Source organism: Streptomyces sp. SID5643, from assembly GCF_009872555.1.
In the GTDB taxonomy this organism is placed as follows: Bacteria; Actinomycetota; Actinomycetes; order Streptomycetales; family Streptomycetaceae; genus Streptomyces; species Streptomyces iakyrus.
Genome location: NZ_WWIC01000101.1, coordinates 1 through 55233, shown reverse-complemented (window position 1 = coordinate 55233; position 55233 = coordinate 1). Strand labels below are relative to the sequence as shown.

The 55233-nt window shown below is 70.5% G+C and carries 53 protein-coding genes, 2 tRNA genes and 1 riboswitch; of the genes, 19 read left to right on the top strand and 36 right to left on the bottom strand.

What is annotated here, in order from left to right; genetic code table 11:
* Positions 1-19: 19 nt before the first annotated feature.
* A complete protein-coding gene (locus GTY56_RS12855; protein WP_161365344.1) occupies positions 20-1486 on the bottom strand; it encodes a sensor histidine kinase in 1467 nt (488 codons plus the stop codon).
* Between the two features lie 352 nt (positions 1487-1838).
* A complete protein-coding gene (locus GTY56_RS12850; protein ID WP_202510087.1) occupies positions 1839-2528 on the bottom strand; it encodes a TetR/AcrR family transcriptional regulator in 690 nt (229 codons plus the stop codon).
* Positions 2529-2624: 96 nt separating this feature from the next.
* On the opposite strand from GTY56_RS12850, the gene GTY56_RS12845 reads away from it, so the two are divergent.
* Positions 2625-3377, top strand: a complete 753-nt coding sequence (locus GTY56_RS12845; protein ID WP_161365336.1) for an SDR family oxidoreductase — start codon at positions 2625-2627, stop codon at positions 3375-3377.
* A 148-nt stretch (positions 3378-3525) separates the two neighbouring features.
* Here the strand turns inward: GTY56_RS12845 and GTY56_RS12840 are convergent, their stop codons facing one another.
* Complete coding sequence (locus tag GTY56_RS12840; protein ID WP_161365335.1) at positions 3526-4599, bottom strand: SIS domain-containing protein; 1074 nt, start codon at positions 4597-4599, stop codon at positions 3526-3528.
* A gap of 405 nt (positions 4600-5004) precedes the next feature.
* On the opposite strand from GTY56_RS12840, the gene nagB reads away from it, so the two are divergent.
* Positions 5005-5790 carry a glucosamine-6-phosphate deaminase gene (gene nagB, locus GTY56_RS12835; protein ID WP_161365333.1) on the top strand — a complete coding sequence of 262 codons (786 nt, stop codon included), beginning with the start codon at positions 5005-5007 and terminating at the stop codon, positions 5788-5790.
* A 68-nt stretch (positions 5791-5858) separates the two neighbouring features.
* Here the strand turns inward: nagB and GTY56_RS12830 are convergent, their stop codons facing one another.
* The 6 genes from GTY56_RS12830 to GTY56_RS12805 form a co-directional block, all read right to left on the bottom strand.
* Positions 5859-6395, bottom strand: a complete 537-nt coding sequence (locus GTY56_RS12830) for a hypothetical protein (protein WP_161365331.1) — start codon at positions 6393-6395, stop codon at positions 5859-5861.
* Positions 6392-6640 carry a helix-turn-helix transcriptional regulator gene (locus tag GTY56_RS12825; protein WP_161365329.1) on the bottom strand — a complete coding sequence of 83 codons (249 nt, stop codon included), beginning with the start codon at positions 6638-6640 and terminating at the stop codon, positions 6392-6394. The genes GTY56_RS12830 and GTY56_RS12825 overlap by 4 nt, the downstream gene beginning before the upstream one ends.
* Positions 6641-6706: 66 nt before the next feature.
* Positions 6707-8245: a glycoside hydrolase family 3 protein gene (locus GTY56_RS12820; protein WP_161365327.1), complete on the bottom strand. Its 1539-nt coding sequence runs from the start codon at positions 8243-8245 to the stop codon at positions 6707-6709.
* 9 nt (positions 8246-8254) lie between these two features.
* A complete protein-coding gene (locus GTY56_RS12815; RefSeq protein WP_161365325.1) occupies positions 8255-9097 on the bottom strand; it encodes a carbohydrate ABC transporter permease in 843 nt (280 codons plus the stop codon).
* Positions 9094-10083 carry a carbohydrate ABC transporter permease gene (locus GTY56_RS12810; RefSeq protein ID WP_161365323.1) on the bottom strand — a complete coding sequence of 330 codons (990 nt, stop codon included), beginning with the start codon at positions 10081-10083 and terminating at the stop codon, positions 9094-9096. Before GTY56_RS12810 ends, GTY56_RS12815 begins: the two co-directional genes overlap by 4 nt.
* A gap of 71 nt (positions 10084-10154) precedes the next feature.
* The gene (locus GTY56_RS12805; protein WP_161365321.1) at positions 10155-11435 is read right to left on the bottom strand and encodes an extracellular solute-binding protein; all 1281 of its coding nucleotides are present in this window, start codon (positions 11433-11435) and stop codon (positions 10155-10157) included.
* A gap of 312 nt (positions 11436-11747) precedes the next feature.
* Between GTY56_RS12805 and GTY56_RS12800 the strand changes: the two genes are divergently transcribed.
* The 5 genes from GTY56_RS12800 to GTY56_RS12780 all read left to right on the top strand — a co-directional run bounded on the left by GTY56_RS12800 (position 11748) and on the right by GTY56_RS12780 (position 18315).
* The gene (locus GTY56_RS12800; protein WP_161365319.1) at positions 11748-12512 is read left to right on the top strand and encodes a GntR family transcriptional regulator; all 765 of its coding nucleotides are present in this window, start codon (positions 11748-11750) and stop codon (positions 12510-12512) included.
* 143 nt (positions 12513-12655) lie between these two features.
* A complete protein-coding gene (locus tag GTY56_RS12795; protein ID WP_161365318.1) occupies positions 12656-12922 on the top strand; it encodes a DUF3311 domain-containing protein in 267 nt (88 codons plus the stop codon).
* Positions 12919-14547 carry a monocarboxylate uptake permease MctP gene (mctP, locus tag GTY56_RS12790; protein WP_161365316.1) on the top strand — a complete coding sequence of 543 codons (1629 nt, stop codon included), beginning with the start codon at positions 12919-12921 and terminating at the stop codon, positions 14545-14547. The genes GTY56_RS12795 and mctP overlap by 4 nt, the downstream gene beginning before the upstream one ends.
* A gap of 137 nt (positions 14548-14684) precedes the next feature.
* Positions 14685-14820: riboswitch (cobalamin riboswitch) on the top strand.
* 124 nt (positions 14821-14944) lie between these two features.
* A complete protein-coding gene (locus GTY56_RS12785) occupies positions 14945-17308 on the top strand; it encodes a ribonucleoside-diphosphate reductase subunit alpha (protein WP_161365314.1) in 2364 nt (787 codons plus the stop codon).
* The gene (locus tag GTY56_RS12780; RefSeq protein ID WP_161365312.1) at positions 17308-18315 is read left to right on the top strand and encodes a ribonucleotide-diphosphate reductase subunit beta; all 1008 of its coding nucleotides are present in this window, start codon (positions 17308-17310) and stop codon (positions 18313-18315) included. Before GTY56_RS12785 ends, GTY56_RS12780 begins: the two co-directional genes overlap by 1 nt.
* On the opposite strand, the gene GTY56_RS39905 is transcribed toward GTY56_RS12780, so the two are convergent.
* The gene (locus GTY56_RS39905; protein ID WP_202510086.1) at positions 18228-18470 is read right to left on the bottom strand and encodes a hypothetical protein; all 243 of its coding nucleotides are present in this window, start codon (positions 18468-18470) and stop codon (positions 18228-18230) included. The two genes, GTY56_RS12780 and GTY56_RS39905, sit on opposite strands and share 88 nt — an antisense overlap.
* A gap of 93 nt (positions 18471-18563) precedes the next feature.
* Here GTY56_RS39905 and GTY56_RS12775 point away from each other — a divergent pair, with 93 nt between their 5' ends.
* On the top strand, positions 18564-19526 hold the full coding sequence (locus GTY56_RS12775; RefSeq protein WP_161365310.1) for a GlxA family transcriptional regulator: 963 nt from the start codon (positions 18564-18566) through the stop codon (positions 19524-19526).
* 12 nt (positions 19527-19538) lie between these two features.
* Here the strand turns inward: GTY56_RS12775 and GTY56_RS12770 are convergent, their stop codons facing one another.
* From GTY56_RS12770 to GTY56_RS12725, 10 genes are all read right to left on the bottom strand, one after another.
* Entirely contained in the window at positions 19539-20909 is a 1371-nt protein-coding gene (locus tag GTY56_RS12770; protein ID WP_161365308.1) for a bifunctional albaflavenone monooxygenase/terpene synthase, read from the bottom strand.
* Positions 20906-21991: an epi-isozizaene synthase gene (gene cyc1, locus GTY56_RS12765; RefSeq protein WP_346345472.1), complete on the bottom strand. Its 1086-nt coding sequence runs from the start codon at positions 21989-21991 to the stop codon at positions 20906-20908. The genes GTY56_RS12770 and cyc1 overlap by 4 nt, the downstream gene beginning before the upstream one ends.
* A 295-nt stretch (positions 21992-22286) precedes the next feature.
* On the bottom strand, positions 22287-22937 hold the full coding sequence (def, locus tag GTY56_RS12760; RefSeq protein WP_161365304.1) for a peptide deformylase: 651 nt from the start codon (positions 22935-22937) through the stop codon (positions 22287-22289).
* Between the two features lie 135 nt (positions 22938-23072).
* On the bottom strand, positions 23073-24053 hold the full coding sequence (locus GTY56_RS12755; RefSeq protein ID WP_033314438.1) for a tetratricopeptide repeat protein: 981 nt from the start codon (positions 24051-24053) through the stop codon (positions 23073-23075).
* A 117-nt stretch (positions 24054-24170) separates the two neighbouring features.
* Positions 24171-25418, bottom strand: coding sequence for an HD domain-containing protein (locus GTY56_RS12750; RefSeq protein ID WP_202510084.1), 1248 nt, complete (start codon positions 25416-25418; stop codon positions 24171-24173).
* Entirely contained in the window at positions 25415-26752 is a 1338-nt protein-coding gene (locus GTY56_RS12745) for an HD-GYP domain-containing protein (RefSeq protein ID WP_161365301.1), read from the bottom strand. The genes GTY56_RS12750 and GTY56_RS12745 overlap by 4 nt, the downstream gene beginning before the upstream one ends.
* Before the next feature lie 153 nt (positions 26753-26905).
* Positions 26906-27217 carry a mycothiol system anti-sigma-R factor gene (gene rsrA, locus GTY56_RS12740; protein ID WP_053672390.1) on the bottom strand — a complete coding sequence of 104 codons (312 nt, stop codon included), beginning with the start codon at positions 27215-27217 and terminating at the stop codon, positions 26906-26908.
* Positions 27214-27900, bottom strand: a complete 687-nt coding sequence (sigR, locus tag GTY56_RS12735) for an RNA polymerase sigma factor SigR (RefSeq protein WP_161365341.1) — start codon at positions 27898-27900, stop codon at positions 27214-27216. Before sigR ends, rsrA begins: the two co-directional genes overlap by 4 nt.
* Before the next feature lie 256 nt (positions 27901-28156).
* Positions 28157-28813, bottom strand: coding sequence for an alpha/beta hydrolase family protein (locus tag GTY56_RS12730; protein ID WP_524540098.1), 657 nt, complete (start codon positions 28811-28813; stop codon positions 28157-28159).
* Position 28814: 1 nt separating this feature from the next.
* Positions 28815-29630, bottom strand: a complete 816-nt coding sequence (locus GTY56_RS12725; RefSeq protein ID WP_161365299.1) for an SOS response-associated peptidase — start codon at positions 29628-29630, stop codon at positions 28815-28817.
* A gap of 50 nt (positions 29631-29680) precedes the next feature.
* Between GTY56_RS12725 and GTY56_RS12720 the strand changes: the two genes are divergently transcribed.
* From GTY56_RS12720 to GTY56_RS12705, 4 genes are all read left to right on the top strand, one after another.
* Positions 29681-30403, top strand: coding sequence for a M50 family metallopeptidase (locus GTY56_RS12720; protein WP_161365297.1), 723 nt, complete (start codon positions 29681-29683; stop codon positions 30401-30403).
* Between the two features lie 110 nt (positions 30404-30513).
* Positions 30514-31830 (top strand): 3-phosphoshikimate 1-carboxyvinyltransferase, encoded by a 1317-nt coding sequence (gene aroA / locus GTY56_RS12715; protein WP_161365295.1) that lies wholly within the window; start codon positions 30514-30516, stop codon positions 31828-31830.
* Between the two features lie 17 nt (positions 31831-31847).
* Positions 31848-32858 (top strand): ribosome small subunit-dependent GTPase A, encoded by a 1011-nt coding sequence (gene rsgA / locus GTY56_RS12710; RefSeq protein ID WP_161365293.1) that lies wholly within the window; start codon positions 31848-31850, stop codon positions 32856-32858.
* A gap of 138 nt (positions 32859-32996) precedes the next feature.
* A complete protein-coding gene (locus GTY56_RS12705) occupies positions 32997-33320 on the top strand; it encodes a DMT family transporter (RefSeq protein ID WP_033314420.1) in 324 nt (107 codons plus the stop codon).
* A 7-nt stretch (positions 33321-33327) separates the two neighbouring features.
* Here the strand turns inward: GTY56_RS12705 and GTY56_RS12700 are convergent, their stop codons facing one another.
* From GTY56_RS12700 to GTY56_RS12685, 4 genes are all read right to left on the bottom strand, one after another.
* Positions 33328-33933, bottom strand: coding sequence for a TetR/AcrR family transcriptional regulator (locus tag GTY56_RS12700; RefSeq protein WP_161365292.1), 606 nt, complete (start codon positions 33931-33933; stop codon positions 33328-33330).
* A 236-nt stretch (positions 33934-34169) separates the two neighbouring features.
* On the bottom strand, positions 34170-34961 hold the full coding sequence (locus GTY56_RS12695) for an ABC transporter permease (RefSeq protein WP_161365290.1): 792 nt from the start codon (positions 34959-34961) through the stop codon (positions 34170-34172).
* Positions 34958-35914: an efflux ABC transporter ATPase subunit, DrrA-related gene (locus tag GTY56_RS12690; RefSeq protein ID WP_161365288.1), complete on the bottom strand. Its 957-nt coding sequence runs from the start codon at positions 35912-35914 to the stop codon at positions 34958-34960. The genes GTY56_RS12695 and GTY56_RS12690 overlap by 4 nt, the downstream gene beginning before the upstream one ends.
* A gap of 35 nt (positions 35915-35949) precedes the next feature.
* Positions 35950-36621, bottom strand: coding sequence for a DUF4097 family beta strand repeat-containing protein (locus tag GTY56_RS12685; protein WP_161365286.1), 672 nt, complete (start codon positions 36619-36621; stop codon positions 35950-35952).
* A 222-nt stretch (positions 36622-36843) separates the two neighbouring features.
* On the opposite strand from GTY56_RS12685, the gene GTY56_RS12680 reads away from it, so the two are divergent.
* From GTY56_RS12680 to GTY56_RS12670, 3 genes are all read left to right on the top strand, one after another.
* Positions 36844-37593 carry a GbsR/MarR family transcriptional regulator gene (locus tag GTY56_RS12680; RefSeq protein ID WP_161365284.1) on the top strand — a complete coding sequence of 250 codons (750 nt, stop codon included), beginning with the start codon at positions 36844-36846 and terminating at the stop codon, positions 37591-37593.
* A 33-nt stretch (positions 37594-37626) separates the two neighbouring features.
* Positions 37627-38427 carry a histidinol-phosphatase gene (gene hisN, locus GTY56_RS12675; protein WP_161365282.1) on the top strand — a complete coding sequence of 267 codons (801 nt, stop codon included), beginning with the start codon at positions 37627-37629 and terminating at the stop codon, positions 38425-38427.
* A gap of 129 nt (positions 38428-38556) precedes the next feature.
* Complete coding sequence (locus tag GTY56_RS12670) at positions 38557-38949, top strand: CBS domain-containing protein (RefSeq protein WP_161365280.1); 393 nt, start codon at positions 38557-38559, stop codon at positions 38947-38949.
* Between the two features lie 71 nt (positions 38950-39020).
* Here GTY56_RS12670 and GTY56_RS12665 read toward each other — a convergent pair whose 3' ends face one another.
* Positions 39021-40472, bottom strand: coding sequence for a catalase (locus tag GTY56_RS12665; RefSeq protein ID WP_161365278.1), 1452 nt, complete (start codon positions 40470-40472; stop codon positions 39021-39023).
* Between the two features lie 144 nt (positions 40473-40616).
* On the opposite strand from GTY56_RS12665, the gene GTY56_RS12660 reads away from it, so the two are divergent.
* Positions 40617-41033 (top strand): Fur family transcriptional regulator, encoded by a 417-nt coding sequence (locus GTY56_RS12660; RefSeq protein WP_062928973.1) that lies wholly within the window; start codon positions 40617-40619, stop codon positions 41031-41033.
* A gap of 124 nt (positions 41034-41157) precedes the next feature.
* Here GTY56_RS12660 and GTY56_RS12655 read toward each other — a convergent pair.
* From GTY56_RS12655 to GTY56_RS12640, 4 genes are all read right to left on the bottom strand, one after another.
* A tRNA-Met gene (locus tag GTY56_RS12655) sits at positions 41158-41231 on the bottom strand.
* Positions 41232-41313: 82 nt separating this feature from the next.
* Complete coding sequence (locus tag GTY56_RS12650) at positions 41314-43137, bottom strand: tetratricopeptide repeat protein (RefSeq protein WP_202510081.1); 1824 nt, start codon at positions 43135-43137, stop codon at positions 41314-41316.
* A gap of 234 nt (positions 43138-43371) precedes the next feature.
* Positions 43372-43445, bottom strand: a tRNA-Met gene (locus GTY56_RS12645).
* Positions 43446-43502: 57 nt separating this feature from the next.
* Positions 43503-46442 (bottom strand): UPF0182 family membrane protein, encoded by a 2940-nt coding sequence (locus tag GTY56_RS12640; RefSeq protein ID WP_202510089.1) that lies wholly within the window; start codon positions 46440-46442, stop codon positions 43503-43505.
* 163 nt (positions 46443-46605) lie between these two features.
* Between GTY56_RS12640 and GTY56_RS12635 the strand changes: the two genes are divergently transcribed.
* Positions 46606-47148, top strand: coding sequence for a PPA1309 family protein (locus GTY56_RS12635; protein ID WP_161365273.1), 543 nt, complete (start codon positions 46606-46608; stop codon positions 47146-47148).
* A gap of 44 nt (positions 47149-47192) precedes the next feature.
* On the opposite strand, the gene GTY56_RS12630 is transcribed toward GTY56_RS12635, so the two are convergent.
* The 4 genes from GTY56_RS12630 to GTY56_RS12620 form a co-directional block, all read right to left on the bottom strand.
* On the bottom strand, positions 47193-48284 hold the full coding sequence (locus tag GTY56_RS12630) for a YlbL family protein (RefSeq protein WP_161365271.1): 1092 nt from the start codon (positions 48282-48284) through the stop codon (positions 47193-47195).
* A 101-nt stretch (positions 48285-48385) separates the two neighbouring features.
* Complete coding sequence (locus GTY56_RS39900; protein WP_167345944.1) at positions 48386-48550, bottom strand: hypothetical protein; 165 nt, start codon at positions 48548-48550, stop codon at positions 48386-48388.
* 115 nt (positions 48551-48665) lie between these two features.
* On the bottom strand, positions 48666-49127 hold the full coding sequence (locus GTY56_RS12625; protein ID WP_161365269.1) for a molybdenum cofactor biosynthesis protein MoaE: 462 nt from the start codon (positions 49125-49127) through the stop codon (positions 48666-48668).
* Positions 49128-49250: 123 nt separating this feature from the next.
* Entirely contained in the window at positions 49251-50375 is a 1125-nt protein-coding gene (locus GTY56_RS12620; RefSeq protein ID WP_161365267.1) for an NAD-dependent epimerase/dehydratase family protein, read from the bottom strand.
* A gap of 192 nt (positions 50376-50567) precedes the next feature.
* On the opposite strand from GTY56_RS12620, the gene GTY56_RS12615 reads away from it, so the two are divergent.
* Positions 50568-52028, top strand: a complete 1461-nt coding sequence (locus GTY56_RS12615; protein ID WP_161365265.1) for an Rv3195/Rv3626c family protein — start codon at positions 50568-50570, stop codon at positions 52026-52028.
* The gene (locus GTY56_RS12610; RefSeq protein ID WP_161365263.1) at positions 52025-52552 is read left to right on the top strand and encodes an NUDIX domain-containing protein; all 528 of its coding nucleotides are present in this window, start codon (positions 52025-52027) and stop codon (positions 52550-52552) included. The genes GTY56_RS12615 and GTY56_RS12610 overlap by 4 nt, the downstream gene beginning before the upstream one ends.
* Positions 52553-52713: 161 nt before the next feature.
* Here the strand turns inward: GTY56_RS12610 and GTY56_RS12605 are convergent, their stop codons facing one another.
* From GTY56_RS12605 to GTY56_RS12595, 3 genes are all read right to left on the bottom strand, one after another.
* Positions 52714-53469: an AIM24 family protein gene (locus tag GTY56_RS12605; RefSeq protein ID WP_161365261.1), complete on the bottom strand. Its 756-nt coding sequence runs from the start codon at positions 53467-53469 to the stop codon at positions 52714-52716.
* A 16-nt stretch (positions 53470-53485) separates the two neighbouring features.
* Positions 53486-54166, bottom strand: a complete 681-nt coding sequence (locus GTY56_RS12600) for an AIM24 family protein (RefSeq protein ID WP_030854889.1) — start codon at positions 54164-54166, stop codon at positions 53486-53488.
* A gap of 11 nt (positions 54167-54177) precedes the next feature.
* A partial coding sequence (locus GTY56_RS12595) for an AIM24 family protein (RefSeq protein WP_161365259.1) occupies positions 54178-55233 on the bottom strand: 1056 nt, incomplete at its 5' end.

Genomic DNA, 55233 nt, shown 5'->3' with positions numbered 1-55233 from the left:
TCCGAGGCTGCGGGTTCCGCTACTTCTGCGAGCGCACCGGGATGTCGAGGATCACGCGGGTGCCACGCTCCGGAGCCGGGACCATGTCGAAGGTGCCGCCCAGCTCCCCCTCCACCAGGGTCCGCACGATCTGCAGACCGAGATTGCCGGCGGTGTGCGGATCGAACCCTTCCGGCAGGCCGACCCCGTCGTCCTGGACCGTGACCAGCAGTCGGGCCTCCTTGCTCGTGCCGCCGCGGACCGCCGAGACCTCGACCGTGCCGGTGTCGCCCTCACGGAAACCGTGCTCCAGTGCGTTCTGCAGCACCTCGGTCAGCACCATCGACAGCGGCGTCGCGACCTCGGCGTCCAGAATGCCGAAGCGTCCGGTGCGCCGGCCGGCGACCTTGCCCGGGGAGATCTCCGCGACCATGGCCAGGACACGGTCGGCGATGTCGTCGAACTCCACCCGCTCGTCCAGGTTCTGGGAGAGCGTCTCGTGCACGATCGCAATCGATCCGACGCGCCGCACCGCCTCTTCGAGGGCCTCGCGCCCGCGGTCGGACTCGATGCGCCGGGCCTGGAGACGGAGCAGCGCCGCCACCGTCTGGAGGTTGTTCTTGACGCGGTGGTGGATCTCCCGGATCGTCGCATCCTTGGTGATCAACTCACGCTCTCGCCGACGCAGTTCGGTGACGTCACGGAGCAGGACCAGGGAACCGATGCGGGTGCCCTTCGGTTTGAGCGGGATCGCACGGAACTGGATGACCCCGTCACTGGCCTCGATCTCGAACTCGCGCGGCGCCCAGCCGCTGGCGACCTTGGCGAGCGCCTCGTCCACCGGGCCCCGGGTCGGAGCGAGTTCGGCGGTGGTCTTGCCCAGGTGCTGGCCGACGAGGTCGGAGGCGAGGCCGAGCCGGTGGTAGGCGGACAGGGCGTTCGGGGAGGCGTACTGGACGATGGCGTCGGCGTCGAGCCGGATCAGGCCATCGCCCACCCGGGGCGAGGCGTCCATGTCGAGCTGCTGGTTCGCGAACGGGAAGGCCCCGGCCGCGATCATCTGCGCCAGGTCGGAGGCGCTCTGCAGATAGGTGAGTTCCAGGCGGCTCGGGGTACGCACGGTGAGGAGGTTGGTGTTGCGCGCGATGACGCCCAGGACGCGCCCCTCCCGCCGTACGGGAATCGACTCGACCCGGACGGGGACCTCCTCGCGCCACTCCGGGTCGCCCTCGCGCACGATGCGGCCTTCGTCGAGGGCGGCGTCCAGCATCGGCCGGCGGCCGCGTGGGACGAGGTGGCCCACCATGTCGTCCTGGTACGAGGTCGGGCCGGTGTTGGGGCGCATCTGGGCGACCGAGACGTACCGGGTGCCGTCGCTGGTGGGGACCCACAGGACCAGGTCGGCGAAGGAGAGGTCGGAGAGCAGCTGCCACTCCGAGACCAGCAGGTGCAGCCACTCGAGATCGGAGTCGTCGAGGGCGGTGTGCTGGCGTACGAGTTCGTTCATGGAGGGCACGTGTGCGAGCGTACCCGGGGGTTCGTACGGCCCTGAAACACCCGCGGGCCGCGGCGCCTGAGAGGGACCCTCAACCCTCCCGGCACCGCAGCCCGGAGCAGCATCGGCCGTGGGGTGTGCGGTCCCGGTCGGCCGAGGATGAGGAGCCGGGGCAGTCAGGGCAGAGAGCCTCGGTTCCTCGGTCCGCCTTCCTGTGCGGGGAAGACGGAGGCTGGTGCGCGTTGCACACGCGCTCTCGTTACGCATTGTGGACTAGACCACTTGGACGTGTCCATGCGTTGGAGGCTGTTCGTTGTTGTCATTTCGGCGACGGCGTCGGAGGGACTGTCGCCCAGCAGGCAGCCTAACCCGTGTGGGTTCCTGTGCGGGGCCAGATGGACAGGGCAATTTCCACGACCGCCTCCAGTTCCTCCCGGCTCGCCCCGTCGCGCGCCTGTTGTGACATGCCCTGGATCATCGCTCCGGTGTGCCGGGCCAGGGCGGCGGCGTCGATGGCCGGAGGCAGTACACCGGCGGCGACATCTGCCCTGATGCGGCTCTCGAACGCGGTGACGTTGGCGTTGCGGCGCTCTCGCAGCGACTCCTCCACCTCGGGGGTCGAGCAGTTCGTGGCGGCGTGGACGACGAGGCAGCCGTGCGGGTGGCCGGGTTCCGTGTACGCGGTGGCGGCCTCGCGCAGGGCGCGCTCCACGGCGGCCCGCGCGGTGGGCTCCTCGGCCAGGGCGCGTTCGGTGAAGGATCCGTACCTCGTGCCGTACATGCGGACGACCTCTTCGAAGAGGGACCGCTTGTCACCGAAGGCCGCGTACAGACTGGGGGCTCCGATGTCCATGACGCGGGTGAGGTCGGAGACGGACGTGGCCTCGTAGCCGTGCTCCCAGAAGGCGAGGAGGGCCTTCTCCAGCGCGGTCTCGCGATCGAAGGAGCGGGGGCGGCCGCGGGACTTGGTCCTGGCCCTGCCGCCTCCGGCGGCTTCCGCACTCGCGGCGTCGGGCCCCTTACGGGCCTTCGCGGTTCCGTCGTCGTTCACCATGGTGTGCATTTTATAGCGGGCACTAGAGAAATGGCGGAGGACTGTTGTACGGTCATTTCTGTAGCGACCGCTAGAAAAATGAGGAGGGGCGTCGCCATGGGCGTGCTCACGGGCAGGACGGCACTCGTCACGGGCGCGAGCAGGGGCATCGGGCGGGGAATCGCAGAACGGCTGGGGCGCGACGGCGCCCGGGTCGCGGTGCACTACGGCAGGAACGAGACCGCGGCGAAGGAGACGGTCGCCGCGATCGAAAGGGCCGGGGGCTCGGCGTTCACCCTGGGCGTGGAGCTGGGGGTGCCGGGGGACGCCCGGGCGCTGTGGGAGGAGTTCGACCGGCACGCGGACGGGCTGGACATCCTGGTGAACAACGCGGCGATCGGCAACACGCGTCCGATCCGGGAGCTGGAGGAGCGGGAGTACGACAAGGCCTTCGCCGTGAACGTGAAGGCCCCGTTCTTCATCCTCAAGCACGGTATGACCCGCCTGCGGGACGGCGGCCGGGTCGTCAACATCTCTTCGGGGCTGGCCCGGACGGCGGTGATGCCGGACAACATGGCGTACGCGATGACGAAGGGCGCGCTGGACGTCTTCTCGCGCGACCTGTCCAAGGTGCTGGGGAGCCGGGGCATCACGGTGAACTCGGTGGCCCCGGGGATCATCGACACCGACAACACGGCCGCCCTGCTGCACAGCGGCCCCGACAGCTGGGCAAAGGCCGCGGCGATATCGGCGCTGGGCGGCGTGGGTGAACCCGCCGAGGTAGCCGACGTGGTGGCATTCCTCGTCTCGGACGGGGGGCGGTGGGTGACGGGCAGCTGGGTGGATGTGACGGGGGGTTCGCTCACGTAGCCGCTTGCAGGGCAGCCGTGGCTGTGAGGCCGGTGCTGCCGCGGGGCAGCCTGATGCCGCAGCGACCGTGATGCCCGGGCCCCAGGGCCCCGGTGCCGGGGCGCCCCGCCCGCGGTGGCGCCCACGGTGACGCCCGAGGCTCCCGCGGCTAGCGAGTCTCCGTCACCTTCGCCAGCGCCCGTGGCGCGTCCGGGTCCTGGCCCCGGGCGATGGTGACCTCGTAGGCCAACATCTGGAGCGGGATGATCTCCAGCAGAGGCTGGACCTCCTCGGCCACGCCGTCCGTGGGCAGGACGAAGCCGGCCGATGCCTGTTCGACCTGATGCCCGGGGCCGATGACGACGAGGTCGGCGCCGCGTCCGCGCAACCGGTCCAGAACGGGCTGGAGCGCTTCGCCGCCCTTGCCGTCGGTGACCACGGCGATGACCGGAGAGACGTTGTCGACCATGGCGAGCGGCCCGTGCAGCAGGTCGGCGCCGGAGTAGGAGAGGGCGGGGATGTAGCTGGTCTCCATCAGCTTGAGGGCGGCCTCCTTCGCCGTGGGGTAGCCGTAACCGCGGGACGTGATCACCATGCGCTCGGCGAAGCGGTAACGGGCTGCGAGGGTGCGCACCTCTTCCTGCCGGGCGAGCAACTGCTCGGCGAGACCCGGCAGCACCTGCGCAGGCGCGCCGTCGCCGCCGCGCAGGCCCTCGACGAAGAGGTAGAGAGCGAGAAGGGAGGCGGTGTAGGTCTTGGTCGCGGGAAGCGCCTCCTCCGGCCCGGCCATGATGTCGATGTGGTACTCGGAGACGCCGGCGAGCGGTGAGTCCGGGTTGTTGGTGACGGCCAGCGTGATCGCGCCGGCCTCGCGGGCGGCCCGGGTGGAGGCGACCAGGTCCGGGGAGCCGCCGGACTGGCTGACGGTGACGACGAGGACGTCGGTGAGGTCGGGCCGCGCGCCGTAGGCCGTGGTGGTGGACATCGAGGTGAGTCCGCAGGGCAGGCCGAGCCGGATCTCCAGGAGGTACTTGGCATACAGCGCGGCGTTGTCGGAGGTGCCGCGGGCGGTCAGCAGCACGAAGCGGGGCGCGCGGGCGGCGATCCGCCGGGCGACGTCCTGGATGGCGGGGGCACCCTCCGACAGGATCCGGCGCAGGACGGCGGGCTGTTCTGCCATCTCACGGGCCATGGCCCGGCCCGTGCGGCCGCTGAGGGGGTCCGGTGTGGAGGCGACGGTCATGACGGGGTCCTTCCAGGGCGGGCCGGGCTGCTGCAGACCCCATTCCACTCCCCCGGGCCGGGCAGCGCCCACCAGGGGGTCTCGAACCCGGATCCCGCGCCCTCAGCGCAGCGGCAGGGACATCGCGCCGTGGTCCCCTGCCCCCTCTCCCCTGCCCCCTGCCCCCTGCCCCCTGCCCCCACGATGCGCGAAGCCGTAGGGCCGACCCTGGCCCACCTCCCCCTGACATCCACACAGCGGCCAAGTACACCCCTTGGCGGCCCGGCCGGACACCCGCCCTTCCCGTGCGGAAGCGGTGGTCCTCACCCTGGGAGGGACGGAACCGCTCTGTTAGATTGGTCTAAACCACACGACCCTTCCGGGTCCGGTCCCAGTTGAGCACTCCTCTCAGATCGGCAGGCCAGCGTGGAAGTCGTCATCGTTCCGGACGCCCAGGCCGGCGGCGAACTCATCGCCGAGGCCATGGCCAAGCTGCTCGGCCGCAAGCCCGACGCCCTGCTCGGCGTGGCCACCGGCTCGACGCCGCTGCCCGTGTACGAGGCGCTGGCGGCGAAGGTCCGCTCCGGTGCCGTGGACGTCGGGCGGGCGCGGATCGCGCAGCTCGACGAGTACGTGGGGCTGCCTGCCGATCATCCGGAGTCGTACCGCTCGGTGCTGCGGCGCGAGGTGCTGGAGCCGCTCGGGATCGGGATGGAGCAGTTCACGGGCCCGGACGGCACGGCGGAGGACGTGCAGGGCGCGTGCGAGGCGTACGACAAGGCGCTGACGGATGCCGGGGGTGTGGACCTCCAGCTGCTCGGAATCGGGACGGACGGGCACATAGGGTTCAACGAGCCGTGCTCGTCGCTGGCTTCACGGACGCGGATCAAGACGCTGACCGAGCAGACCCGGATCGACAACGCGCGCTTCTTCGACGGTGACATCGACCAGGTGCCGCATCACGTGATCACGCAGGGCATCGGCACCATCCTGGAGGCCCGGCATCTGGTGCTGCTCGCCACCGGCGAGGGCAAGGCGGACGCGGTCGCGGCGACGGTGGAAGGGCCGATCGCCGCGGTGTGCCCCGCATCCGCGCTCCAGCTCCACCCGCATGCGACCGTCGTCGTGGACGAGGCCGCCGCGTCGAAGCTCAAGCTGGCGGACTACTTCCGGCACACCTACGCCAACAAGCCGGAGTGGCAGGGGATCTGAAGCCCCCGACGGGCCCGGGCAGCGCAGTCGCTCCCTGCTGGCCCGCCCGGGCGCCAGGCACTGGCAGCTCAGGCCCCAAGCTCCCGTACGTCGTCGTCGGCCGGCTCGTCATGGGCGCGCCAGCCCGCCACCCACAGGGGCATCACCCAGTGGACGACGAGGACGGCGATGAGCAGGGGTGCCGCATAGGCCTTCGGGGCGTCTCCGGCGACCCCGCCCGTGATCAGCAGGGCGGCCGCCGCTGCCGCGAGGAGCAGCGTCGTCACGCGGTGGGCCCGGGCCAGGACGCGGCTGCGTTCTGCCGACTGGCGTTCGTCCAGGACGTGTTCGCGCAGTTCCAGCAGGCCCCGGGTGGCGCTGTTGATCACGCCGGTCGCGACCATCCAGGGCAACAGCAGCACCGCCATCACGGCCACGGCCCACAGCGGCTCGCCCTCGGCGAGGAACATGTGGGCCATCAGACCGCCGATGGCCAGGGTGAGGGTGACATGGGCGGCGACGGCCAGGCGGCGGCGTGCCGCCGTGGCGTACCAGGCCGCTGCGCGGCGGTCGTTCATCAACCGCAGCATGCTCCGGTCATAGCGGGTCAGGCGTGTCGTCGTCATGGCTGTTTCCTCCCGTAGACCTCGTCCGTGAGCGGCCGGAACGGTTCGAGGGAGAACAGGGCCTCGACCGGCAGACCGAAGAACTTCGCGATCCTCAGCGCCAGGTCGAGGCTCGGGTTGTACTGCCCTCGCTCGATGTAGCCGATGGTCTGGTAGTGGGCCCCCACTGCCTCGGCCAGGCTCTGGCGCGACACCTTGTGTTCGGCGCGCACCACGGCCAACCTGTTGTGCACCTGCTCGCTCATGTATAAGAAGTACTACATGTGTTCGCAGACTTACAACCAAGTTCATCGAAGAGGGGTTCAGCCGGTTCAGCGGCCGATGGCTCCGGTGATCACCTCAGCCGCCGCCCGGCCGCAGACGCGGGCCGCGCCGTGGGTGGCGATGTGGAGGGCACCGCGTGGGGCCGCCTGCGGGACGCCCATCTCGACGACGACGGTGTCGGGGCGGGCGGCCAGCAGGGCGTCGAGGGCGGAGGCCATCCAGGGGTGGCGGTGTTCGTCCCGGACGACGGCCACGATGCGGCGCGGTCCGGCGGCCTGGAGGGCCGCGCGGCCGGCGCTCTCCCCGGCCTCGCTCTCCGGGCCGTCCCCGGCGGAGAAGCTGCCGGTCACGGTGCCGGGCAGCAGGTGGATGAGCTCGGCGGCGACGCCCCACGGTGTCTCGTCGCCGACGGCGATGTTGGCGACGGGGGTGAGGGCGGCGACGTAGGGCGCTTCGGTGAGGGGCTTGAAGGTCGCGGGGTCTCCGAGGCCGGGCGCGGCGGTCACGGTGAGGGCGCGGCGGGCGGCGTGCAGGCCGATCTCGGTGCCGTGGGTGTCCTCGGCCGGGCGGCCCTTCGTGCCGGTCCAGCGGGCCAGGGCCCGTACCCGGCCGGCGGCCGCGGCGAGGCGTTCCTCCGGGAGTTCGCCCGCGTGCACGGCTCCGACCAGGGCGTCCCGCAGGCGCAGCACGGTCGCGTCGTCGGCGAGGCCGCCGCCCACGCAGATCGCGTCGGCGCCCGCGGCGATGGCGAGGACGCTGCCGCGTTCGATGCCGTAGGTGCCGGCGATGGCGCGCATCTCCATGCCGTCGGTGACGATGAGTCCGTCGTAACCGAGCTCCTCGCGCAGCAGGCCGGTGAGGATGCGGCGGGAGAGGGTGGCCGGGCGCTCGGGGTCGAGGGCCGGGACGAGGATGTGGGCGCTCATGACGGCCCGGGTGCCGGCGGCGATGGCGGCGCGGAAGGGGGCCAGTTCGCGCTCGGCCAGCACCTCGGCGGAGACGTCGATGCGGGGCAGGGCGTGGTGGGAGTCGACGGCCGTGTCGCCGTGGCCCGGGAAGTGCTTGGTGCAGGCAGCGACCCCGGCGGACTGGAGGCCGGTCACATAGGCGGCGGTGTGCCGGGCGGCCAGGCCGGTGTCGGCGCCGAAGGAGCGGACACCGATGACCGGGTTGCGCGGGTCGGAGTTGACGTCGGCGGAGGGGGCCCAGTTGAGGTTGACGCCGCAGGCGGCGAGGCGTCGGCCCAGTTCATGGGCGACCTGCCGGGTCAGCTCGACGTCGTCGACCGCGCCGAGGGCGTGGTTGCCCGGGAAGGAGGAGCCGTTGCGCACCTCCAGGCGGGTCACGTCACCGCCCTCCTCGTCGATGGCGACGAGGACGTCGCCGCGCTCGGCCCGCAGCTGGGCGGTCAGGGCGGCCAACTGGCCGGGGGAGGCGATGTTGCGGCCGAACAGTCCGACGGAGGCGAGGCCCTCACCGAGGCGGCGCAGCAGCCAGTCGGGGGCGGTGGTGCCGGTGAAGCCGGGCTGGAGGACGGTGAGAGCGTCGCGGGTGAGCGTGTCGGTGCCGCTGGCGAGTGTCGTCATCGGGTGAGGTCATCCCTTCACGGCGCCCGCGGTCAGGCCCGCGGCCATCTTGCGCTGGACGAGGAGGAAGAGGGCGACGATCGGCACGGCCATCATCGTGGCTCCGGCCATCATCGGGGCGTATTCGGTGCCGTGCTTGGTGGTGAAGTTGCCGAGCCAGACGGTCGCGGTCTGGTTCTTCTGACTGAGCAGCATCAGGGCGTAGAGGTACTCGTTCCAGGCCTGGATGAAGCCGTAGACCGAGGTGGCGACCATGCCGGGGGCCAGGAGCGGGAAGACGACCCGGAGGAAGGCACCGGTGCGTGAGCAGCCGTCGACCATGGCCGCCTCCTCCAGTTCCTTCGGGATGTTGACGATGAAGCCCCGCAGCGTCCACACGGTGAACGGGAGGATGAACGTCAGGTACGTGATGATGAGGCCGGTCAGCCGGTCGTACTGGCCCAGGTCGTTGAGCAGCAGGAACACCGGGATGATCATGGCGACCAGCGGGACCATCTGGACCGCGAGGATGCCCACGATCACGATCTTGCGGCCTCGGAAGGCGAACCGGGAGATGGCGAGCGCGGCCAGCAGCCCGACCACCATGCCGATGACGACCACCGCCAGCGACACCACCATGCTGCGGCCGACCGGGCCCCAGAAGTCGGCGATGTCCAGCGCCCGGGTGAAGTTGTCGAGGGTGATGCCGGTCGGCAGAAGGCTCGGGTCCGCGTCGATGGCGTCCTTGGCGGGCTTGAACGCGGTGTTGAGCATCCAGTAGAGGGGGAAGCCGGCGGTGACGAAGACGAGGAGGCCGAGGAGGTTCCAGCCCAGCCGCGACTTACGGCGGCCGGCTCCGGCGAGCGTGCTCATTCGACCTCTCCGATCTTCAGCATCTGCCGCATGTAGACGGCGACCACACCGAGCAGCAGCAGGACGGTGATCAGCGCGATGGCCGAACCCTGGGCGTAGTCGTTGACGACGAAGGCCCGGTCGTAGGAGTAGGTGTTGAGGACCTGGAACTCCGGCTCGGGGTGGCCGTTGCGCATGACGAACACCTGGGGGAAGACGCCCATGTCCCAGATGACCGACAGGGTCGTGAGCATCACGATGATCGGCTTGAGGACGGGCAGGGTGACATAGCGGAAGACGCCGCAGGAGCCGGCGCCGTCCAGGCGGGCGGCCTCCTCCAGCTCCTTGGGGACCTGGGTGAGACCGGCGCTGAGCGTGATGACCACGAACGGCACGGCTCCCCAGATCACCAGCAGCATGATCACGGCCAGACCCTCGGGTCCGCTGGCGAACCAGTTGTGGCCGACCATGTCGACACCGGGCAGCTTGCTCAGCAGCGCGTTGAAGACGCCGTAGTCGGAGTCGAAGAGCCACTTGAAGACCGTGGTCGCCACGATCACCGGCATGCCCCAACTGGCCACCAGCACAATGTTGATGAGCACCTTCAGCCAGCCGGAGACCCGCTGGAGCAGCAGGGCGAGGGCCATCCCGATCACCATCGTGAAGACGACGGCACCGGCCGCGAAGACGATCGTGCGCAGGACGACGGCCCAGAACTCGCCGTCGCCCAGCACCTTGGCGAAGTTGTCGAAGCCGACCGACTCGGCCGGCTGGAAGCCCCACAGCTGGGACTGTCCGAACTTCTGGAAGGACAGGGTGACCAGGCGGGCCAGCGGATAGCCCATGACCAGGGCGAGGATCAGCAGGCAGGGCGCGAGCAGCAGCCAGGGGACCGCGGCCCCGCCCGACGTGCGCTGCCCGCGGGGCCGCCGGCTGTCGGGGGGTGGCGGGGGTGCCTGCCGCGGTGGCGGCACCTTGGCAGGGGTGTGGGTGTCTGCGGCACTCATCGCGCGCTCCTCGGCGGTCCCTCAGGTCTTGACGACGGCGGGGCCCCACCGGGTGGGGCCCCGCCCGAAGGTCACTTGGTGTTGATGACCTTGTCGATCGCGGCGTCCGCCTCCTTGGCGGCGGCCTCGACGGACTTCTTGCCGGTGCCGATGCTCTGCAGCATGGTCTGCAGGATCTGGGCCTTCTCGACCTGGCCCCAGCCGGGGGCCATCGGGACGAACCAGTTGGACTCGGCCGCGGTGGCGGGGACGGCCGTCTTCGGGTCGTTCTTGAGCGTGGCGAGGTCCGTCTTGTTGTTGGGCAGGTTGCCCTTGGCCATCAGGCCCTTCTGCCCGGAGGAGCCGGCGAACGCGTTGATCCACTCGGCGGCCAGGGCCTGCGCGTCGGACTTCACCGGCACGGCGAGGTCGGAGCCGCCCAGGAAGACGGGCATGTTCTTGCCGGACGGGCCGGGCATCACGAAGTTCTCGAGGTTGCCCTTGAGCTTGCCGGTCTTGTCGTTCTTCGGGTCCTCGGCGGTGGCGCCCTCCCAGGCGGCGGCGAAGATCATGGAGGACTTGCCCTGGCCGTAGACGATGTAGCGGTCGGACTCGTCCTTGGTCTTGTCGCCGTGCATGTACGAGTCGACGACGTTCTTGAACTCCTTCAGGCCCTTGAGGGACTCGGGCGAGGAGAGGGAGGCCTTCCACTGACCGCCCGACTCGGTGGCGATGGCGCCGCCGGCGTCGTAGACGAAGGACATGGCCGCGTACCAGTCGCGGGTGGGCTGGTACCAGGCGCTGAACTTGTCGCCCTGCTTCTTCTGGATCTTGTCCAGGGCGGCGGTCAGCTCCTTGTACGTCTTCGGAGCCGACTTCACCCCGACCGACGCCGCGACGTCCTTGCGCCAGTTGGCGACGCGGCCGCCGGCGTAGTACGGGACGCCGTAGGTCTTGCCCTCGTAGGTGACCGACGCCTTCAGGCCGTCCAGCCAGGCGTCGGAGTTGTCGAATTTCGCCTGGTCGAGGGGGGCGAAGGCGCCCTTGACCATGTAGCCGAGCATCTCGGTGTTGCCCATCTCGACCACGTCGGGGGCCTTGTCCGTGGCGAGGACGGCGTCGAGCTTGGCGTTCTTGTCGGGCCAGCCGTAGTACTCGTGGTTGATCTTGAGGCCGGGGTGCTTCTTCTGCACCGCGGCGTCGGCGGCCTTCACCAGCTGGGGCCAGTTGTTCTGGGCGTCGACGGTGAGCCAGACGGTCAGCTCCTTGGCGTCCGCGCCCTTGTCGGAACCCCCGTCACCCTCGCCCCCGCACGCCGCGATGGAGACCATCATGCCCGCGACACCGATCGCGGATATCAGCTTGCGCTTCACGCCACCCTCCTCAGGGATCCCACAACCCCCCTGGCTCCCCGCAGTGGGCGTGGGGCCGGGCCTGGACCAATGGTGTAGACCAGTACGCAGAGCTTGGACCGGACCACGAAGCCTGTCAAGGCTCCCGATACAGCCCTGACCAGCCGTTATGCGACCTACATATGCAGGAACCTTTAAGTAAGAAGCCAGCGAAAACCCCGGCCGGCACGGCATACTGCGGGTAGACCACAGGGAATGGTGGACTAGACCAAAAGAGGCGCCGACGGTATACAAGTGGGATCGTGTCGGCAGACCGAGCCGGGAAGGCGGAGCATGAGCACCGACGTCAGCAGTGCGGAGAACGAGAACGGGGTGCCCGTCCGTACCGCGCGCGTGCCCAAGTACTACCGCCTGAAGAAGCACCTGCTCGACATGACGGAGACGCAGGCACCGGGCACGCCCGTCCCGCCCGAGCGCACGCTGGCGGCCGAGTTCGACACCTCGCGCACGACCGTGCGCCAGGCGCTCCAGGAACTGGTCGTCGAAGGCCGGCTGGAGCGCATCCAGGGCAAGGGCACCTTCGTCGCCAAGCCGAAGGTCTCGCAGGCGCTGCAACTGACCTCCTACACCGAGGACATGCGCGCCCAGGGCCTCGAACCGACCTCTCAGCTGCTCGACATCGGCTACATCACGGCCGACGACCGCCTGGCCGGGCTGCTCGACATCACGCCCGGCGGGCGCGTGCTGCGCATCGAGCGGCTGCGCATGGCCAACGGCGAGCCGATGGCCATCGAGACCACCCACCTGAGCGCGAAGCGCTTCCCCGCGCTGCGGCGTTCGCTGGTGAAGTACACGTCCCTCTACACGGCGTTGGCCGAGGTCTACGACGTCCACCTCGCGGAGGCCGAGGAGACCATCGAGACGTCCCTGGCCACCCCGCGCGAGGCCGGCCTGCTCGGCACGGACGTCGGCCTGCCGATGCTGATGCTCTCCCGCCACTCCCTCGACCGGGAGGGCCAGCCGGTGGAGTGGGTGCGGTCGGTCTACCGGGGGGACCGCTACAAGTTCGTGGCCCGCCTGAAGCGGCCCGTCGACTAGCGGCGGCACCCAGCGCTTACGGCGCTGCTGAGGCCGGGTTTCGGTTGGGTACCGCATTGCGGACGAGGGGTTCCGCTGTCGCCGCACCCTGACCTAGATTGCCTGCGCACTACAGGTGATCACCAAGGGGACGGAGCCGCCTGATGTCGCAAGCACCGGAAGTCAGCAGAGGGCCGGTGGTGACGCCCGTGCGCGTCGTCATCGCCGTCTGCCTCATAGCGCCGTTCGTGGCCATGCTGTGGGTCGGCTCCTACGCGAAGACCGACCCGGTCTTCATCGGGATCCCGTTCTTCTACTGGTACCAGATGGCGTGGGTGCTCATCTCCACCGTCCTGACGATGATCGCCTACAAGCTCTGGCAGCGTGACCAGCGCGCCCGCTCGGCCGCGAAGGGCGGTGCGTCGCAGTGAAGGACGGCGTGAACGGCGTCGCGCTCGGCGTCTTCATCTTCTTCTTCCTGGCCGTCACGGTCATGGGCTTCCTGGCCGCGCGCTGGCGCAAGGCCGAGAACGAGCACAGCCTCGACGAATGGGGCCTGGGCGGCCGCTCGTTCGGCACCTGGATCACCTGGTTCCTGCTCGGCGGCGACCTGTACACGGCGTACACCTTCGTCGCCGTGCCGGCGGCGATCTACGCGGCGGGCGCGGCCGGCTTCTTCGCGGTGCCGTACACGATCCTGGTGTACCCGCTGATCTTCACCTTCCTCCCCCGCCTGTGGTCGGTGTCCCACAAGCACGGCTACGTCACGACCTCCGACTTCGTGCGCGGCCGCTTCGGCTCCAAGGGCCTGTCGCTGGCCGTGGCCCTCACCGGCATCCTCGCGACGATGCCGTACATCGCGCTCCAACTGGTCGGCATCCAGGCCGTGCTGGACGTGATGGGCGTCGGCGGCGGAGAGAACACCAACTGGTTCATCAAGGACCTGCCGCTGCTGATCGCGTTCGGCGTGCTGGCGGCGTACACGTACTCGTCGGGTCTGCGGGCCCCCGCGCTCATCGCGTTCGTGAAGGACACGCTGATCTACATCGTCATCGCGGTGGCGATCATCTACATCCCGATCAAGCTGGGCGGCTTCGACGACATCTTCGCCAAGGCCAGTGAGGCGTACAGCCAGACCAACCCGGCGACGGGCGCGCCGCGCGGTGCGCTGACACCGGCGGAGCCGGGCCAGTGGACGTACGCCACGCTGGCGTTGGGCTCCGCGCTGGCCCTCTTCATGTACCCGCACTCGATCACGGCGACGCTGTCCTCGAAGAGCCGTGAGGTGATCCGGCGCAACACCACGATCCTGCCGCTGTACTCGCTGATGCTGGGCCTGCTGGCGCTGCTCGGGTTCATGGCGATCGCGGCCGGCATCAAGGTGCAGAACGGGCAGCTGGCGATCCCTCAGCTGTTCGAGACGATGTTCCCGGACTGGTTCGCGGGCGTGGCGTTCGCGGCGATCGGCATCGGCGCGCTGGTGCCCGCGGCCATCATGTCCATCGCGGCCGCGAACCTCTTCACGCGCAACATCTACAAGGACTTCATCAAGCCGGACGCCACCCCCGCGCAGGAGACCAAGGTCTCCAAGCTGGTGTCGCTGCTGGTGAAGGTGGGTGCCCTGGCCTTCGTCCTCACCATGGACAAGACGGTCGCCATCAACTTCCAGCTGCTGGGCGGCATCTGGATCCTGCAGACCTTCCCGGCCCTGGTCGGCGGCCTGTTCACCCGCTGGTTCCACCGCTGGGCCCTGCTCGCGGGCTGGGCGGTCGGCATGGTCTACGGCACGGTCGCCGCGTACGGCGTGGCCTCCCCGACCCAGAAGCACTTCGGCGGCTCCGCGAAGGAGATCCCGGGTATCGGGGAGATCGGCTACATCGGCCTCACGGCGTTCGTCCTGAACGTGGTGGTGACGGTGGTCCTGACCTTCGTCCTGAGGGCCCTGAAGGCCCCCGACGGCATCGACGAGACCAAGCCGGAGGACTACACGGCGGACGCGGGCGACCCCGGAGTCCAGGTGGAACTCCCGCCTGCGACCGCCGGATCCGCACACTGATCCCAGGGCCCCCGGGCCCTCCACGAACACCCCGCAGCGGGCCGCCGTGACCAAGCGTCACGGCGGCCCGCTGTCACGTAAAGCTGACGCTCTGACACCACCGCGACACAACATCTGGGGGTGCCACCGGAACCCGACACAAGATGTATGCTCATGCTCGCTGCCGCCGCAGGGGAATCCGGTGCGAATCCGGAACTGTCCCGCAACGGTGTACTTGTGCATGTTTCGTGCACAAGCGTCAGTCCGAGGACCTGCCGACAGCGCACCCGGCCACCCGGCCGTGGTGCCCCGACGTCCGGGCCTCGTGGAATGGGCCGGTGGACGCGACGCCGCCTGCGCTCGCGTACTGCCCCCTGCCCTCGACGAGGCCCCCGTGCCGAGCGAGGGAGAGCCCCACGTGACCATCGCGCCAGCCGAACCGGTCTCAGCCAGCGAAGAAGAGCACGACGCCCCCGGTGCCGCGCTGTTGCGGACCCTGACCGAGCTGACCGCCGACCTTCCCGACGCCGAGCCCGGCCGGGTCGCCGCCGCGGCGTTGCGCGGCCGGTCCGCACAGGCGGACGAGAGCGAGTTGCGGGAGCTGGCGACGGAGGCCGCGGCCGGTCTGATCTCCGAGGACCCCGCTTACTCCCGGCTGGCCGCCCGGCTGCTGACCATCGGCATCCGCGAGGAGGCCGCCTCGCAGGGCGTCACGTCCTTCACCGAGTCCGTGGCGGTGGGCCACCGCGAGGGCCTCATCGCCGACCGCACCGCCGAGTTCGTCCGGCTGCACGCGGCCCGGCTCGACGCGCTCGTCGACACCGGCGCCGACGACCGCTTCGGCTACTTCGGCCTGCGCACCCTGCACAGCCGCTATCTGCTGCGTCACCCGCTCACCCGCAAGGTCGTCGAGACGCCCCAGCACTTCATGCTGCGGGTCGCCGCCGGTCTCGCCGAGGACGACACCCGCCGCTCCGTCGACGAAGTCGCCGCGCTCTACGGACTCATGAGCCGCCTCGACTACCTCCCCTCCTCCCCCACCCTCTTCAACTCGGGCACCCGGCACCCGCAGATGTCGTCCTGCTACCTCCTCGACTCCCCGAAGGACGAGCTGGACTCCATCTACGACCGGTACCACCAGGTGGCCCGGCTGTCGAAGCACGCCGGCGGCATCGGGCTCGCGTACTCCCGCATTCGCGCCCGCGGTTCCCTGATCCGCGGCACCAACGGCCACTCCAACGGCATCGTCCCGTTCCTGAAGACCCTCGACGCCTCGGTCGCCGCCGTGAACCAGGGCGGCCGCCGCAAGGGCGCCGCCGCGGTCTACCTGGAGACCTGGCACTCCGACATCGAGGAGTTCCTGGAGCTGCGCGACAACACCGGCGAGGACGCCCGCCGCACGCACAATCTGAACCTGGCGCACTGGGTGCCGGACGAGTTCATGCGCCGCGTGAACACCGACGCGCAGTGGTCGCTGTTCTCCCCCGCGGACGTGCCCGAGCTGGTCGACCTGTGGGGCGAGGAGTTCGACGCCGCGTACCGGGCGGCCGAGGCGAAGGGCCTCGCGAAGAAGACCCTGCCCGCCCGTGAGCTGTACGGCCGCATGATGCGCACCCTCGCGCAGACCGGCAACGGATGGATGACCTTCAAGGACGCCGCCAACCGCACCGCCAACCAGACCGCCGAGCCCGGCCACGTCGTCCACTCCTCCAACCTCTGCACGGAGATCCTGGAGGTCACCAGCGACGGGGAGACCGCGGTCTGCAACCTCGGCTCGGTCAACCTGGGTTCCTTTGTCGACACATCGACCGGTGATCTCGACTGGGAACGGCTGGACGAGACCGTCCGCACGGCCGTGACGTTCCTCGACCGGGTCGTGGACATCAACTTCTACCCGACCGAGCAGGCCGGCCGCTCCAACGCCCGCTGGCGTCCCGTCGGCCTCGGGGCCATGGGCCTCCAGGACGTCTTCTTCAAGCTGCGGCTGCCCTTCGACTCGCCGGAGGCCAAGGCCCTCTCCACCCGTATCGCCGAGCGGATCATGCTCGCGGCGTACGAGGCCTCCGCCGACCTCGCCGAGCGCAACGGGCCGCTTCCCGCCTGGGAGAAGACCCGTACGGCCAGGGGCGTGCTGCACCCCGACCACTACGACGTGGAGCTGACCTGGCCGGAGCGCTGGGCGGCCCTGCGCGAGCGCGTCGCCACGACCGGCATGCGCAACTCCCTGCTGCTCGCCATCGCCCCCACCGCCACGATCGCCTCCATCGCGGGCGTGTACGAGTGCATCGAGCCGCAGGTGTCCAACCTGTTCAAGCGCGAGACGCTGTCGGGCGAGTTCCTCCAGGTCAACTCCTACCTGGTGGACGAGCTGAAGCGGCTGGGCGTGTGGGACGCCCGCACCCGGGAGGCCCTGCGCGAGGCCAGCGGCTCGGTGCAGGACTTCGCCTGGATCCCCGAGGACGTGCGCGCCCTGTACCGCACGGCGTGGGAGATCCCGCAGCGCGGCCTGATCGACATGGCGGCGGCCAGGACTCCGTTCCTGGACCAGTCGCAGTCCCTGAACCTGTTCCTGGAGACGCCCACCATCGGCAAGCTCTCCTCGATGTACGCCTACGCCTGGAAGTCCGGGCTGAAGACGACGTACTACCTGCGCTCGCGCCCGGCGACCCGCATCGCCCGCGCCGCGAAGGCCCAGGCCACCGTCCCCGCGCAGACCGCCCCCGACCCCGAAGCGGTCGCCTGTTCCCTGGAAAACCCCGAGTCCTGCGAGGCCTGCCAGTAATGAGCACCCAGAACCTTCTCGACCCCGGCTTCGAACTCACCCTGCGCCCCATGCGCTACCCGGACTTCTACGAGCGCTACCGGGACGCCATCAAGAACACCTGGACCGTGGAGGAGGTCGACCTCCACTCGGACGTCGCCGACCTGGCCAAGCTGTCACCGGCGGAGCAGCACCTCATCGGCCGGCTGGTCGCGTTCTTCGCGACGGGCGACTCGATCGTCGCGAACAACCTGGTGCTGACGCTGTACAAGCACATCAACTCCCCCGAGGCGCGGCTCTACCTGAGCCGCCAGCTCTTCGAGGAGGCCGTGCACGTCCAGTTCTACCTGACGCTGCTCGACACCTATCTGCCCGACCCGGAGGACCGCGCGGCGGCCTTCGCGGCCGTGGAGAACATCCCGTCCATTCGCGAGAAGGCCGGGTTCTGCTTCAAGTGGATCAACGAGGTCGAGAAGCTGGAGCGCCTGGAGTCCCAGGCGGACCGGCGTCGCTTCCTGCTCAACCTGATCTGCTTCGCGGCGTGCATCGAGGGCCTGTTCTTCTACGGCGCCTTCGCGTACGTCTACTGGTTCCGCAGCCGGGGCCTGCTGCACGGCCTGGCCACCGGCACCAACTGGGTGTTCCGCGACGAGACGATGCACATGTCGTTCGCCTTCGACGTGGTCGACACCGTCCGCAAGGAGGAGCCCGAGCTGTTCGACGACCGGCTCCGGCAGGAGGTGACGGACATGCTCCGGGAGGCCGTCGAGGCCGAGTTGCAGTTCGCGCGCGACCTGTGCGGGGACGGCCTGCCGGGCATGAACACCGAGTCGATGCGGCAGTACCTGGAGTGCGTCGCCGATCAGCGGCTCACCCGCCTCGGCTTCGCTCCGGTCTACGGCTCCGAGAACCCCTTCTCCTTCATGGAGCTCCAGGGGGTTCAGGAGCTGACCAACTTCTTCGAGCGGCGGCCCTCCGCGTACCAGGTGGCGGTGGAGGGCACCGTCGACCTGGACGAGGACTTCTGAGCCGGTACGCCTTCCCTGGCCTCCTGAGCCTCCCTGATCCGACGGTCGATGCGCCGCTCGCGCACCAGGCCGATCACGGACGGGAGGATCAGGAGGACCAGGATCCCCAGCGTGGCGGTCATTCCGATGAGTGCTTCGATCTGGTTCGTGTTCATGGACACCACTGTCGCGCCGATGGCTCCTTACCGTCAGTGGCAGGACTGCCGTAGACCCTCGAATTACTGCCAACGGCGGGGCACACTGGAGGCATGCTGCAGAACGTGGCCGTCGCCCTGCTCGACGGCGTGAACCCCTTCGAACTGGGTGTGGTGTGCGAGGTCTTCGGCACCGACCGGAGCGACGAGGGCCTGCCGGTCTACGACTTCGCCGTCGCCTCGGCCGAGGGCCCGGTGCTGCGCATGAACTCGGGCTTCTCGCTCCAGGCCGAGCACGGCCTGGAGCGGCTGGAGACGGCCGACCTGATCGCCGTACCGGCCGGCCACACCTACGCGTCCCGGGATTTTCCCCCGGAGCTGCTGGACTCCCTGCGCCGCGCGGTCGACCGCGGCGCCCGGGTGCTGAGCGTGTGCTCCGGCGTCTTCGTGCTGGCCGCGGCCGGGCTGCTGGACGGCCGCCGCTGCGCCACGCACTGGAAGCACGCCAAGGACCTCGCCCGGCAGTACCCGCGTGTGATCGTCGAGCCGGACGTGCTCTACGTCGACGAGGACCCGGTGATCACCTCCGCCGGCACGGCCGCCGGCATCGACGCCTGCCTGCACCTGGTGCGCAAGGAGCAGGGCTCCGAGGTCGCCAACAAGATCGCCCGGCGCATGGTGGTGCCGCCGCACCGCGACGGCGGCCAGGCCCAGTACATCGAGCGCCCGCTCCCCCACCCCGAGGGCGACACGATCGGCGACGTGCTGGCGTGGATGGAGCGCCATCTCGACGAGGAGGTCACCGTCGAGCAGCTCGCCGCCCACGCCCACATGTCCCCGCGCACCTTCGCCCGCCGCTTCCAGCAGGAGACCGGGACCACTCCCTACCGCTGGGTCCTGCGCCAGCGCGTACTGCTGGCCCAGCGGCTGCTGGAGGCGACGGACGAGACGATGGACGCGATCGCCGGCCGAACGGGATTCGGCAACGCGGCCACGCTGCGCCACCACTTCGTCCGGGCGATCGGAACCACGCCGAACTCCTACCGGCGGACGTTCAGAGGCCCCGAAGCGGCCTGAAGCCCCCCTCCGTCACCTCGGCACCGGCCGCACCCGCAGGTCGTGCGGCCGGAGCGTGATGCCGACGCGGGTGGCGTCCTTGGAGCCCGGGACCTGCTCGAACCGGTACCTGGTGGCCAGGGCCGCCGTGACCAGCGTCAGCTGGGCCATCGAGAAGTGATCGCTCGGGCACTTGCGGTTGCCCACGCTGAACGGACTCATGGCGTGCTTCGGGATGTCCTTGACCCGGTCCGGAAGCCAGCGGTCAGGGTCGAACTCCAGGTGTCGCTCGTACGACTTCGGATCGCGCTGGATCGCGTACGGGCTGTAGATGATGTCCGCCCCGGACGGAATACGGTATCCACCGAGTTCCGTGTCCCGTACCGCCCGGCGCGTCAGAATCCAGACGGCGGGACTCAAACGCATGGACTCGACGACGACATTGTTGGTGTGCCTGAGTCCTCGGACGTCTGCGAATGCCACCGGCCTCCCACCGGTGACCGCTTGCACTTCGTCGTGCACCCGGTCGGCGTGTTCGGGGTGCTCCGCGAGCATATGCAAGAGCCACATGATCGTGGAGGCGATGGTCTCGCTGCCGGGGGTGAGGATGGCGACGACCTGATCGTGGATCTCTTGTTCCCCGATCGGCTCTCCATTCTCGTCCGTCGCCTCCAGCAATGCCGTCAGCAAATCGTCCGGCTTTTGACCGGATGCCCGGCGCTCGGCGACGATCTCGTCGACGAGGAGATGCAAATCGGCCAATGCCCGGTTGAATTCACGGTTCGCCGGGAGCGGCAGGTTGTAGAGCGGTCCGAGCGGGACCACCATCCGCCGGTACATCCCCCGGAAGACGGTGGCGAGGGCGACGCACAGCCGTTCCGCCCGCTCGTCCATGTAGTCGCCGCGCAGCAGGCAGCGGGCCGCGATGCGCACGGCCACCCGGAAGGACTCCGAGGTGCAGTCGATCGTCTCGCCGGGCTTCCAGCGCTCGGCCAGCGCGTGGGCCTCCTCCTCCATGATCGGGCCGTAGGCGGGGATGGCGTCGAGCCGGAAGGCGGGCTGGATGGTGCGCCGCTGGCGCCGGTGGCGCGGGCCGTTCGCGGTGGCCACGCCCTCCTTGCCGAGCAGGCCCTCCAGGGACTCCCACAGCGGCCCGGCGATGATGAAGTCGTTGCTCAGCGCCAGGGCGCCGGTCAGGGCCGGGGTGGTGACCGCGTACACCGTCTTCGGCCCGAGCTTCAGCCGCACGACGTCGCCGTGGTCGCGCAGCCGTGCCATGAACGCCAGGGGGTCGCGCGCGAGCTTCCAGCCGTGCCCGAGGACGGGGACCCCGCCCCCCGCCCGGGGCGGCTCCCTCAGCTCCACGGCCGGCGGGGTTTCGGGCTTCACGGACTCGACGGTCATTTCTCACCTGCCGCTTCGTTGTTGACGTACGGGGGCGTGGACCGGTCGTCCCAGCTGTCGACCATGTAACGGCCGGACTCGTGGTGGAACCAGTACACGGAACTGAACCAGTTCCGCATATTGCTCAGGCAGGCCCGCACGGCGGTGCTGAGTTCCTTTCCGCGCACGGAGCCGTCGGCGAGATCCTCGGCGAACCGCAAGGCATCCCGCTCGACCTGGAGGAAATCGGTGATGCATTCCTCGACACGACGCCGGACTTCCGCGACCGCCTGTTCCAGAGTCAGCCCCTCATGGGTGATGAGACTGATTCCGAGATTGTGCACCTCGTCGCCCGCCAGTTCTTTCGGGAGCGAGCACAGATCGTTGTACCAGGCGGCGAATTCCTGACTCAGCAGCGCCGCCCGCCGAAATGCCGGATGTTTCCGCACGGTGTCGGGGAGTTCGCATCCGGCGGTCGGCTCCAGCAGGTCCGTCCATATCCAGTGCGCGAAGGTGAGCCGACGCAGCCGGAGGTACTCCTCGACCGTCGGGACGATTCCCTCGGTGCGATTGTGGAACTCCTGGTCGTACGCGTCGATCACCGCGTGGAAGTGCCGGGCGAACCGGAGGTTCCACGTCTGGGGCAGGAACGCGTACAGCCGCAGCACGCTGTCCGCGAACCCGGCGACCAGTGGGTCCTCGTGGTGCAGGTGCTCCCCGGGTGAGTCGAGGGCCGAGTGCAGCCGGTCCCGCAGCAGTCGCCAGGCGACCGGACGGCCGTGCACGATGTCGCGGTCGTGCCGGTCGTCCCAGACGAAGAACCACGCGCTGTAGTCGGCTATCGCTTGCAGGACCTCGTCGGACGCGCCGAGGTAGTACCCGGCCATGAGGTCGGTGTAGCAAAGTCCGTCGGCATATTCCTCCACCTTGTCCGCCGACATGAGCTGCTTTTCGAGCAGCCAGGCCCGGGTCTTCTCCTGGCACTTCGGCCAATACGGGTGGAGTCGCCGGGGAAACGCCGCCTCGATCACCGGGAGAGAGAGCGACGGTGGAACTGCGATCGTGACCGGTGCCGTTGTGGTGCCGTGTGACAAAGCATGCACGAACTAACCCCTCTCAGCCGCCAGCTGGCGCGGGCGCCCCTCCCTTCGTGCCGGGCGTGCGCCGTTGCATACCCCGCTCATCCCATTCAGCACTACAACTGACCGTTCTGGGAACGCATTTGCTTCATTCACCACCCCACAGTGCCGGGAATCTCCCGTTGTGTGACTTCCGATGGATCGCCAGGCGAGCAGAAGCGATCGAACGTGCGACGGACAGGCGAACGGCACAGAGGAACGGCGCCTGTTCAGGGTGGTGAACCCGAACAGACGCCGTGCACCCGGTGCGGCTGAGGTCTCAGTCGTTGGCCACCACGGGGTAGCGGGGCTCGTTCTCGGCCATCTGCCGCAGCGCGTCCTTGCGCTCACGCTTGGAGAGCCGGTCGATGTAGAGGTACCCGTAGAGGTGGTCGGTCTCGTGCTGCAAACACCGTGCGAAGTACCCGGTGCCGCGTACCCGGATCGGGTTGCCCTTCTCGTCCTGCCCGGTCACCTCGGCGTAGTCCGGCCGGGCGAGCGGCGCGTACGCGGTGGGCACCGACAGGCAGCCCTCGTTGCTGTCGTCCAGGCGGCGCTGCTCGGCGGGCAGTTCCACGAGCCTGGGGTTGCAGACGACGCCGGTGTGCCGGACGCCCTCGTCGTCCGGGCAGTCGTAGACGAAGACCTTCGCGTCGACGCCGATCTGGTTGGCGGCCAGGCCCACGCCCTCGGCGGTGCGCTGGCTGGCGAACATGTCGGCGACGAGCTGCTGGAACTCGTCGCCGAAGTCGGTGACGTCCTTGCACTCCTTGTGCAGCACCGGGTTCCCGACCACCGTGATCGGCCGCGAAGTCCCCCGATCCCGCCAGGCCGCCTCGCGCTCCTCGCAGTCCTCCGTGTCGATCACGTACCCCTCGTCATCGACGGGGAGCACGCCCGCGTGCTGCTGATCGGTGTCCTGCTGACCCATGACGTTACGTACGCCTTCCTGAAACTGACCGGGCTGAGATGCGATACAGATTACGCCGGTGTCGGACGCCCCATTTTTCTTGGCCTCGCGGGGAACAGCGCGATCAGCCGCCAGGCGCCGCACCCGGGGGACGACCTAGCAGACCTCTTCCAGATCCCGCCAGTCCCGGGAATCCGGACTGTCGGCAACCCACCCGTCCAGCAACCCCCGAACCAGCGAAGCCGGCGCAGCCAGCCCGCACTCCCGCTCCGGCACCCACAGCTGCCCGTCCGTCCGGTGCCCCAGCGGCCCGGGGTGCCCCGGCTCACTGTGATCGTGCGGATCGAGATGCTCCCCGTCGCCCTCGTCCGACGGCATCCGCGACTCCGAGCACATCCGGCACAGCAACCGCACCGACGAGGACCAGTCCTCCGCGGCGAACCCGGCGTCGGCCGCCAGTTGCTCCAGCGCGTCCCGGTCCGCCTCCGTCGCCGCCTCCAGCAGCACCACCCAGGTCGGCACGGGCGACGGCGCCCACAGCTCGATCTCGTCGAACACCGGGTACGTGTGCCCGGCGGCCGTCGTCCGCTCCCCGTGCGGCACTCCGTCGTGCAGCACGACCTCGCCCCAGCGCCGCCCCGACGACGGCAGCGGGATGGACAGCACCTCGATCCGCGCGGGATCCAGCCGCCGTCCCCACACGACCTCGGCCTCCCCCTCCGGGGACAGCCGTACGGCCGCGCTGCCGAGGTCCATGCCGAGGGGCTCACCGGAGTCGTTGGCCGCCCCCGGCACCCGCAGCCCGTAGGCCTGCCAGGCACGCCGGGCCAGCGGCCAGTCCTGGAGCGCGGTCGCGGCGATGCCGACGTTCCACCAGTCGGGCGCGCCGGTGTCCCGGTCGAGCAGTGCCACGGCCCTGAGTCCGGCCGCCCTCGCCTGCTCCCAGTCGTGCCGGAACTTGTGCAGCAGCGCGAGGTTGAACCAGGACTCGGAAAGCCAGGGCTCCAGATCGGCGGCACGTGTCAGCAGGGCGCCCGCGTCCTCGTAACGGCCGTCGCCGATGAGGGTGAACGCCCGGTCTGTGGCCTGCCGCCAGGAGGCGGAGGGCCGGTGCCGTCCCTTGCCGAAGATCCTCACGATTCCCGCCTGCCAGTTCCGTGCGGTGGGCTGGCCGTAGCTGTGTTTCGAGCCCCCGGACACCTTCTCCTTCGCATCCAACCACGTGCGGCCTCAAGGGCGCTCATTACCCATGGGTTACCCAGCCACGGGCAGGGTCAGACTGCTCCTTGCCAGTACGCGGGCCAGTGATTCCACCACCTCCGGGGCGTACGTCCCGGCGGTGGCGAGCCGGAGTTCCTCCAGCGCCGTCAGAGGCCCGCCGGGCCCTCCTTCCCGGGACTTCTCCTCGTACGCGTTCACGGCCCGGACGATTCGCGCGGCGAGCGGCTGCTCGGCGTAGGGGTCGGCCTGCCGCTCCACGACGACGGCCACCGCCTCGTCGACGCCCGTCTGCCGGACGACGGCTCCGCCGAGCAGGGCGATCCGCCGCTGCTCCGCTGCGGGCAGCGCGGCCGTGGCGCCCGCCGGCACCGGGTCGACGAGGCTCAGCTGGCCGATGTCGTGCATGAGCGCGGCGTACTCCAGCACGGCCAGCTCGGGCTCGGTCAGCCCCAGGTCACGCCCGACCGCCTGGCTGACCGCGGCGACCCGCCGGGCGTGCCCGCAGGGGGTGTAGCCGGCGACCTCCGTGGCCCGGGCGAGGGAGGCGATGGTCTGCCGGTACGTCGCCCGGACAGCGGCATAACGGCGGAACGACATCTGGGCGAGCAGCAGCGGCACGGAGAAGACCGGCAGCGCCCACAGGCCCACGACGGCCACCGCCAGCGCCATCACCGCGCCCGTCGCGATCACGGCGGACCCGATGCCGAACACGGCGCGCAGCTCGTCCCGCAGCACCGGCCCGAAGGGCCAGCCGGTGCGGGAGTGGGCCAGCGCGGCGGCGAGTACCGCATCGCACAGCGCGGTGAGCGACAGCAGCGCGAGCAGCAGCAGCGCGTAGGCGGGACCGCCCCAGTCGTCGAACATGCCCCGGTTGTACGGGGGCTGGAAGCACACGGCGACGAACCCGACGGTGAGCACGCGGCGCGCCAGGTGGTCGAGGGTGGGCCCCTGCCCGCGGGCGACGTGCGGGACGCTGCCGAGCAGCGAGGCGGCCAGCACCACGGCGACGACCTGGGCGGGACCGTGGTGGGTGGCCCGTCCGCCGGCCTCGCCGAGCAGGGCGTAGGAGAGGGCCGCGGCGGCCCCGAGCGGGGCGGGCTCCCGGATCTGCGCGCCGTTGCTCCGGGTGAGCTCGCCGACGGCGACGAGAACGCCGAAGGCGAGGGCGACCCGGCGTTCCTCCAGGCCCGCGTAGAGGGTGACGGCGAGGGAACCGGCGGCGAGCAGGGCGGCGCAGGCGTGGACGAGGGTGAGGAGCGGTGGCGGCCGGTGGGCGCTCATCGGTGTGCTCCGTGGCGGCTGGACAGGCGTGTGCCGGGCGGGGGCACCCGGGCCGGGTGGGTCTCCTCGTCGTCGGCGGTCACCGCGGGGTGCCACCCCGTCCGACCGACGGCCTCGACGAGCGCCGCGACCATCACCGGGTCGAAGTGGCTGCCCGCGCACCGCTCCAGCTCCGCCAGGGCCACGGCGACGGGCCGGGCCCGGCTGTAGCTGCGGGTGGAGGTCATGGCGTCGAAGGCGTCCGCGACCGCCACGACCCGTGCGGACTCCGGGATCTGACGGCCCACCAGCCCGTACGGGTAGCCGCTGCCGTCCAGCCTCTCGTGGTGGTGCAGCACGGCGGCCCGGGCCTCGCCGAGGAAGCCGATGCCGCGCACCATCTCGTGCCCGTACTCGGGGTGCAGCTCGATGACCCGCCGCTCCTCGGGCGTCAGCGGCCCGTCCTTCCTGAGCAGCCGGGTGGGCACGCCCAGCTTGCCCACATCGTGCAGGATGCCGGCGAAGCGGAGCACCTCCACGCGCTCGTCGGCCATGCCCAGCTCACGGGCGATCATCATGGAGGCCTGCCCGACGCGCTCGCTGTGCCCGCGGGTGTACCCGTCCTTGATGTCGACGGCCTGGACGAGCGCCCGGATGGTCGCCTGATGGGCGGCGCGTTCCCGGTGGTACTGGGCGAACGCCCACCACGAGACGCACATGGGCAGCAGCACGAGCAGGGCGGCGACCGGGCCGTAGGGGCTGCGCCACAGGACGGCCATCATCAGGCCGGCGAGGCCGTGCACGGCGATCGGCGCGAGCGAGCGCGCCACCAGACCCCGCCAGGCCCGCCGCACCGGCACCCGCTCCGCCATAGCCAGGATGCCGCCGTCGAGGAGGGCGAGGACCAGGCAGAACGCGAGCACGGCCGCCCCCGCCGGACCGAGCGCATAGGGGACGTCGCCCGCGGCGACCGCGTCCCGCCCGCCGAGCAGCCGGTGCACCGTGGCGGCGGCCCACACGCCGAGGACGAGCTGGGCGGCCCGCCAGCTGCGCCGCAGCGCCACGGGCCGCCGGCCGACCTGCGAGAGCAGCGCGCCGGGCACGACCACCAGCGCCGCGGCGGGCGCCGGCAGCAGGAAGGCACCGGCGAGCAGCACGGGGTAGAAGGTCCCGGCCGGGTGGGAGATCCCGACGAACCGGGACCGGGCGACGCGCTCGCAGCCGGCGTACAGCGCGGCGAGCAGCGCGACAGCCCGCCAGGGCGTCACGACGCCCGGCGGCGGCAGCAGGCAGAGCAGCGCGGCGATGGCGACACAGGCGATGTAGACACGTGCCCGTGCCGGTACCGCTTCCATGAGCCCCTCCCCGGCCACGTCCGTCAGGCCCGGAGCCTAGGACGGCGGCAGGGGGGTCCGCGGGTCGGTAACCCGCGGATTAGCACGTTCGAGTGACGCGTTCGAGGGCGACTACCCCTTCAGAGGGTGGGGTAGTTGAAAAGCGCAGGAGTGTCAGGACTCCCGGGGCGTGGCGGGCGAGGCCGTGACGTCCTGATCGGGGACGGCCTGGCCGGAGCGGATCAGCTCGATCCGCCCCATGACCTTGTCCCGCAGGTCGCCCGGCACGTCGTCGTGCCCGCAGCAGCGCTTGACGAGCTTCTTCACGGCCTGCTCGAGCCCGTACTTCTCGAGGCAGGGCGAGCACTCCTCGAAGTGGTGCTCGAACTTCACGCAGTCCGAGTCCGGCATCTCACGGTCGAGGAACTCGTAGAGATGATCGAGGATTTCGCTGCAATCCGTCTCGTGCGGCTCTCCGCAGCTCATGACCCCGAGCCTTTCGCTTCGTTCGACTCTCCGGCACCGGCCGGGACCATCCCGCGGTCACGGGCGTAGTCCTCCAGCATGCCGCGCAGCTGACGGCGTCCCCGGTGCAGCCGGGACATCACCGTACCGATGGGTGTCCCCATGATGTCGGCGATCTCCTTGTAGGCAAACCCTTCGACGTCCGCGAGGTAGACCGCGATGCGGAACTCCTCGGGGATCGCCTGGAGCGCCTCCTTCACGTCCGAGTCGGGCAGGTGGTCGAGCGCCTGCGACTCCGCGGAGCGCAAGCCCGTCGACATGTGCGACTCGGCGCGGGCGAGCTGCCAGTCCTCGATCTCCTCGGCCGCGGAGCGCTGAGGTTCGCGCTGCTTCTTGCGGTACGAGTTGATGAAGGTGTTGGTGAGGATCCGGTACAGCCACGCCTTGAGGTTGGTGCCCTCGCGGAACTGGTGGAAGGACGCGTACGCCTTGGCGTACGTCTCCTGCACCAGGTCCTCGGCGTCGGCCGGGTTGCGCGTCATGCGCAGTGCGGCCGAGTACATCTGGTCGAGGAACTCCAGCGCGTCCCGCTCGAAGCGCGCGCTGCGCTCCGCGGCCGTCTCCGCGCCCGTGCCGCCCTGGCCCTCGGGCTGCTCCGCCTGGCCGTTGTCGGTCCCTGCGTCGGTCCCAGTGACCGGACCCACCTCCTCGAATGCTCTCGTGAGACCGAGGCCGGTCTCACCCGAATCGGAGGATAGACGACGATCCGGTCCGCCCGCCGCCCGAATAGGGGCGGTCTTGCCCGCGTGCAGCACCGTCCAGTCCAGGTCGGCGCGGCTGCTGCGGGTCGGGCAGATGGTCGAACCCATGCGGCGGACTCCCTCTCCTACGACGTCGGTGCTGGTCTCCAGCACGTACGTCCCGCACAACAGTGCTCGCCGCCCCGGCATTCCCGGAGCTTTACCCGAGTGACCCGGTCCACTCCACGACCGCGTCCGTGATGAGGGACACGGCCGCGTCCTGCGAGATCTCCGCACGTTTCGGCACGGCGAAGCCGTGATCCCCGTACGGGACCTCCACGAGCTCGAACGGCCCGTCGGGGAATTCCACCGGCTTCCCGAACGGATCGTTGCCGCCCTGGACGACCAGGGTGGGCACCCCGGCGCCCAGCAGCTCCTCGGCGCGGGACTTCTCCGGCTTGCCCGGCGGGTGCAGCGGGAAGCCGAGCGCGAGCACCGCGTGGGCGCCCAGCTCGGCGGCGGTACGGCAGGCGACCCGGGCCCCGGCGCTGCGCCCGCCGGAGATCACCGGCAGACCCGGCTTCGCCAGGGCGGGCCAGATGCCGCGCCAGCCTGCGTCCAGGGTCTTCGGCGCGGGCGCCAGCTTCTTCCCGGCCACCCGCCAGGGCTGTTCCACCCGGGCGACGGCCACGCCGTGGGCGGGCAGGACCTCGGCCAGCGCCACCAGGTCACGGGCCTCGATGCCACCGCCCGCGCCGTGGCCGACGGCGAGCACCAGCCGGGCCTTCTTCGCGCCGTGCCAGGTGATGCGGGCGGTCCCGGCGTCGGTCTCGACGGTCTCGGTGGCGGTGCCGGCGGTCTTCGTCACATGCGTCACGTCAGAAGAGTGTGCCCTCTTCGGGCCCTTCCAGCTCTTTGAGCAGCTCCGGCCCGTTGTTGCGGACGTTGCTGACGGCCGTGGCGACCGGGTAGGCCCGCATCAGCCCGGCGGGCGGCGGGGCGAGCAGCTCGCGCAGGCCGTCGGGGTCCGTGCGGGAGGGGTCCAGCCAGGCGTCCCAGCGGTCCGGCGTCAGCATCAGCGGCATCCGGGGGTGGATCTCGGCGAGCGCCCGCGGTCCGTCGGCCGGGGAGACCGCGAGCGGGCCCGTCTCCGCCTCCGTGGTGATGACCGAGCACGTCACCCACCAGGCCTGCGGGTGGTCGTCGGGCAGCGTCTTGTCCCGCCAGAACTCGTACAGCCCGGCCATGGCGAAGACCGACCCGTCGGCCGGGGTCACGAAGTACGGCTGCTTGCGGGGCCGCTTCTTCTTGCCCTCGACCTCCAGCTCGCGCTCCTGGGTGCCGGTGACCCACTCGTAGTAGCCGTCGGCGGGCAGGATGCAGCGCCGGGAGGTGAAGGCACGACGGTAGGACGGCTTCTCGTGGACGGTCTCCGCGCGGGCGTTGATCATCCGGGCGCCGCCCTCGGGGGTCTTCGACCAGGACGGGACGAGCCCCCACTTCAGGGTGCGCAGCTGCCGAACCGGCCGCGGGTCGTCGGCGTCTTTCAGGGGGCGGTCCAGGACGGCGTAGACCTCTTTGGTGGGCGCCACGTTGTAGTCCGGCGCGAGGGTCTCCTCGGGCTCCCACTTCTCGATCTCAAAGATTCCTGCGAGATCCTCTGGCCTACGACTCGCTGAATACCGTCCGCACATACGTGCCACACTGCCAGATTCCATCCGACCGCAGGGAGCCAACGCCTTACATGGACAGCACCGCAACCGCCTCGCTCGCCTCCCTCTGGGACGAGGTGTCCGGCACGCAGCCCGATCCCGACCTGTGGGTGGTGATCGCGGCCCTCGCCGCCGCGGTCGCCGTGGTGGTCCCGCACGGCCTGTGGCGCATCTCCCGCAACGCCATCACCATCGCCCACGAGGGCGGCCATGGTCTCGTGGCGCTGCTCACCGGCCGCACTCTCACGGGCATACGCCTGCACTCGGACACCAGCGGCCTGACCGTCAGCCGCGGCAAGCCGCACGGCATCGGCATGATCCTCACCGCGGCCGCGGGGTACACGGCCCCGCCCCTGCTGGGCCTCGGCGGGGCCTCGCTGCTGGGCTCCGGCCGGATCACGCTCCTGCTGTGGCTGGCCACGGCCCTGCTCCTCGCCATGCTCGTGATGATCCGCAACGCCTACGGCGCCCTGACCATGCTCGTCACCGGCGGCCTGTTCGTGCTCGTGTCCTGGCTGGCCGGCCCTCAGGTCCAGGCGGCGTTCGCGTACGCGGTGGTGTGGTTCCTGCTGATCGGCGGAGTCCGCCCGGCCTTCGAACTCCAGGCGAAGCGGGCCCGGGGCGGGGCCGGGGACTCGGACGCCGACCAGCTGTCGCGACTGACGCACGTGCCGGCGGGCCTGTGGTTCTTCCTGTTCCACGCGGTGTCGCTGTGCTCGCTGATCGGCGGGGGACGCTGGCTGCTGGAGATGTGACGCCCGGCCCGGGCGGGCGTGTCGCCGCCGCGCAGCGCGGCTCCACCACGCGGGTGCGACCGGCCCCACGGCGCCGCACCCGGACGACGGCCTGCTTATAAAGTGGGGCCATGGCCCCGAACACCCCAGACACCGCCCTCTGGCCCGCCCCGCACGCGAGCGGAGCCGTCGACGCGACGGTCCACGTGCCCGGGTCCAAGTCGGTCACCAACCGCGCCCTGGTCCTCGCCTCCCTCGCCTCCGAGCCGGGCTGGCTGCGCCGCCCCCTGCGCTCCCGCGACACCCTGCTGATGGCCGGCGCGCTGCGGGCGATGGGCATCGAGATCGAGGAGGGCGTGGGCCCCGACGGCACGGGGGAGGCCTGGCGGGTGCTCCCCACGGGCCTGCGCGGCCCGGCCACGGTCGACGTCGGCAACGCCGGCACGGTGATGCGGTTCCTGCCGCCGGTGGCCGCGCTCGCCGACGGCCCCGTCCGCTTCGACGGCGACCCCCGTTCCTACGAGCGTCCGCTGAACGGCGTCATCGACGCGCTGCGGCAGCTCGGTGCCCGGATCGACGACGACGGCCGCGGAGCGCTGCCGCTGACCGTGCACGGCAGCGGCGCCCTGGACGGCGGCCCGGTCGCCATCGACGCCTCCTCCTCGTCGCAGTTCGTGAGCGCCCTGCTGCTGTCCGGGCCGCGCTTCAACCAGGGCGTCGAGGTCCGCCACACCGGCGCCACGCTGCCTTCCATGCCGCACATCCGCATGACCGTCGACATGCTGCGCGCGGTCGGGGCCCAGGTGGACACGCCCGAGTCGGGCGGCGAGCCGAACGTCTGGCGGGTCTCGCCGGGGGCCCTGCTCGGCAGGGACCTGGTGATCGAGCCGGACCTGTCGAATGCCCAGCCGTTCCTGGCGGCGGCGCTGGTGACCGGCGGCAAGGTCGTCGTCCCGGACTGGCCGGCCCGCACCACGCAGCCCGGTGACCGGCTGCGCGAGATCTTCACCGAGATGGGCGGCTCCTGCGAACTGACCGAGTACGGGCTGGTGTTCACCGGCTCCGGCTCGGTGCACGGCATCGACGTCGACCTGAGCGAGGTCGGTGAGCTGACGCCGGGCATCGCGGCGGTCGCGGCCCTCGCGGACTCCCCGTCGACCCTGCGCGGCGTGGCCCACCTGCGCCTGCACGAGACGGACCGGCTGGCCGCACTCACCAAGGAGATCAACGAACTCGGCGGCGACGTCACGGAGACCGCCGACGGTCTGCACATCCGCCCGCGCCGGCTGCACGGCGGGATCTTCCACACCTACGACGACCACCGCATGGCCACGGCCGGCGCCATCATCGGCCTCGCGGTGGAGGGCGTGCAGATCGAGAACGTGGCGACGACGGCCAAGACCCTGCCCGACTTCCCCGACCTGTGGACCGGGATGCTCGGGGCGTAGGACGCAGGGATCACGTCATGCGCCGCTACGGCAAGCACACCGACGAGGACGACATCCGCACCCGTCCGGGCCGCCGGAACACCCGGCCCCGGACGAACATCCGCCCCAAACACGAGGACGCCGCCGAGGGACTCGTCCTCACCGTCGACCGGGGCCGCCTGACCTGCCTGGTGGAGGACCGTGTGGTCATGGCGATGAAGGCCCGCGAGCTGGGCCGCAAGGCGGCGGTGGTCGGCGACCGCGTGGCCCTCGTGGGCGACCTGACGGGCAAGAAGGACACGCTGGCGAGGATCGTGCGCATCGCCGAGCGGACCTCGGTCCTGCGGCGCACGGCGGACGACGACGACCCGTTCGAGCGGGTGGTCGTCGCCAACGCCGACCAGCTGGCCGTCGTCACCGCCCTCGCCGACCCCGAACCCCGCCCCCGGCTCATCGACCGCTGTCTGGTCGCTGCCTACGACGGCGGTCTGGATCCGCTGCTGGTGCTGACCAAGTCGGACCTCGCCCCGCCCGAGAAGCTGCTGGAGCTGTACGGCGACCTCGACATCCCCTATGTCGTCACCAGCCGCGCCGAACTGGAGAGCGGGGTCGCCCTCGCCCGGGTGCGGGAGCAGCTCGACGGCAAGATCACAGCGTTCGTCGGGCACTCCGGAGTGGGCAAGACGACCCTGGTGAACGCGCTGGTGCCCGAGGAGCGGCGGCGTACGACGGGCCATGTGAACGCGGTGACGGGCCGCGGCCGGCACACCACCACCTCGGCGCTGGCGCTGCCGCTCTCGGGCGACGACGGCTGGGTGATCGACACCCCGGGCCTGCGGTCCTTCGGGCTCAACCACGTCGATCCGTCCCGGGTCATCCACGCCTTCCCCGACCTGGAGCCGGGCACCGAGGGCTGCCCGCGCGCGTGCAGTCACGACGAGCCGGACTGTGCGCTGGACGCCTGGGTGGCCGAGGGGCACGCGGATCCCGCGCGGCTCTACTCGCTGCGCCGGCTGCTGGCCACACGCGAACGCAAGGAAGGCGACTGACCTCCGCGTTGTTTGTGCCGGTGTCCTGGCGGTAAGTGCATAATCGCACGCAAGCCGGATGCAATCCTGACCAAAGCCTGACGAGCGCGACGAACCTGACTGAGCGGTCACTGAACGTGGGATACGGGAGGACGACTCATGGCGTGGCTGCTGGTCATCGTGGCCGGGTTGCTCGAGACCGGCTTCGCGGTGTGTCTGAAGCTGTCCCACGGCTTCACCCGGCTCTGGCCGACGATCGCGTTCTGCGTCTTCGCCCTCGGCAGCTTCGGCCTGCTGACCCTGGCACTGAGACGACTCGACGTGGGTCCCGCGTACGCGGTGTGGACGGGCATCGGTGCGGCGGGGACGGCGATCTACGGCATGGTGTTCCTGGGGGACCTGGTGTCGACGCTGAAGATCGTGTCGATCAGTCTCGTCATCATCGGCGTGGTCGGATTGCAGTTGTCGGGGTCGGCGCACTGACGTCCTGTCAGCCCGCCTGCCACTGAAGGGCGCTGCGGACCAGGCCGGCGACGCCGCCCTCGCCGGGTGGCGCGGCCACGCACGACAGGGCGAGCCGGACGGCGAGTTCACAGGAGCGGGCCAGGTCGGCGGTGTCGGACGTGGGCGTGCCGGGGCCGGCCAGGAGGGCGACGGCCCGGTCACGGACGAGGGTGACGAAGTCGCCGGGTGAGGGCAGGGGGCCGTCGGCGCGGCGCTGGGCCGGTACGGCGGACATGGACGGCACGGCCGTCAGGGCCGGGGCGGGCAGCCGCTCGCTCCAGCAGCCGGTGAGCATGGCGCGGACGAGGACGTTGTCCCGGGCCGCCGTGGTGGTCCACTCGGCGGTGGCGGTGAGCCGGTCGCGGGCGTCGCTGTACCCGGCGAGAGCGCGGTCGACCCCGGCGAGATACCCGTCGGCCTCCCGCCTCATGAGCGCCCTGGCCAGGCCGTCCTTGCTGCCGAACTCGTTGTACAGCGTCTGGCGGGACACTCCGGCCGCCGCGGCCACGTCCACCATCCGCACGGCGGACCACGGCCGGCGCACCAGCGCCGTGTAGGCGGCGTCCAGTAAGGATTCCCGCGCTCCAGGCATCTTCGCCTCCCCTTGGGGCGAGCGGCTCTGCGCCCAGGTTTGACGCGCATGGAAGCACTGTCAAGGGTTCGCGAGTGCGCGCGGGGGCGCGTTTCGGCCTTGCCGCGCGGTACGTCGACCCGGCTGCCGGGGGCTCGCCCCGGACAGAGGAACGGGCGGCGCACTCCGGCGGGATGCCGGTGTACGCCGCCCTGGGGTGGGACGTCCGCGGGAGGTGGCCCGCGTGGCCACGGCGGTTACCTCGGGTCGCCGTTGAACTTCGAGGCCGACCAGAAGTAGCCGAGCACCGCGAGACCGAGGCACCAGGCGAGGGCGAGCCCGCCGTTGTGGCCGATCTCTGTCCCGAGGAGCAGCCCGCGCAGGGTCTCGATGGCCGGGGTGAACGGCTGGTACTCGGCGATCGGCCGGAACCAGCCCGGCATCGCGTCGAGCGGGACGAAGGTGCTGGACAGCAGGGGCAGCAGGATCAGGGGCATCGCGTTGTTGCCGGCGGCCTCGGCGTTCGGGCTGACCAGGCCCATGCCGACCGCGATCCAGGTGAGGGCGGTGGCGAAGAGCACGAGCAGCCCGAAGGCCGCGAGCCACTCCAGGACGCCGGCGCCGGAGGAGCGGAAACCGATGGCCACGCCGACGGCGCCGACGAGCACCACGCTGATGACCGCCTGGAGCACGCTGCCGATGACGTGCCCGATGAGCACCGAACCGCGGTGGATCGCCATGGTGCGGAAGCGGGCGATGATGCCCTCGGTCATGTCGTTGGAGACGGAGACCGCGGTGCCGATCGTGGTGCTGCCGATGGTCATCAGCAGCAGGCCCGGCACGACGAAGGCGATGTACGCGGACCGGTCCGGACCGCCGCCCCCGATGCCGGCGCTCATGGTGTCGCCGAAGATGTAGACGAACAGCAGCAACAGCATGATCGGGGTGAGCAGCAGGTTCAGGGTGAGGGACGGGTAGCGCCGGGCGTGCAGGAGGTTGCGGCGCAGCATGGTGGAGGAGTCGCGAAGGGCGAGGCCGAGGGCGCTCATCGGGTGGTCTCCTTGGGCTGGTCGGGGATGCCGGCCGGGCCGGTCAGGGCGAAGAACACGTCGTCGAGGTCGGGCGTGTGGACGGTCAGTTCGTCGGCTTCGATGCCGGCGGCGTCGAGCCGGTCGAGGATGGAGCGCAGTTCGCGCTGGCTGCCGTCGCTGGGGATCCGCAGGGCGAGGGCCTCGTCGTCCCGGGTGACCGCGCGCAGGGTGGCGGCGGCGTGCCGGTAGGCGGCCGGGTCGGCGAAGCGGAGCCGGACGTGACCACCGGGGACGAGCCGCTTCAGTTCGTCGGCGCTGCCCTCGGCGGCGACGGTGCCGTCGTGGAGCACGGCGATGCGGTCGGCGAGTTCGTCGGCTTCCTCCAGGTACTGGGTGGTGAGGAAGACGGTGACGCCGCCGGTGACGAGTTCCCTGATGATCTGCCACATGTTGTGGCGGGCGCGGGGGTCCAGGCCGGTGGTGGGCTCGTCGAGGAAGATGATCCTCGGGTCGCCGACCAGGGTCATGGCGATGTCGAGGCGGCGCTTCATGCCGCCGGAGTAGGTGGAGGCGGGCCTCTTCGCGGCGTCGGTGAGGTCGAAACGCTCCAGCAGTTCGGCGGCGACACGGCGTCCTTCGCGCCGGGGCAGGTGATGCAGGTCCGCCATGAGGAGCATGTTCTCCTCGCCGGTGATCAGGCCGTCGACGGCGGAGAACTGCCCGGTGACGCCGATCGCGGCGCGTACCGCCTGCGGGTCGGTGGCGAGGTCGTGTCCGCCGACCCGCAGCACGCCGACGTCGGCGGTGATCAAGGTGGAGAGGATCTTGACGGCGGTGGTCTTGCCCGCGCCGTTCGGGCCGAGCAGGGAGAAGATCGTCCCTTCCGGGACGGCCAGGTCGACTCCGTCGAGGACGGTCTTGTCACCGTAGCTCTTCCGCAGCCCGTGCGCCGCGATGGCCAGGTCGGTCATGAGGGGTGCTCCTTCGGAGAGGCCGGGCGGGAGGTCTACAAGCTGCGGGCGGTGATGTCGCCGTAGGCGGTGGTCGCGCGGATGGTCAGCCCGGCGGCGGCGCCGTCGGCGTTCATGAGGCTGTTGTGGATCCGGCCGTAGCCGGTGCCGGCGTCCAGGGAGGCGGAGACGCCGCGGGCCGCGCCGACCGAGATGTCGCCCTGCTCGGTGCGCAGCGCGACCACGCCGCCCGCGGCCTCGGCGATGCCGAGGTCCCCCTTCTGGGTGCTGATCTGCGCGGGGCCGCCCAGGCGGCCGACCGAGATGGCGCCGGCGAGCAGGGTGAGGCGGGCGGCGCCGGTCTCGTCGAGCTTGACGGAGCCCTGCGCCGCCTCGAAGGCGACGTCGCCGAGCCGCCCGACGCCGCGGAGTTCGGCGGCGGCCGCCTTCGCCTCGACGCTGGAGCCGGCGGGCAGTTGCACCGTCACCTCGACGGAGCCGGAGTGGCCGAGGATCCGGTTCTTGGGCTCCGGAGCCCCGATCCGCAGGACGCCGTCGCTATAAGCCACCTCGGTCTGCTCCGCGGCCTGCACGTCGCGGCTCCTGGAGGCGTCCGCGGGCAGGACCTCGACCGTGGTGTCGGCCCGATCGGCCGCGATGAACCGGATGCGCCCGGCGGGGATGTCGATGACGGCCGAGACGGGGGCGGGGCTGTCGAACTTCTGCATCGTGCTCTCCTTCGCTCCGTTGTTTCCAACGATGGAAAAGCTACGTTGCATTCGCCTATCCGGCAACGAGTTCGTTGCACTCAAGGCGTGAATGTGCACTTCAAAGCACTGAAATCATTGCAATGACTATGCAGCCTAACGCAACAACGCACCCACCTTCGTTGCAATGGAATGAAGCTGAACGCTAAGCTGCGGACCTCACGCACCACGAAGGAGGCCGCGATGCCGGGAGGCAGGCTCACTCAGCAGGAACGCCAGCAGATCGCGCTGGGGCTGGCCGACGGCCTCGCCTACGCGGAGATCGCCCGGCGCCTCGACCGCCCGACCTCGACGGTCACGCGCGAGGTCATGCGCAACGGCGGCCCCACGGCCTACCGCGCCGACCTGGCCCACCGCGCCACGGAGCACCGCACTCAGCGCCGCAGGCAGACCGCACCCCGGAATCCGAAGACGCCCCCGCAGGCCGACGGGCGGGACGCCGAGGCCATGCGCGAGTTCGAGGAGACGTTCACGACCGTCCTGATGGGGTCGGGCATGCCCAAGATGATGTCCCGGGTGATGGCCTGCCTCTGCCTGACCGACTCGGGCAGCCTCACCGCGGCCGAACTCGCCCAGCGGCTCCAGGTCAGCCCCGCCTCCGTCTCCAAGGCGGTCGCGTTCCTCGACAGCCAGGGCCTGATCCGCCGGGAAGCGGACGAGGGACGCCGTGAGCGGTATGTCGTCGACGACGACGTCTGGTACCAGTCGATGATGGCCAGCGCCCGGTCCATCGCCCAGGTGGGGGGGATCGCACGGCAGGGCGTCGGCGTCCTCGGCCCCGGCTCCCCGGCCGCCGCCCGCCTGGAGAACGTCGCCCGTTTCCTCGACTTCGTCTCCGAGAGCACCGCCCGCGCGGCGGAGCAGGCGCGCGACATCCTCCACAGCAAGCCCGGGACGGCATCCAGCACCCCCGGCCCTGCCGGCCCCCTGTAGCCCCAGCCCCACCTCGGCAGATAGGTTCGTTGCATGCCCGACTACCTCGACGACCTGCGTCTGGCCCACGTCCTCGCCGACGCCGCCGACGCCGCGACGACGGACCGGTTCAAGGCCCTCGACCTCAAGGTCGAGACCAAACCGGACATGACCCCGGTGAGCGAGGCGGACAAGGCCGCGGAGGAACTCATCCGCGGCCACCTCGGGCGCGCCCGCCCCCGGGACGCGATCCTCGGCGAGGAGTACGGCGTCGAGGGCACCGGCCCCCGCCGCTGGGTGATCGACCCGATCGACGGCACCAAGAACTACGTGCGGGGCGTGCCCGTCTGGGCCACGCTCATCTCCCTGATGGAGGCCGGAGAGGGCGGCTTCCAGCCCGTCGTCGGCGTGGTCTCCGCCCCCGCCCTCGGCCGCCGCTGGTGGGCCGCGAAGGGCCACGGCGCGTTCTCCGGCCGCAGCCTCACCAAGGCCTCCCGACTTCAGGTCTCCCAGGTCTCCCAGCTCTCCGACGCCTCCTTCGCGTACTCCTCGCTGAGCGGCTGGGAGGAGCAGGGCCGCCTGGACGGCTTCCTGGATCTGACCCGTGAGGTGTGGCGCACGCGCGCGTACGGCGACTTCTGGCCCTACATGATGGTCGCGGAGGGCTCCATCGACATGTGCGCCGAACCGGAGCTGTCCCTGTGGGACATGGCCGCCACCGCCATCGTCGTCACGGAGGCCGGCGGCACCTTCACCGGCCTCGACGCCCGCCCGGGCCCCCACAGCGGCAATGCGGCCGCGTCGAACGGACGGCTCCATGACGAGCTGCTGGGGTATCTCAACCAGCGCTACTGAGCCCCCCGTTGTTACCGAGCGCCCTCTTGTTGACCCTCCCTTTGCCTGCCACTCTGAGAGTCCCCCCACTTGTGAACTTGTGAAACGCTGAACAAACGGCGGGGACATTCCCAGGAGGTGGCTCCATCCATGCTCGTCCGTGACGCCATGAGCACTGTCGTCCTCACCATCGGCCCGACCCATACCCTGCGCCAGGCCGCCGCGCTGATGTCCGCGCGCAAGGTGGGGGCAGCGGTGGTCCACGACCCCGACGCCGGCGGCATCGGCATCCTCACCGAACGCGACATCCTCAACTCCGTGGGCCTGGGCCAGAACCCGGACACGGAACGCGCCCACGCCCACACCACCAACAACGTCGTGTTCGCCGCTCCGGCCTGGACGCTGGAGGAGGCGGCGGGCGCCATGGCACACGGCGGTTTCCGGCACCTCATCGTGCTGGACGGCGGCGAACCCACCGGCATCGTCTCCGTCCGCGACATCATCCGCTGCTGGGCCCCGGCACGGCAGCAGGTTCCCGCGTAGCGGCACGGACGGGCCGGGCCCCCGCAAGGGGGCCCGGCCCGTCCACTACCGCAAGCGGTCCAGTGCTGGAATCAGCCGCGCAGGGCCTGGACCGCGGCCTCCAGCCGCTTGCCGTAGTCTCCGTCGGCCCGACGGAAGTTCTCGATCGCCCGCTCGACGATGTCCGCGCGCGAGACCTTGGCGATGAAGCCCGCCAGATTGGCGATGAGGCGCTCCTTCTCGTCCTCCGACATCAGCCGGTAGAGGTTGCCCGCCTGGACGAAGTCGTCGTCCTCGGCGTGGACCGGGGCCGGGTGGGTACCCGTCGCGCCGCTCACGGCCGTGGCGGACCACAGCGGACGGTCCGTCTGGTACGGGCCGCCGAAGCTGTTCGGCTCGTAGTTCTTCGCGCCGGCGTGACGACCGTCGTAGAGGTACCCGTCCCGGGAGTTGGTGCGCGCCACGGTGGCGCGCGGACGGTTCACCGGCAGGTGGTCGGCGTTGATCCCGACGCGGTAGCGGTGGGCGTCGCCGTAGGCGAAGAGGCGGCCCTGGAGCATCTTGTCCGGGGACGGTCCGATGCCCGGCACGAAGTGTGCGGGGCTGAAGATCGACTGCTCGACCTCGGCGAAGACGTTCTCCGGATTGCGGTTGAGCTCCAGCTTGCCGATCTCGACGACCGGGTGGTCCGCGTGCGGCCAGACCTTGGTCAGGTCGAACGGGTTGAAGCGGTACGTCGCCGCCTCGGCCACCGGCATGATCTGCACCCCGACCGTCCAGGTCGGGTACTCACCCCGTTCGATGGCCTCGCGCAGATCGCGCTGGTGGGAGTCGGGGTCCTCACCCGCGAGCCGGGCCGCCGCCTCGGCCGTCAGGTTCTGGATGCCCTGGTCCGTCTTGAAGTGGTACTTCACCCAGAAGGCCTCGCCGGCCTCGTTGCTCCACTGGAACGTGTGCGAGCCGAAGCCGTCCATGTGGCGGTACGACGCGGGGATGCCCCGGTCGCCGAACAGCCAGGTCACCTGGTGCGTGGACTCGGGCGACAGGCTCCAGAAGTCCCAGACGTTGTCCGCCTCGGTCGAGCCGGTGTACGGGTCGCGCTTCTGGGTGTGGATGAAGTCCGGGAACTTGATGGCGTCCTTGATGAAGAACACCGGGGTGTTGTTGCCGACGAGGTCGTAGTTGCCCTCCTCGGTGTAGAACTTCAGCGCGAAGCCACGCGGGTCGCGCACCGCGTCCGCCGCGCCCAGGTTGCCGGCCACCGTGGAGAAACGCAGGAAGACCTCGGTCTGCTTGCCCATCCCGGAGAGGAAGGCGGCCCGCGTGTACGGGGTGACATCGGCGGTCACCGTGAAGGTGCCGTACGCACCCGCGCCACGGGCGTGCACCACGCGCTCCGGGATGCGCTCGCGGTTGAAGTGGGCCAGCTTCTCCAGCAGCAGCTGGTCCTGGACGAGGACCGGGCCGCCGGCGCCCGCGGTCTCGCTGTTCTGGTTGTCGGCGACCGGAGCCCCGGCCTCCGTCGTCAGCGGTCCCTGCGTCACGTGCGCCTCCTGCACCATTCCCGACCAGTCCTGTCCCCGGTCGAAGCCGTTCTCGACCCTACAATAGACATTGTCTAAAGCGAGTGAGACTCTAATCTCACACCTGTTCGGGACCTGGTCCGCTTAGCTGTTAGGCTGGTGGCCATGAGTGACCTTCTGGAACGCCTGCGCGGACGCGGATGGCGGATGACCGCGCAGCGGCGCGTCGTGGCCGAGGTCCTCGACGGCGAACACGTCCATCTGACGGCCGACGAGGTCCATGCCCGGGCCGTCGCCAAGCTGCCCGAGATCTCCCGAGCGACCGTCTACAACACGCTGGGCGAGCTCGTGACCCTTGGCGAGGTGCTGGAGGTTTCCACCGACCAGCGCGCCAAGCGGTACGACCCGAACGCCCACCAGCCGCACCACCACCTGGTGTGCGCCCAGTGCGGCGCGATCCGGGACGTCCACCCCACCGGCAACCCGCTGGCGGACCTCCCCGACACCGAGCGCTTCGGCTTCACGGTCTCGGACGTCGAGGTGACATATCGCGGCGTCTGCCCGAACTGCGCGGCCGCCTAGCCCACACGATCGAGCGAGAGCCCCGGCACCGATGGGTGCCGGGGCTCTTCGCTGCCACGACGCATGACGCTGCTGCATACACCGAGGGCCGGAACCCTTTCGGATTCCGGCCCTCGGCCTTCAGTAGCGGGGACAGGATTTGAACCTGCGACCTCTGGGTTATGAGCCCAGCGAGCTACCGAGCTGCTCCACCCCGCGTCGGTGAATGCAACGTTACGTCACCGCGGAGGGCGGATGCAAATCCGTTGCCCGGCTGCGCCTCGGCCCCACCCGCAACACCTCACGCGGAGAGCTCCTGCCGCAGCGCGTCCCTCAGCCGCTCCGCCCGCTCGGCGACGGACGCCGGCCCCAGCGACACGGCCCGGTCGGCCCAGCGCTGCCCTTCCGCCAGCTCTCCCCGACGCGCGTAGACCAGGGCGAGCCGCAACGCCGCCCGCCCGTGCCCCGCGTCGGCGGCCCGCTTCCACCACACCGCCGCCTCGGGCTCGCTCCCCTCCCGGGCCAGCAGCAGCCCGAGATTGAACGCACCGTTGCGGGAGCCGGCCTCGGCCGCCTCCCGGTACCACCGAGCCGCCTCGACGACATCGCCGCGGGCCGCCGCGAGCATGCCGACCCGCACCTGCGCCCGGCGGTGCCCCTGGTCCGCCGCCCGCTCGTACCACTCCTCGCACTCGCTCCGGCGGTGCACCGGCTCCCCGAGCTCGTGCGCGGGCTCCGGCGGGCGCCGGGCATCGAGCACCGTCGCCAGCCGGTAGGCGGCCTCGGCGCTCCCGCCACCGGCCGCACACCGCAGATGCCGCTCGGCCTCCTGCTCGTCGCCGTCCCGCAGCCTCGCCATGCCGACCTGGAGCGCCGCCTCCGTGTGCCCGGCGGCGGCGGCCCGCTCGTACCAGCGCAGCGCGGCCTGCTCCTCGCCCCGCCCGGCATGCAGGATGCCGAGGTTGAAGGCGGCGTCGACGCTCCCGGCCTCCGCGGCCTTGGAGAACCACGGCTCCGCGCCCGTCTCGTCGCCGCCCCGCAGCAGCAGGATCGCCAGCGCGTTCGCGGCCTCCCGGTGCCCGGCGTAGGCCGCGCGCCGGTACCACTGCTCGGCCTGCGGGGTGCGCCCCTGCTCGGCGCAGAGCAGGCCGAGGTTGTACGCGCCGTTCACGTCGCCCGCGTCCATCGCGGCCCGGTACCACCGCTCGGCGGTCTGGGTCTCGCCCCGCTCGGCGTGCAGCGCGCCCAGCGCGTTCGCCGCGTTGCCGTCGCCGTCCTGGGCGGCCCGCAGCCACCACACGGCGGCGTTCTCGGTGTCGCCCGCGTCGCGCAGCAGGAAGCCGAGCGCGCAGGCGGCACGCGCCTCGCCGTCCTTGGCGGACGTCAGGTACCAGCGTCCGGCCTCCTTGAGCTCGCCGCGCCGCTCCAGGATCGTCCCGAGGTGCAGGGCGGCCCGCCGGTGGCCGCGCGCGGCGGCCTGCCGGTACCACTGCTCGGCCTCTTCCGGCACCTGGACACCGTTGTCGCCGTCGGCTTCCCGCGCCGCGTTCCGGTCCAGCGACCGCGCCAGCCGGTACGCCGCCTCCCGGTGGCCGCGCTCGGCCGCGACCCGCATCCACTGCTCGGCCCCGGCGTCACCGCGGTGCTCCAGCAGGTCGGCGAGCGCGTACGCGCCCAGCGTGTGCCCCTGTTCGGCGGACTGGCGCAGCCAGTACTCGGCGGCGGGTTCGTCGCCGCGCTCGCGGTGGTGCCGGCCCAGGGCGTGCGCGGCCGCCGTGGATCCGGCGACGGCGGCGATCCGCCACCATCCGGCGGCCTCGTCGGCGTACCCCCGCTGGTGGAGGAGAACCCCCAGGTTGTTGGCGGCCGCCCGGTCGCCCGCGGCGGTGGCGGCACGCAGATGAGGCTCGGCACCGTCGAGGTCACCACGGCGCAGCAGCATGGCCCCGAGGACACTCATCGCCTCGACGTCGCCGGCCTCGGCGGCGAGCCGCTGACGCAGCTCCTCGGCCGCCTCGTCGGCGATCTCCCCGGTCTCGTCCGGGGTCTCGGTGTCCTCCCGGCTGGAAGGCTGCACAAAACGCCCTGTCTCGAACAGAGTTGCCTTGTCCCCCATAACGTCCATCGTCGCACCACCTGCAACCTGGGTACACCTGGTATACCGCAGCCAGTGAGGTCACTTCAGCGTTTTGTCGACATGCCCACAGAGAGACAAGTCAAACACAGATCGCCCAACTCCCCCCGGCGGCGCGGCCACAGCCTGCGCCAGCACATGCGTTCACACATCACGAAGGCCCGGATTCCTTTGTGGAATCCGGGCCTTCGTGGCCGCTCCGTCACTCGGACATCGCGACTTCAGTAGCGGGGACAGGATTTGAACCTGCGACCTCTGGGTTATGAGCCCAGCGAGCTACCGAGCTGCTCCACCCCGCGCCGTTGTGTTCACAACCGTATCACGGCGCGGGATGGGCATTTGACCAGGCCAGGGCCCTAACTGCTCGGCTTCGGACTCGGACTGCCGCTCGGCTTCCCGCCGGGCTTGCTCTCGCCGCCCCCGGAACCGCCTGCCCGGCTCGCCTCGGTCTGCGCGTCCTCGGCCCGCCGCAGGGCGTCCTCAAGGTCCTTCTGCGCCTTGCCGTACGCCTCCCAGTCGTTCTTCTTCAGGGCCTCCTGGCCGGCGTCGAACGCCTTCTGGGCGTCCTCCAGGGCCTGTTGGACCGTCGGATTCTCGGACGTCGGCGGCGGTGTCGTCGCGTCGCCCTCGTCCGGTGGCTCGGCGACCGGGCCGTCCGCTCCGAAGACCTTGTTGAGGGCCTCGTCGAGGGTGTTCTCGAAGGCGGTCTGACCTCCGTAGGTGACCAGCACCTTGCGCAGCAGCGGGTACTTCAGGCCGCCACCGCGGACGTAGACCGGCTCCACGTAGAGCAGTCCCCCGTCGAGCGGCACCGTCAGCAGGTTGCCGTACTCGACTTCGGAGTCGCCGCCTCTCAGGAGCCTGATGGATTCGGCGATGTCCTCCTGGGAGTTGAACTGGCTCTGGACCTGCTTGGGTCCGTTGACCGTGGTGTTCGTCGGCAGTTTCAGGATTCTGATCTTGCCGTAGTCACCGGTGCCCGCCTCGGCGTCGACCGCCATGAACGCGCTGAGGTTGTCCCGGCCGTTGGGCGTGAAGGTCGTCGTCAGCGAGAACGCCTGCGCCTTCTGGTCGGGCATCTTCATGCTCAGGTAGTACGGCGGCACCGCGCTGCCCGACCGGTTCGTCGGGTCGTCCGGCACCTGCCACACCTCGCTGCCGCTGAGGAACGTCGTGGCGTCCTTCACGTGGTAGCGGGTGAGCAGTTCCCGCTGGACCTTGAACAGGTCCTGGGGGTAGCGCAGGTGGTCCATGAGCGACTTGGAGATGTCGCTCTTGGGCTCCACCGTGTTCGGGAAGGCCTTCATCCAGGTCTTCAGGACGGGGTCCTTGGTGTCCCACTGGAAGAGCTTGACCTTGCCCGTGTAGGCGTCGACGGTGGCCTTCACCGAGTTGCGGATGTAGTTGACCTGGTTCTGCTGGGCCACCACCGCGCGGTTGTCGTTGGTCGCGGTCAGCGAGTCGGCCGTGGTGTCACCCAGGGTCGTACGCGAGGAGTACGGGTAGCCGTTGGTCGTCGTGTACGCGTCGACGATCCACTGGATCCGGCCGTCCACGACCGCCGGGTAGGCGTCGCCGTCGATGGTCAGCCAGGGGGCGACCGCCTCGACGCGCTCCTTGGGCGTGCGGTTGTACAGGATCCGCGAACCGTCGCCGATGGCGCCGGAGTACAGGATCTGCGGCTCTCCGAACGCCACCGCGTAGGCGGCCCGGTTGACCGGGCTGGAGAGGTTGACCCCGCTGTCGCCCTTGTAGCTGGTGGTCTTCTCGCCGTTGTCGTCGGAGTAGTCGATCTCCTTCTGGGGACCGCCGACGATCGAGTACGTGTCGGTCTTCTCGCCGTAGTAGATCCGCTGCTCGTACGTGCCGAGGTCGCCCTCGGAGGGCAGGTCGGACTCCGTGAAGTTCGGACGGCCCTGGGCGTCGGCGCTGGTGCCCTCGGCGGCGACCACTCCGAATCCGTGCGTGTAACGGAAGTGGTTGTTGATCCAGTTCTTCTTCGGGATGCCCGCGAGGTTCAGCTCACGCAGACCGATGACCGTGTCCTGGTCCTTGCCGTCCTTGGTGTAGCGGTCGACGTCCAGGTTGTTCGGGAACGCGTAGTAGTTCCTGATCTGCTGGAGCTGCTGGAACGTCGGCGAGACGATGTTCGGGTCCATGATCCGGATGCTGGCCGTGGCGGGAACGTCGTCGCGCAGCGTGGCCTTGTCCTCGGTCTTGCTGGTGCCCGAGTAGTCGGTGACCTTGGTGCCGTCGATGCCGTAGGCCTTGCGCGTGGCCTCCAGGTTCTTCTCGACGTACGGCGCTTCCTTGGCCTGCTCGTTCGGCTGGACCTGGAACTTCTGCACGATCGCCGGGTACAGGCCGCCGATGAGGATCGCGGAGAGCACCATCAGGCCGAAGCCGATCACGGGCAGCTGCCACGTACGCCGCCAGATGGTGGCGAAGAACAGCAGCGCGCAGATGACGGCGATGCAGAACAGGATCGTCTTGGCCGGCAGGTAGGCGTTGGCGTCGACGTACCTCAGGCCCGTCCAGTTGTCGGTCGCCCGGAAGTCACTGGACTTCACCGCGAGCCCGTACCGGTCGAGCCAGTACGCGACCGCCTTGAGGGCCACGAAGATGCCGATGAGCACCGACAGGTGCCCGGTGGCCGCCGCCGTGGCGCGGGCGCCCGGGCTCGTGACGCGCAGCCCGCCGTAGAGGTAGTGGGTGAGCGCGGCAGCGATCACGGACAGGATGGCGGCGGCGAAGCCGAAGCCGAGCAGGAACCGGTACCAGGGCAGGTCGAAGGCGTAGAAGGCGACGTCCAGCTTGAACTGGGGATCCTTCTCGCCGAAGGGCACGCCGTTGACCCACATCAGCCACGTCCGCCACTGGCCGGAGGCGGAGGCGCCGGCGATCAGGCCCACCAGGGCGGTGATCCCGAACAGCAGCCACTTCTTGTAGGGCGCGATGCCCATCCGGTAGCGGTCGAGGTTCTGCTGCTCCATCGACATGGCGCTCAGCGGCGGCCGCAGCCGGTGCGCCAGCCAGATGTTGAACCCGACGGCGAGGGCCATGAGCAGGCCGAAGACGAAGAAGAGCCCGATCTTGGTCCACAGGGTGGTGGTGAAGACCGAGGAGTAGTTCACCGAGCGGTACCAGAGCCAGTCCGTCCAAAAGCCCGCGAACATGGTGAACGCCATGCCGAGAACGGCCAGGACGCCCAGCGTCATGAGCAGGGTCCGGACACGCCGGGACGGGCGGCCCACTCTGATCCGCGGCCCCGAAGGGCCTCCGCCGCGGTCCGGCATCTGGAAAGCCAAGGTGCGCACCTCGAAGTTCGCTGTTGATTCGTCAGGCCCGCGTCTTCACGGACCGTGCGTGGCCCCCGTGATCGTGGGCCCCCACCTATGCAACTTACTCACCGTTTACTCGGTTCCCGATTCCGGCCGGGAACGAGGCAGGATTGTGACCATGTCCAACACTCCCATGGCTGCGAACCCGCTCACCCGGGCCGTACTCGAGATCGACGAGTACGTCTCCGGCCTCGGCTGGGACCAGCCGGCCCGCCTTTTCGCCCTCGTCGACACCGCACGGCTGCGAGCCGAGCAACCCTCGCTCGCGGACCGGCTCGGTCTCGGCGAAGAGTCGGAGAACTCCGGCCTCACCCCGATCGAGCAGGACGAAGTTCCAACGGGCAAGCCGCTCGACGAGTTCCTCGCCACCATCGCCTGGCCCGACGCGGTGGCCGGCTGCGCCCTCGCGGTGGAGCGCCTGATGCTGCCGCCGTCCGCAGAGGCACAGGTTCCGAAGGGGCTGACCGAGGCCGCGCTCACGAAGTGGGTGGCGGGCCACCCGGACCGCCAGGAGGTCCGCATGACGGTCGCTGTCCTGCGCGACGGCACGCGTGAGTCGGCCCTGCGGCTGCGCGAGAAGGACTCCCCCACCGAGGTCCTGACCGGCTCCGACCTGGTCCCGGGCCTGGCGGAGGCGCTGGCGGCGACGTTCGAGGAGTAGCCCCGACGGACCGTGGGCCCGGTCCTCCGGGCCCGGTCCCCGGCCTACTTACCGCACTTCGGCAGCTCGGCGGTGTCGCCGCTGCGGATGTCCTTGAGGGCTCCGAGGGCGTCCTGGATGGTGCCCACCTTGACGAGGGTGAGGCCGTCGGGGGTGTCCTTGGCGGCGGCCGCACAGTTGTCGGCGGGCGTCAGGAAGTACTGCGCGCCCTTGGCCCGTGCACCCACGGTCTTCATCTCGATGCCGCCGATCGGCCCGACCTTGCCGGCGTCGTCGATCGTGCCGGTGCCCGCCACGAACCTGCCGCCGGTCAGACTGCCCGGGGTGAGCTTGTCGTAGATGCCGAGAGCGAACATCAGCCCGGCGCTCGGCCCGCCGACGTCGGCGAGCTTGATGTCGATGGTGAACGGGAACGTGTGGTCGGTGCCCGCGGAGATCCCGACGATGGCGCGCTTCTCACCGGTGTCGTCGGACGTCTTGGTGGTCATGCTGATGTCCTGCGTCCTGGTCGGCGTCCGCTTCTCCTTCTCCGCGGCGGCCTGCTCCTTGGCCGGCACGATCGTGAAGCGGACGTCCTGGCCCGGCTTGTGCTTGGTGACGAGCTTCGCGACGTCGTTCGGCTCCTTCACCGCCGTACCGTCGACGGCCTTGATCACATCCCCCGCGTGCAGCTTGCCCTGGGCCGGGGAGCCCTTGACGACGGTCGAGACGATCACCCAGGACTTCACCGGAACGTCCAGCTGCTTCAGGGCGGCGACCTTGGCGCTCTCCTGGGACTGGCTGAACTCCTCGGCGTTCTCCTGGGTGGACTGCTCCTCGGTCTTGCCGTCCGGGTAGAGCGTCTCGTGCGGCACGACCTTGTTGTCGTGTGCGAGCCAGCCGTAGACGGCTTCGACCAGGTTCATGCGGTAGTCGGCGCTCGTGACCCGGACCGTGGTCATGTTCAGGTGGCCACTGGTCGCATAGGTCTTCTTCCCCGCGATCTGCAGCACCGGCTCACCGTCGTGATCGCCCAGCGTGTTCACCGTCGGCCCCGGGGACATCTCCGCGTACGGCACGGGGATGAACACTCCCGCGCACAGGAGCGCGATCAGCATCAGGGTGGAGGCGAGCATCGTCGCGGTGCGGCGTGGCATGACTCGACAGTACGGGACGGTCCTGTCAGCGCACCGTCAGGGCCGCCCGTCCGGGGCGGCCCTGTGCTCACAGACGCCTGTGACCTGCTGTTTTCCGACCGTCAGGCACCCGGCCGGGGCTTCTCCATGGCCTCGCGGAAGCGGGCGTAGCCGATGAGCTCGGGGCCGTCGTTGCGGACCCTGCGGGTCCGGTTGGCCCAACTGCCCCAGAGCCCCGCGCCGATGGCAGCCACAAGCGGAATCAGCAACCAGGCGAGCGCCGCCATGCCGACCTCCAACCCCTTTGAACGTCCGCAACTGACTGATCAGCAGATTAACGATCCGCAGTGACAACGCTCACGCCAGGGGTGCGGTTACGCAACCGGAAGGCCGCTTCCCGGATCAGCAGGCCCCGACCCATTCCTCCGTGCCGTCGGAGAACTTCTGATGCTTCCAGATGGGCACTTCGTGCTTGAGGTCGTCGATCAGCTTCCGGCAGGCCTCGAAGGCCTCCCCGCGGTGCGGGCAGGAGACCGCGACGACCACGGCCAGGTCCCCGACCAGGAGGTCCCCCACGCGGTGCACGGCCGCCAGGGCCCGCACCGGGAACTCGGCGGCGACCTTCTCGGCGATCCGCCGCATCTCGGCCTCGGCGCTGGGGTGGCACGAATACCCCAGCTTCTCGACGTCGGCGCCCCCGTCGTGGTTCCGCACGGTTCCCACGAAGAGCGCGGTGCCCCCGGCCGCGTCGTCCCCGACGGCCCGGAACACCTCGTCCAGGGAGAGGGCCGAGTCCCGGATCCCGATCAGCTTGACCGGGTCCTGCGCGGCCTGCTCACCGGGGTGATCGTTCGTGGTTGCCATGCCCCCATCGTGCCGCACGCGACCGACGGCACGGAATAGAGCCATCGACCGGCACGCGCGCGTACGCGTTTGGAGCCTCCTACAGGGGCGGCCCTCTTCAGCGAGAATCCGGCAGCGGGTTCCTCAGATCCGCCGCCGGGCCTTCCGCGCCCGCCGCACCACCGCGGCCGCACCCAGCAGCGCCACCGTCGCACCCGCGGCGCCCGCGGCCGTCGCGTCCTTGCGGCCCAGCCGCCGCCCGGCGACCGTGTGCCGGCCGGCGACCTCCTCCAGGAGTTCCGCCAGCACCTCCTCGTTGGTGTGCTGCGGCCGCCATCCGGCGTCGTGCAGCCGACTGCCGCTCACCACCCAGGGGTACATCGTGTACGCCAGGTCCCCGGCCGGGGACGGCGTGAGCCCGATCCGGTGCAGCCGCGCCGCCGCACCCAGCGCGACAGCCGACGGCAGCTCCATCCGCCGGATCCCGCTGAGCTCCTCGACCTCCTCCTGCTCCAGCCAGCCGTCGCACCCGACCGTCAGCTCCCCGTCGACCTTCTCCAGGACGGCGTACTCCAGGGCGCTGCACAGGTCCTCGACGTGGCAGAACTGCCACGCAGGCCGCGACCCGGCGACAACGAGCAGCCGGGGAGACTCGAAGTACCGGGTCAGCGCGGTGTCCGTACCTCCGCCCACCAGCACGGCGGGCCGTACGACGGTGACGTTGAGCCCCGGGTGTGCCCGGGGCGCGCGCCTCGCCAGCCGTTCGATCTCCAGGAGGTCTCCGACGCCGGTCGCCTCGGCCGTGGCGCGCAGCTCCGCGTCCTCGGACAGCGGCAGCTCGTTGTCGGGCAGCGCCCCATAGACCATCGCCGAGGTACAGAGCACGACCCGGTGCACTCCGGCCGCCGCGGCGGCCGTCAAGACGGTCTGCGTCCCCCGTACGTTGTAGGCCGTTCGGGCGGCCGCGTCGGTTTCGAGATCGAGATCCAGCGCGAGGTGCACCACCACGTCGGCGCCGCGCAGTTTGTCCGCGATGGCCGGATCCCGTACGTCCAGGATGTGCCACTGGGCCGAGGCGCACTCACCGCGCCGCTCGTCGATGGCCACGACGTGCCTGACCTCGTCGGACGCGGCGAGCTGCTCGGTGAGCAGCGCTCCCACGCCGTACGCGGCGCCGGTGACCGCGACGACGGGTCCACGTGCCGCGGGACTCGCGGAACTGGTTGACTGGTTTCGCGCTGCGCGAACCTGCGGATCTGGGGAACTCACCGGGCGTCTCCAGCGGTTGTCTTCAGTACGAGCGCGTCCGACGCGTGCGTACCAGGTGGCATCCATCCTGCCGCAGGCCGTCAGTCGGCGAAGCACCGAGGCCCGATCCGCCCCAGGTGTCTACGCTGGGTGGTGTTGTCGGGCAGCCGTGCCGCCGGAAAGAACCGGCGGCCCTACCAGCCGAGGAATCCCGTGAGTGACACCCCATTCGGATTCGGCCTTCCGCCGGAGGAGCCGGACGACGGCGACGAGGGCAAGAAGAAGGACCAGCAGAGCGGTGGTGGTCAGGGACCGGCCAACCCGTTCGGTTTCGGCGGCCTGCCCGGAGCCGGAGGCTTCGGCGGAGGCCCTGGCGGCCCCGGGGGCCCCGGTGCGGACAATCCGTTCGCAGCCATGTTCGGGTCGCTGAACCCCACCGACCTGGGCGCCGCGTTCCAGCAGCTTGGCCAGATGCTCTCCTACGAGGGCGGCCCGGTGAACTGGGACATGGCCAAGCAGATCGCCCGCCAGACCGTCTCCCAGGGCAGTCCTGACGGCACCAAGGACGCCAGCGTCGGCCCCGCCGACCGCAAGGGCGTCGAGGAAGCCGTCCGCCTGGCCGACCTGTGGCTCGACGACGCCACCTCCCTGCCCTCCGGCGCCGCCTCCGCGGTGGCCTGGAGCCGCGCGGAGTGGGTCGAGGCCACCCTGCCCGCCTGGAAGGAGCTCGTCGACCCGGTCGCCGAGCGCGTCGGCACCGCCATGGGCGATGTCCTGCCGGAGGAGATGCAGGCCATGGCCGGCCCGCTGATCGGCATGATGCGCTCGATGGGCGGCGCCATGTTCGGCACGCAGATCGGCCAGGCCGTCGGCGTGCTCGCCGGCGAGGTCGTCGGCTCGTCCGACATCGGCCTGCCGCTCGGCCCGGCCGGCAAGGCCGCGCTGCTGCCGGTGAACATCGAGACGTTCGGCAAGGACCTGAGCGTCCCCCAGGAGGAGGTGCGGCTGTATCTCGCCCTGCGCGAGGCCGCCCACCAGCGCCTCTTCGCGCACGTGCCGTGGCTGCGCTCGCACCTGTTCGGTGCGGTCGACGGCTACGCGCGCGGGATCAAGGTCGACACGGCCAAGCTGGAGGACGTGGTCGGCCAGTTCGACCCGCAGAACCCGGAGCAGCTGCAGGAGGCCCTTCAGCAGGGCATGTTCCAGCCTGAGGACACGCCCGAGCAGAAGGCCGCCCTGGCCCGTCTGGAGACGGCTCTGGCGCTCGTCGAGGGCTGGGTGGACGCGGTGGTCCACGCCGCAGCGAAACCCCGTCTGGCGTCCGCCGACGCCCTGCGCGAGACGCTGCGCCGCCGCCGCGCCTCGGGCGGTCCCGCCGAGCAGACGTTCGCCACGCTGATCGGCCTGGAGCTGCGCCCCCGCCGCCTGCGGGACGCCTCCCGTCTGTGGGCCTCGCTCACGGACGCGCGCGGTGTCGACGGCCGGGACGCCCTGTGGCACCACCCGGACATGCTGCCGACGGCGTCCGACCTGGACGACCCGGACGGCTTCGTGCACCGCGAGCAGATCGACTTCTCCGAGCTGGACAAGATGCTCGGCGAAGCGGCGGACAAGCCCGACCTCAAGAAGAAGGACGAGGGCGAGGACGAGAACAAGGGCGACGACGCCGGGTGAGCCTGTACGACGACGCGGTCCTCGTACTGAAGGAGTACGAGGACCAGACGGACCTCCGCCAGGCGTATCTCGACCATCTGGCGGAACACCCGGACGGCTTGTGGAAGGCCTGCCACGCGGGGCACATCACGGCGAGCGCGCTGGTGATCGACCCCGAGGGCGGCCGGGTGCTGCTGACCCTGCACAAGAAGCTGCGGATGTGGTTGCAGATGGGCGGCCACTGCGAGCCGGGCGACGCCTCCCTGGCGGACGCGGCCCTGCGTGAGGCGACGGAGGAGTCCGGTGTGCCGCGGCTCTCCTTGCTGTCCGGTGGCCCGGTGCGCCTGGACCGGCATCCCATCCCGCCGCCGTGCCACTGCCACTTCGACGTCCAGTACGCGGCCCTGGCACCCCCGGAGGCGGCGCACACGATCAGCGACGAGTCCCTGGACGTGCGCTGGTTCGGGTACGACGAGGTGGCGGACGTGGCCGACGCGTCGGTGATACGGCTGCTGGAGTCCGCGCGGGCGCGGCTTGCGGCCTGAGGACTTGTAAGGGGCGACCGCTATTGCGGCCGCCCCTTACTTCGGTCCTGACGGTGGGCTGCGCCCTCAGGGGGCGCGGGACCGCGCGACCAGCCCACCCACGGTCCGCGGCAGAGAACCGGCCCTCCCCCACGAGCCCACCGGCCGGACCCGCGGAGCGCTCAGCTCCAGACGTTGCCCTGGTTCTGCCCGCGCGCCCCCTGCTGGCCCATGCCGTACTGCGCGGCGAGGCCCGAACCGATCTGGGCGCCCTGCGGCGGCAGCAGCTCACTGGGCTGGACGAGCGCGAAGCCGGTGCCCATGAAGCTGAGCTCCCAGCCCTCGCCGGTGCTGCCGCGCCGCCGCCACACCCCGGAGGAGTGCGTCTGGGCCTGCATCTGCACGCGCAGGCTGGTCGACCAGGCGACGATCGCGTCGGCGTCGCAGTTGACGTACTTGTCGGGTGTCACCGGCAGCAGCAGCGGCATCCCGGACGTCATCAGGGCGATCTTTCCGCGGCCCGTGATGTTGAGCTGGTACTTCCCGGAACCGGAGATGCCGTAGAGGCTGTCCACGGCAATGACCTCGTGGTGCAGGGAGGAGTCCATCGCCAGCACGTAGCTGCTGTCGACGGTGAGGCCGTCCTGGTCCACGTCCATGACGTGCACGTGCTGCTTGAGGTTGGCGAGGTAGACCGTGCCCTGCCCGTGGCAGCGCATCAGGTCGAGCCCCTCACCGGTCTGCGCACGCGCGCGTGACTGGTCGTTGCTCTGGTACTCGGCGTCGAACTCGACGAGGCCCTGGTAGGCGACCATGGTGCCCTTGCGGGCCAGGATGTCGTCGTGGCCCTCCAGGGCGACGCGCAGCATCTGCTTGTTCTGCAGACTCCAGCGCTCCTGGGTCTGCTGCTCGTTGTAGGCGAAAATCGGGCTCTGCATGGCGTGTGGTTCCCCCTCAGCCCCGGACCCGGAGACGGTCGGTGCTGTCCTCGCTGGGCTGGACGACGACGATGCCCTGACCGGAGAAGGCCATCTGGTAGGCCTCGCCGCTGCCGCGGCCGATCAGCGACTGGGCCCGGAAGCTGCGCTTGCCCTTCACCTTGAGGTTCGGGGACCAGGCGACGAGCGCGTCGGGGTCGACGTACGTCTCGTCCTCGCCGCCTCCGCAGTCGACGACGATGGGCTTGCCCCGGGAGGTCAGCGCGACCCAGCCCTGCCCGGAGATCTTGGTGTTCCACAGGCCCTGGCCGGCGAACTTAGCCAGGCCCTTGACCCGCTCCACGCCCCACGTGAGGTGGGCGTCGAAAGCGAGCAGGTTGGTGGCGTTGACGGAGATGCCGTCGCCGTTGAGGTTGATGACGACGACGTTCGCCCCGTAGTCGGCGAGGTAGAGCAGGCCGTCGCCGGAGCACTTCATCAGGGGCGCGCCCTCGCCGGTGAGCCAGTCCTTGGCGATCTGGCGCACGGCCGGCGGGTTGGGCTCGTACTGCACGAAGCCTTCGTAGGCGACCATCGACCCCACGCGCGCGAGGAGGTCGTTCCCGGTCTGCATGGCGACCTTCAGCATGTGGTTGCCGTGGTTCTCCATGCGGGCGGTGACGGGTGCGGGGGCATGGCCCGCGAGCTGCTGTGTCATGACGGGCTCCCTCAGACCTCGTACGGCTGGACGACGATGAAGTTGCCGGGCGCTCCCCGGAACTGGAGGTTGACGCTCTCCCCGGTGTCACCGGGGTAGGCGTTGCGGCGCATCCGCACCTGGCTGGAGACGACGACCTGGGCCGCGGCCGACCAGGCGACCACGGCGTTGCAGTCGGCGAACGTGGTGGGCGTGACGGGCAGCACGACGGGCGTGCCGTGCGTCTTCACGACGATCGTGCCGGTGCCCTGGAACTGCATGGTGAACAGCGCGCCGCCGGGGATGCCGTGTCCTTCGATGCGGCGGACCTCGTACTGGAGGCTCTCGTCGAACGCGAGGACGTTCTCGGCGGAGACGCAGACGGCGTCGCCCTGCAGTTCGAGGGGGTGCAGCATGGTCGAGTTCTCGGCGAGGAAGACCTGGCCCTGGCCGGTGCAGCGCATCAGCTGCATCTCCTGGCCGGTCGCGTTGCCCACGATCCGGCCGGAGAAGCCTGCGCCCTTGTAGCTGAAGTCGACCTTGCCCTGGTAGAGCACCATGCTGCCCTGCCGGGCCAGCACGGGCTGTCCGCCGATGCCGAGGTCGACGCGCACGAGCTTCTTGTTCTGCTGCGTCCAGCGCTGCCCGGTCGGGGTCTCCTTGAACTGCTGGAGCGCGGCGGACACTCCGGGGCCCTGGGGAGCGCCGTGAGGAACGCCCTGCGGGGCTCCGTGAGGAACACCCTGCGGGGCTCCGTAAGGGGCCTGTCCGAACGGCGGCTGCTGACCGTAGCCCGGGGGCGGCGTCGGCTGGCCGTAGCCCGGGGGCGGGGCCGGGGCGTGCGGCGCCTGGGGCTGGCCGTAGCCGGGAGGCGGCGGGGCCGTCTGGCCGGGGACCTGCCCGTACTGCGGCGGCTGCTGACCCGGCTGGCCGTACGGTGCGGGTGCCGGGGGCGGTACCGGGGAGCCGCCGGGCGGGGTGTTCAGGGGCGCGACGATGGTCGGGGCGGCATGCACCTGAGGCGCGGGCGCCGGTGCCGGGGCCGGAGGCGGGGTGGGACCGGGCGGGGGCGCGAAGCCCTGCGCGGC

Coding starts and splice junctions, on each gene's coding strand:
- GTY56_RS12855 (WP_161365344.1), bottom strand. CDS start 1,486: ATGAACGAACTCGTACGCCAGCACACCGCCCTCGACGACTCCGATCTC.
- GTY56_RS12850 (WP_202510087.1), bottom strand. CDS start 2,528: ATGGTGAACGACGACGGAACCGCGAAGGCCCGTAAGGGGCCCGACGCC.
- GTY56_RS12845 (WP_161365336.1), top strand. CDS start 2,625: ATGGGCGTGCTCACGGGCAGGACGGCACTCGTCACGGGCGCGAGCAGG.
- GTY56_RS12840 (WP_161365335.1), bottom strand. CDS start 4,599: ATGACCGTCGCCTCCACACCGGACCCCCTCAGCGGCCGCACGGGCCGG.
- GTY56_RS12830 (WP_161365331.1), bottom strand. CDS start 6,395: ATGACGACGACACGCCTGACCCGCTATGACCGGAGCATGCTGCGGTTG.
- GTY56_RS12825 (WP_161365329.1), bottom strand. CDS start 6,640: ATGAGCGAGCAGGTGCACAACAGGTTGGCCGTGGTGCGCGCCGAACAC.
- GTY56_RS12820 (WP_161365327.1), bottom strand. CDS start 8,245: ATGACGACACTCGCCAGCGGCACCGACACGCTCACCCGCGACGCTCTC.
- GTY56_RS12815 (WP_161365325.1), bottom strand. CDS start 9,097: ATGAGCACGCTCGCCGGAGCCGGCCGCCGTAAGTCGCGGCTGGGCTGG.
- GTY56_RS12810 (WP_161365323.1), bottom strand. CDS start 10,083: ATGAGTGCCGCAGACACCCACACCCCTGCCAAGGTGCCGCCACCGCGG.
- GTY56_RS12800 (WP_161365319.1), top strand. CDS start 11,748: ATGAGCACCGACGTCAGCAGTGCGGAGAACGAGAACGGGGTGCCCGTC.
- GTY56_RS12795 (WP_161365318.1), top strand. CDS start 12,656: ATGTCGCAAGCACCGGAAGTCAGCAGAGGGCCGGTGGTGACGCCCGTG.
- GTY56_RS12780 (WP_161365312.1), top strand. CDS start 17,308: ATGAGCACCCAGAACCTTCTCGACCCCGGCTTCGAACTCACCCTGCGC.
- GTY56_RS39905 (WP_202510086.1), bottom strand. CDS start 18,470: ATGAACACGAACCAGATCGAAGCACTCATCGGAATGACCGCCACGCTG.
- GTY56_RS12775 (WP_161365310.1), top strand. CDS start 18,564: ATGCTGCAGAACGTGGCCGTCGCCCTGCTCGACGGCGTGAACCCCTTC.
- GTY56_RS12770 (WP_161365308.1), bottom strand. CDS start 20,909: ATGACCGTCGAGTCCGTGAAGCCCGAAACCCCGCCGGCCGTGGAGCTG.
- def (WP_161365304.1), bottom strand. CDS start 22,937: ATGGGTCAGCAGGACACCGATCAGCAGCACGCGGGCGTGCTCCCCGTC.
- GTY56_RS12750 (WP_202510084.1), bottom strand. CDS start 25,418: ATGAGCGCCCACCGGCCGCCACCGCTCCTCACCCTCGTCCACGCCTGC.
- GTY56_RS12745 (WP_161365301.1), bottom strand. CDS start 26,752: ATGGAAGCGGTACCGGCACGGGCACGTGTCTACATCGCCTGTGTCGCC.
- rsrA (WP_053672390.1), bottom strand. CDS start 27,217: ATGAGCTGCGGAGAGCCGCACGAGACGGATTGCAGCGAAATCCTCGAT.
- GTY56_RS12725 (WP_161365299.1), bottom strand. CDS start 29,630: ATGTGCGGACGGTATTCAGCGAGTCGTAGGCCAGAGGATCTCGCAGGA.
- GTY56_RS12720 (WP_161365297.1), top strand. CDS start 29,681: ATGGACAGCACCGCAACCGCCTCGCTCGCCTCCCTCTGGGACGAGGTG.
- aroA (WP_161365295.1), top strand. CDS start 30,514: ATGGCCCCGAACACCCCAGACACCGCCCTCTGGCCCGCCCCGCACGCG.
- rsgA (WP_161365293.1), top strand. CDS start 31,848: ATGCGCCGCTACGGCAAGCACACCGACGAGGACGACATCCGCACCCGT.
- GTY56_RS12705 (WP_033314420.1), top strand. CDS start 32,997: ATGGCGTGGCTGCTGGTCATCGTGGCCGGGTTGCTCGAGACCGGCTTC.
- GTY56_RS12700 (WP_161365292.1), bottom strand. CDS start 33,933: ATGCCTGGAGCGCGGGAATCCTTACTGGACGCCGCCTACACGGCGCTG.
- GTY56_RS12695 (WP_161365290.1), bottom strand. CDS start 34,961: ATGAGCGCCCTCGGCCTCGCCCTTCGCGACTCCTCCACCATGCTGCGC.
- GTY56_RS12690 (WP_161365288.1), bottom strand. CDS start 35,914: ATGACCGACCTGGCCATCGCGGCGCACGGGCTGCGGAAGAGCTACGGT.
- GTY56_RS12685 (WP_161365286.1), bottom strand. CDS start 36,621: ATGCAGAAGTTCGACAGCCCCGCCCCCGTCTCGGCCGTCATCGACATC.
- GTY56_RS12680 (WP_161365284.1), top strand. CDS start 36,844: ATGCCGGGAGGCAGGCTCACTCAGCAGGAACGCCAGCAGATCGCGCTG.
- hisN (WP_161365282.1), top strand. CDS start 37,627: ATGCCCGACTACCTCGACGACCTGCGTCTGGCCCACGTCCTCGCCGAC.
- GTY56_RS12670 (WP_161365280.1), top strand. CDS start 38,557: ATGCTCGTCCGTGACGCCATGAGCACTGTCGTCCTCACCATCGGCCCG.
- GTY56_RS12660 (WP_062928973.1), top strand. CDS start 40,617: ATGAGTGACCTTCTGGAACGCCTGCGCGGACGCGGATGGCGGATGACC.
- GTY56_RS12650 (WP_202510081.1), bottom strand. CDS start 43,137: ATGGACGTTATGGGGGACAAGGCAACTCTGTTCGAGACAGGGCGTTTT.
- GTY56_RS12640 (WP_202510089.1), bottom strand. CDS start 46,442: ATGCCGGACCGCGGCGGAGGCCCTTCGGGGCCGCGGATCAGAGTGGGC.
- GTY56_RS12635 (WP_161365273.1), top strand. CDS start 46,606: ATGTCCAACACTCCCATGGCTGCGAACCCGCTCACCCGGGCCGTACTC.
- GTY56_RS12630 (WP_161365271.1), bottom strand. CDS start 48,284: ATGCCACGCCGCACCGCGACGATGCTCGCCTCCACCCTGATGCTGATC.
- GTY56_RS39900 (WP_167345944.1), bottom strand. CDS start 48,550: ATGGCGGCGCTCGCCTGGTTGCTGATTCCGCTTGTGGCTGCCATCGGC.
- GTY56_RS12625 (WP_161365269.1), bottom strand. CDS start 49,127: ATGGCAACCACGAACGATCACCCCGGTGAGCAGGCCGCGCAGGACCCG.
- GTY56_RS12605 (WP_161365261.1), bottom strand. CDS start 53,469: ATGCAGAGCCCGATTTTCGCCTACAACGAGCAGCAGACCCAGGAGCGC.
- GTY56_RS12600 (WP_030854889.1), bottom strand. CDS start 54,166: ATGACACAGCAGCTCGCGGGCCATGCCCCCGCACCCGTCACCGCCCGC.